Origin of the sequence: Plasticicumulans acidivorans (assembly GCF_003182095.1) — a bacterium.
Lineage (GTDB): Bacteria > Pseudomonadota > Gammaproteobacteria > Competibacterales > Competibacteraceae > Plasticicumulans > Plasticicumulans acidivorans.
Genome location: NZ_QGTJ01000003.1, coordinates 229,306 through 286,535 on the forward strand (window position 1 = coordinate 229,306; position 57,230 = coordinate 286,535).

The window sequence follows — 57,230 nt, forward strand, 5'->3', positions numbered from 1 at the left end:
CGCGGCACGCGACATCACGCCGAAGGCCAGGTTGACCACCATCAGCGAGGCGATCGCCGGCAGACCGACCGACAGCGCGCCGGCGAAAATGCGCACCCCGGCTTCGGCCAGCTCACGGTAGCGCACCAGGCTCAAGCCGTCGGTACCGACCGGCAGCGCACGGAAGCTGTCGACCAGCATGCGGATCAGCACCAGATGACCGTCGAGGGCGAGGAAGATCAGCATGCCGAACATGCTGTAGAACTGCGACAGCAGCGGCATCTGCCCGCCGTTGACCGGATCGACCAGCGAGGCGAAACCGAGCCCCATCTGCGTGGCGACCACCTGGCCGGCGGTCTCCAGCGCCGCGAACACCAGACGCAGCACCAGGCCCATGAACAGGCCGATCAGCAGCTGCTGGATGAGGACGATGACGCCATCCGCTGAAAACGGCTCGATCGCCGGCGCCGGCGGCAGCAGCGGCAGCACGGCGACGGTCAGCGCCAGTGCCAGCGCCGCACGCACCCGCCGCGGCAGCACGCGCGCGCTGAACATCGGCGCCACCGACAGCAGCGCGCCGATGCGGGTCAGCGGCCACAGCAGACCGCCGATCCAGCTGGCCAGCTCGGCACTGGTGAACAGCACGGCCGTGCGCTACCCGATCAGCTGCGGGATGCTGTGGAACAGGCGCACGGTGAAATCGGTGAGCGTTTCCAGCATCCAGCCGCCGATGGCGATCAGCAGCACCACCAGCACCAGCACCTTGGGCACGAACGACAGCGTCGCCTCGTTGATCTGCGTGGCCGCCTGGAACAGGCCGACCAGCACACCGACTACCAGCGCCGCACCGAGCAGCGGCGCCGACAGCAGCACCGCGACTTCGAGCGTGCGCGTCCCCAGCGTGATCACGGTTTCGGGCGTCATCGCAGCCTCCTCAGCCGGCGCCGGCCGGCCCCTGGAAACTCGCTGCCAGCGTTCCCATGACCAGCGGCCAGCCGTCCACCAGCACGAACAGCATCAGTTTGAACGGAAAGGAAATGACCAGCGGCGACAGCATCATCATGCCCATCGCCATCAGCACGCTGGCGACCACCAGGTCGATCACCAGAAACGGGATGAACAGCATGAAGCCGATCTGGAACGCGGTCTTCAGCTCGCTGGTGACGAAGGCCGGCACCAGCAGCGAGAACGGCACCGTCTCCGGCGATTCCAGCGTATCGCGCCCGGAGAGCTTGGCGAACAGCGCCAGATCCGGCTCGCGCGTCTGCGCCAGCATGAACGCCTGCAGCGGCACGCGCGCCTTCTCCACCGCCTGCTGGAAGGTGATCTGCTCGGCCATGTACGGCTGCAGCGCCTCGTCGTTCATGCGCTCGAACACCGGTGCCATGATGAAAAAAGTCAGAAACAGCGCCAGCCCGATCAGCACCTGGTTCGACGGCGTCTGCATGGTGCCGAGCGCCTGGCGCAGCAGCGCCAGCACCACCAGGATGCGGGTGAACGCGGTCATCATCAGCAGCATCGACGGCAGCAGCGTCAGCGCCGTCATCACCGCCAGGATCTGCAGGCTGACCGACCACTCCTGACCGCCGGCGGCGGTCGGCGTCACCGTCAGCGCCGGCAGCTGCGGCGCGGCGGCGGCCAGCCCCGCCAGCGCCAGCCCAGCGAGCCCCAGCGCGCTAAGCGCGACCCGTCGAGCCGTCATGATCCTGCTCGCGCAGCGCCTGCATCGCCTGGCGAAAATCCAGCCCCGGCTCGACGACACTGCGCCGAGGTGTCGCCGCGTGATCGGTCGGCGGCGTGTGGGCCGGCGCGGCCGGGAACACATGCAGCGCGTTGACCGAATCCTGCGTCACGCCGAGCAGGATGCGCGTGCCCTGCACCTCGACCAGCACGATGCGTTCGCGGTTGCCGACCGCCAGCCCGCCGACGATCGCGATCTGCCCGGACTGGCGGCGCAGCGTCGGCAGCTGGCGCAGCAGCCAGGCCAGCAGCAGGATGACGACGATGACGCCGAGCAGACCGAGGCCGAGCTGCACCAGGGCATTGAGGTCGAAGGCCGGCGGCATCGCCGGGGCATCGGCCGCCACCGCCGCAGCCGGCAGCAGCATGGCCGCGGCGGCGGGCCGCAGGACAGGGACAGCTTTCATCAGCGCAGCCTCTTCACACGTTCCTCGGGACTGGATATCTCGGTGATGCGCACACCGAAGCGTTCATTGACCACCACCACCTCACCGCGCGCGATCAGGCAGCCGTTGACCAGAATGTCGAGCGGCTCACCGGCCGGGCGATCGAGGCGCACCACACTGCCCTGCGTCAGCTGCAGCAGTTCGCGCACGCTCAGGCGGGTGCGGCCAAGCTCCATCGACAACGTCACCGGAATGTCGAGGATCATGTCGAGATTGGCGTCACGGCGCGGCGCACCGCTGTCGCGCGGCTTCGGCTCGGTGAATTCACGCTCGAACGCCGCCGTCGACGCCGGCCCCGGCGCCTCGGCCTGCGGCTCGACAGGCGGCGGCGCTTCCGCCGCTGCCGCCTCGGCGACGGCCTCGGGTGGCGGCGCGTCGACGGCTGCCTCGGCGTCGGCCTGTGGCTTGTCTTCGTTGTCACTCACGATTCTGTCCTCCGCGGCGCCGCGTCATTGAGGTCCACCAGCCAGCGATCCACCTTCAGCGCGCGCCAGCCCTGCGTGGTGCCGTAATCCCCGTTGAGCACGCTGACGCCGTCGACCGCAAGCACCGCCTGCGGCGGAATGTCGACCGGCACCACGTCACCGACGCGCAGTGCCAGCAGCTCCTGCATGCTCAGCTCGAAACCGGCAAGCACGCAGCGCGCCTCGACCTGGGCATCGCGCAGACCAGCCTCGACCAGACGCCGCAGGCCCTCGTCGCGCACCGGATGCTCGCGCGCCAGCGACGCCATCAGCTGACCGCGCACCGGCTCGAACATCGACACCGGCAGCGCCAGGCACAGCGTGCCGCGAGTGCCGTCGATGGTCAGCTCGATCGCCGACACCGCCAGCGTCTCGGCGAGGTTGATCGCGGTGACGAAATGCGGCGTGACCTCGTGGCCGAGCAGCTCGAAATGCACCGGCAGATACGGCTTCCAGGCGCTGGCCAGCGCCCGCGCGCACAAGCCGTCGAGGCGCTGGATCATGCGCAGCTCGGCGGCGGTGAAATCCGGCCGGCTGAGTTCAGAAAACTGCGTACCGGGGCCACCGAAGTAAGCGCCGACCAGCGCGAACACCAGCGGATGATCGAAAATCAGCAGCCCCGGCCCGGCCATCGGCGCCAGGCCGATGACGTTGACCGCGCACGGCGCCTTGAGCCGGGCGACGAAATCCTGATACGCCTCGGCGCGCACTTCGAGCGGCTGCAGCTCGACGTCGCGCTGCAGCAGTTCATAGATCGCCACGCCGAGCTGGTGCGCCAGCCGGCTCTGCACCGTCTGCAGGATCGGCAGAATGCCGGCCAGCACGTTGTCCGGATTGCTCAGGTCATAGGGGCGCACTTCATCGTCGAACGCCGCATGCGCGCGTGCCGCCGACAGCCGGCCGTCGGCGACGCTCTCCATCAGCGCCTCCAGCTCGTCCTGAGACAGCAAGCCTTCACTCGACATGGCGCTACTGCATCACGAAGTTGGTGAAGTACACCTCTTCGATGCCCGGCGAGCCGGATTCCTCGATCAGAATCTTCTGGATCGTCTCCAGCACCTTCTTCTGCAGCGATTCCTTGCCGGTCGGCGACTCCAGATCGGCGAAGCTCTGCCCGGCGAAAAGGATGATCAGCTGATGGCGGATCTGCGGATCGTTTTCCTTGACCAGATCGAGCGCGTGCTTGTCCCGCGCCATCACCGACAGGCTGATCTGCACATAGCGCAACACCCCGTCCTGGTCGAAGTTGACGACAAACGGCGGATCGAGCGGCTGATACTGCGCCGGCCCGCTCGGCCGCGCCACCACCACCGGGGCATGCGCCGCCGCGCCGTGCGCCGCCGGTGCCTCACCGCCTTCACCGGCCGCCGCCCCCGGCAATTTCAGCAGGCCGAGGAAGAACAGTGCACCCAGCGTCCCGCCCAGCACCACCACCACCACCAGCACGATGATCAGGATCAGTTTGCCCTTGCCACCACCGGCCGGGGCCTCGGCCTTGGCCTCTTCTTTCTTCGCCATGGATTAGGAATTCCTTCGCTGCAAACTGGCCGCACCACCGACGGATGCCGGGCCCTGAATTGCCTGTGCCGAGCGCACACCACTGCGCGCCGGCAGGCGATTGCATACGCCCTGCCAACGCGGCAGACACCTTAGCCGCTCGGCACCGGCATTGGCTATGCCATGACACCGGCTGTATCGGCACTGCCCGCTCAGACGTAGTGATCGACGCCACCCAGCAGCGTGCGCACCGGCACGTTCAACACCTCGGCCACGGCTTCACCCTGCGTACCGCGCCCGCGCCAGCCCTGTCCCTGCTGGCCGCCACCGGCACCGCCGCCGTCGGCCATCGAGAATCCCTGCCGCGACTGCGAGGACTGTTCGCCGACGTGGGTCTGGCCGAGCTGCACGCCCTGCGCGCCGAGCAGATCGCGCAGACGCGGCAGGCTCGCTTCCAGCGTGTCGCGCACCTGCGGATCGTGGGCGAAGAAGCTGACGCTGGCCTGCGCGTCGTGCATTTCCAGATGGATTTCCACCGGCCCGAGGTGTGCCGGCGAAACGCGGATGGCGGCCTGCTGATCGCCGGTCTGCACCATCTGCATCAGATGTTGGCCCAGCAGCGGCGCCCAGGCCCGCGCGTTCGCCGCCGGCAGCGTCGTCTGTGCAGTCTGCGTCTGTGCAGTCTGCTGCGTCGCCGTGACCGCCGACGTAGCCGCCGGACCGGCCGTGCTTGCGGCCAGGGTGCCGTGGCCGTTCGCGGATTCACCACCGTCGACAATCGACTCCGCCGCGCCCGCCACCAGCCGCGCCGCGCCGTTCACGCCGGTATCCGCTCCGAGCTCAGGCGCCGTCGCCCCGTGCCCGGCGACGTTCTGACCGGCCGGCGCGGCCGTCACCTTCTGCGCCTCCCCGCCCGCCGGCGCAGTGGCCTGCGCGGCATCGGCGAGCGTGGCCGCCCGTCCCGCCGCGGCCGAGGCAACGCCGTGCAGGCGCGCAGCGAGTCGCGGACTGCCGGAGCCGGTCTCAGCGGCGGCCGGTGCCGCCGCGCCGAGCGCACTGGCAAACGCCTGCGTGCGCAGCAGCGGATCGGCCATCGCCTGCGTGCCCGCCGGTGCCGCCGCAGCGACATCATCGCTTGACTCGACCGCGGCCGCCTCTTGCGCGGCCCGCGGCCGCGCGGCATCGGCATCGGCGGTCTTATTGCCGCTGGCGCGACGCGCAGCCTCGCCAGCCCCCGGCGCAGCCGCGTGTACGGCGGCGTCCGCGGCCGGCCCCGTGGGGAGCGCGGTTTCAGCGGATGCCGATGCAGCCTCAGCGTCCGGCGTCCGCGTGGCGGCTGCCCGAACGGTCGTTGCCGTGGCGGCGGGAACCGTCTCGGGCCGTGCAGTCGGCGGCGACGCGCTCGGCGTCGCCTGCACCGCCGCCTCATCGAGCCGCTCGCTGCGGGCCTGCTCGACGGCGGCGGCCGGGGCCGCAGTCGCGGCTGGGGTCGCAGGGGTCGCCGTAGCCGCCGCGGGCTGCGCCTTTGCCTCGGCTGGCTGTGCCGCCGCTGTCGATGCCTCTGCGGCGGGCGCTGTTGCCTTCGGCGCATCCGCCGCCGGCGTCGTCACAGCGGCCGTCCCGGCTGGCGTCCGTTCGACGCTTTGCCGGCCGCTGGCCGCCCGCCCGACCGGTGCCGAGCGCACTTCAGCGGCTGCCGCCGGCGCAGGGGTTGTGCTCGCCTCGACGGCAGCCTGTGCGGTCACCGGCGTCGGGGCCGCTGTCGGCGACGTCCCCGGCGCGGTACCCGCCGGCCGGCGCGGCGTGGCCGTCGTGGTCGCCTCGGCAACGGGCTGTTCGTGAATCGGTGCCTCGTACTCCGCGGGCGAGGCCTCGGCAGTGGGCTCGTCCGCCATCTCGCTGGGATCGACGGGCGCTGCCGTGCCCGGTTGCGGTCTGCCCGCCGCCTTGAGCGCAGCGCTCGCTGCAGCCTCCGGCGTCGGCGCGGGCAGCGATTGCGTGGCCGCTGCGGCCGCCGGCTCGCCGGCCGGCGGCGCCGGCGGCGGAGCGACCAGACCGAGGTCGACCAGCGCCTGCATCGTGGCCGCGTCACGCGCCGACGGGCTGTCATCATCGACCGCGTCCGCGGACGGTTGCGCCGGGTCGGGCTGGCTGGCGGCAGTATCCGTGCGCGGCCGGCGCGCCGCGGTCGCCGACGGGGCGCGCACGTCGACCGTGCCGGCGGCGTCGCCAGCGGCAGCGGTGTCGACTTCCTGACGGCCGCCGGCGGCCGGCGCCCCATGCGCCGCCGGGCGGCTGTCGGCCATCAGCTGCTCGAACCCCGCCGCCGGCGCCGGTGTCGTCGAGGCACTGGCAGGCGCGACGGCCGGCGTGGCGGCCAGCGGTAGATCGAGAGCGACGCTTGCGTTCATGGTTTTCCTCCAAGGGTGACGCTGCCGCGTCGGGCCGCCGGCAAACCGGCGGCACTCGCTCAGTCGTGTTCGTCGTGCCGGCGCTGGCGGTGACGACTGGCGGCGAATTCATCGTTCTCCGCCTGTTCCCGCCGCCCTTCCTGACGACGCACTTCATCGCGGTACTGCTCGACGACGCCATCGAGCGCCTGGGCGCGGGCGCGGCTGGCGAGCCAGCGCTTGCGCAGGTTCTCGGTCTCCAGCGTCAGAATTTCGACGTGTTTGCGTGCCTGTTCGATGTTGGAGTCGAGTCCGGCGATGAATGCGTGGTAGTCCTGCACACGGCGTGCCGACAGCCCGTTGCGGCCGTCGCTGTAGAAGCGCTCGATGTATTCGCTGCGAAACTGCTGCAGCTGACCGACGCGCGCGCGCTGCGTCTGCAGGCGCGACTGGGCGTTGTGCAGCATGCGCGCCGCCTCGTCGACGTGATCGTGGGCCAGATCGACCGCCGGGCTCAGCTGGCGGATGCGTTCGCGGCTCATTCGGGCACCTCGCTGCCGAGCAGCGCTTCGAGCTGTGCCAGTCCGCCGGCATAGTCGACGCACTCGGCGACGCCCTGCATCAGGAACTCGCGCAGCCGCGGGTAATAGGCGATCGCACGGTCGACCGCCGGGTTGGAGCCGGCGACGTAGGCGCCGACGTTGATCAGGTCACGGTGCTGCATGTAGTTCGAGTAGATGTCCTTGAAGCGGCGGGCCAGCGCCAGCTGGCGCGGCGTGGTCACCTGCGGCATCACGCGCGAGATCGAGGCTTCGATGTCGACCGCCGGGTACTGGCCGCTCTCGGCCAGCCGCCGCGACAGCACGATGTGTCCGTCGAGGATGCCGCGCGCGGCGTCGGCGATCGGGTCGTTGGTATCGTCGCCCTCGGTGAGCACGGTGTAGAGCGCGGTGATCGAGCCGCCGCGCTCGTCGTTGCCGGCGCGCTCGACCAGCGCCGGCAGCAGCGCGAACACCGACGGCGGATAGCCCTTGGTCGCCGGCGGCTCACCGATCGCCAGAGCGATCTCGCGCTGCGCCTGGGCAAAGCGCGTCAGCGAATCCATCAGCAGCAGCACCCGCCGCCCCTGGTCGCGGAAATGCTCGGCGATGCGCGTCGCCAGCGCGGCGCCGTGCAGGCGCTTGAGCGGCGGATCGTCGGCCGGTGCGGCGACGACCACGGCGCGCACCATGCCTTCGGCACCGAGGATGTCCTGGATGAATTCCTGCACCTCGCGGCCGCGCTCGCCGATCAGGCCGACGACGATGACCTCCGCCTCGGTGAAGCGCGTCATCATGCCGAGCAGCACCGATTTGCCGACGCCGGTGCCGGCGAACAGGCCGATGCGCTGGCCGCGGCCGACGGTGAGCAGGCTGTTGATCGCCCGCACGCCGACATCGAGCGGCTCGCGGATCGGCCGCCGCTGCAGCGGATGCAGACGTCGGCCGCTGAGCGGCTGACGGCGCACGCCGAGCGGCGGCGGATAGCCGTCGAGCATCTGGCCGTTGCCGTCGAGCACGCGACCGAGCAGCTCGTCGCCGAGCGGCACCGTCGCCACGCCGCCGCTCGGCACCACCCGCGCCAGCGGCGCCAGGCCGTGCATCTCGCCACTCGGCATCAGGAACACGCGCTCGCCGGCAAAGCCGACCACCTCGGCATCGACCGCCGCCCGGCCGGGGCTGACGATGCGGCAGTGCGCGCCGATCGGCGCCACGCAGCCGACCGCCTCCAGCGTCAGGCCGACGATGCGCGTCAGCCGCCCTTCGACCACCAGCGGCGGCACCTCGTCGAGCCGCTCGCGGCGCTGGCGCAGGCGCGCACGCAGCGCCTCGCGCCAGACCGGCGCCGGCGCAGCGCCCGCGGGATCGGGCGTCGCGGTGTCGTCGGTGTCAGCGTTCATCGCCCGCCTCCTCGCCGCGCGCGCTGCCGAGCAGCGTGGCGACGACCTTGCCGAGACGGGTCTCGACGCTGGCGTCGATGTGCGAATGCTCGGCATTGAGCTGGCAGCCGCCGCGGCTGAGCGTCGGGTCTTCGAGCAGCCGCCAGTCCTCACCGCCGAGGCCGAGTTCGCGCACCAGCGCGGCATCCTCCGGGTGCAGGCGGATCTCGATGCTGCGATTGGCGACCGGCAGCAGCGGCACCGCCTCGCGGATCACGGCGACGATCTCGCCAGGCGCGGTGCGCAGCTCGCGGCGCACCAGCTGGCGGGCGATCGCCACCACCAGCGTCAGCAGATCCGCCTCCAGCTCGGCATCGAGCGTTTGCAGCGGTCGCGCCAGTTCACGAGCCAGCTCATCGAGCAGCGCCAGCCGCCCGTTCAGCTCGGCCTCGGCGCGCGCCGCCGCGGCGGCGGCACCGTCGGCCTCGCCACGCGCCAGCCCCTCGGCGTGACCGGCGGCAAAGCCCTCGGCGTGACCGGCGCTCAGGCCCTCGGCGTGGCCGGTGCTCAGGCCTTCGGCATGGCCGGCCGCGTAGCCTTCGCTGCGCCCGGCCGCCTCGCCCTCCTGACGGCCCTGCTCCAGCCCGGTCTGATAGCCCTCGGCCTGTGCCGCCTGCTGGATCGCCTCGATCTCTTCGAGCGTCGGCAGCCGCGGCAGCGGCTCGTTCAGCTCGGGGGCCGGCTGCGGCGCCGGCGGCGCATCGAAGCCCGGCAGCTCCCAGCGCGACGGCGTGCCGACGTCGTCGCGCGGGATGATGCGCTCAGACATAGCCGCCACCGCCCTGGCCCAGGTTCAGATCGCCGGCCTCGGCCATGCGCTTGGCGACGTTCATGATTTCCTTCTGCGCCGCCTCGACGTCGGCCAGCCGCACCGGGCCCATCGACTCCAGATCGTCGCGCATCATCTCCGCCGCGCGCTTGGACATGTTCTTGAGGATCTTTTCCTTGACCGCGTCGTCGGCGCCGCGCAGTGCCACCAGCAGATTCTCCGAGGAGATCTCGCGCAGCAGGTTCTGGATGCCGCGGTCGTCGACGTTGAGCAGGTGGTCGAACACCACCATCAGATCCTCGATGCGCGTCGCCAGCTCCTCGTCGACGCCCTTGATCTTATCCAGCAGAGTGGCGCCGACACCGGTGTCGAGGCCGTTGAGCATCTCCGCGGCGCGCTTGGGTCCGCCGACGCGGAAGCTGGCGGCGGCGTTGATGTTGCGCATCACCTGCTTTTCGATGACTTCGTTGAGCTCGCCGATCGCCGCAGTCGGCACCGCATCGAGCCGTGCCACGCGCAGCAGCACGTCGTGGCGCAATGCCTCGGGCAGCAGATTGAGCACCTCGGCGGCCTGGCCGGCTTCGAGGTAGGACATCACCAGCGCGATGATCTGCGGGTGCTCACGCTTGAGGCCGGCGGCGACCGCCGCGGCCTCCATCCACTTCAGCGCCTCGACGCCGGTGGCACCGGCTTCGTTGAGGATGCGCTCCATCACCGTCTTCGCCTTGTCGCGACCGACGGCGCGGGTGAGCACGTTCTTCATGAAGTCATGCGTGTCGATCGGGATCTGGTTCTGGTTGACCAGCTCGTCGTTGAACTGCGCGACGATGCCGGCGACCTGCTCGCGATCGACGCTGTGCAGACTGGCCATCGCCGTGCCCAGGCGATGCATCTCGCGGGCGTCGAGCTGCTTGAGCACCTCGGCGGCGTATTCCTCGCCGAGCGCCATCAGCAGCACGGCGACACTGTCAGTTCCGGTCAGGGCGGCGGAATCACTCATGGCGGCTCAAGCCTCGGCGGCTTCTTCTTCCTCGGACGCGGCGGCCGGCGTCACCGGCAAGGCACCGCGGTTCATCCAGCCGCGCAGCAGGTAAACGGCGCGCTTGGGGTCTTCACTGACCAGTGCGCGGGCGATGCGCAGGTTCTCTTCGAGCTTCTCGATCGCCTCGGCATTGACCGGCCTGGGGATCGTCACCGGCGCCGGCCCGGCCGGCGCCGCGGCGGCCAGCGCCTGACCGGCGGCCGACAGCTGCACCGCGGCCTCATCCTCATCGCCATCGCGCACGGCAACGGCGTTCTCGGCGGCGGCCTCGCCACCGCCCGCCGCCTCGGCGGGCGCCGCCAGCGCGGTGCCGGGCGCGGCTTCAGCGGGAGTTGGCAGCGCCGCCGGCGCCGGCGGTGGCGGCAGCAGGCGCTTCATCAGCGGACGCAACACCAGCAGCATGAAGACGATGGCGACCAGTGCCGCAAGACCCCATTTGACCAGCTCGATGAACCAGTCCTGACGCCAGAACGGCAGCAGGTTCGGATCGAAGGGCGTGGTTGCAAAAGTTGCGTTCATGACGTTCACCGTATCGCCGCGCTGGGCGTCGAAGCCAACCGCTTCCTTGACCAGTGCCGTCAGGCGATCCAGTTCCTCCTGGCTGATCGGCATGCGTGCCACGGTACCCGACTCATTGATACCGATGCGATCGTCGAGCACCACCGCGACCGAAACCCGGCGCACGCGGCCCGGTGCGGCGCGCACATGGCTGATGGTTTTGTCGAGCTCATAGTTGCGGGTGACCTCGCGGCGGCTGCGCTGCGGGCGGCTGCCGTCGGCGGCGGCCTGCGCGTCGGTCTGATTGGCCCCGGCAGCGGCCGCGGCGGCGGCCTGCGCCGGCAGCTGGCCGTTCGCGCTCTGCCCGCCACCGGGCTGCGCCGGGGCGTTCGGCGCGTTGCCCTGCGGCTGCGCCGCCGGGGCGCCGGGCGCCTGCTGCGGGGCGCTCGCCACGCCGGGCGGCTGGTTCGACAGCGCGCCGGGAATGCCGGCCGGATTCGGCCGGGCGTTGTTCTCATCGAGCGTCTGCTCGCTGCGCACCATGCGATCGGGGTTGCGCGGGTCGTAGGCTTCGGTGGTTTCCTCGCGGCTGCTGAAGTCCATGTCCAGCGCCACCTGCGCCCGCACCTTGCCGGCACCGAGGATCGGCATCAGCAGGTCTTCGATGCGGCGCACGTAATTGCCTTCGAGCCGGTTCTGGTACTCCATCTGGTCCATGTTCAGGCCGAGCTGGCTGCCGGCCGGGCGCGTCAGCAGATTGCCGGCCTGATCGACCACCGACACCTGCTCGGCGGCCAGCCGCGGCACGCTGCTCGACACCAGATGCACGATCGCCGCGACCTGGCCGGCGTCGAGCACCCGCCCCGGCTGCAGCTGCACCATCACCGAGGCCGACGGCGCCTGCTGATTGCGCACGAACACCGTGTCCTTGGGGATCGCCAGATGCACGCGGGCATTGGCCACCGCGCCGATGCTCATGATCGAGCGCGCCAGCTCGCCCTCCAGCGCGTGCTGGTAGCGGGCGTTTTCCATGAACTGGCTGGTGCCGAAGCCGTTGTGCTGCTCCATCGCCTCGAAGCCGGCGGTGGCGCCGCGCGGCAGGCCCTGTGCGGCGAGCTTCAGGCGCAGCTCGTGGACGCGCTCGGCCGGCACCATCAGCGCGCCGCTGTCGCGATCGACGCGATACGGCACCTGCGCCTTGGCCAGCGCCTCCATCACCTGTCCGGCATCGGCCTCGGCGAGGCCCGCATACAGCGTCTGGTATTCGGTGCGGTTGGCCCACAGCGCCAATGCCACCACCAGCGCAAACAAGGCGATGGCGGCGGCGATCGCGCCGTACATCAGCGGCCCGGGGGTGCGCACGCGCTGCAGCAGCGCGCGTGCATCGAAGCCCCGGGCGGGGACCTCGCTGGTCGCCTCTGCCGGGCCGGGCAGGGTTGGCTCGTTCACGACCGCGTCTCCGGCTCAGTTACAGCGGCATGTTCATGATGTCCTGGTACGCCGCCACCAGCTTGTTGCGTACCTGCATTGTGGTCTGAAACGCCAGCCGTGCCTTCTGCATGTTGATCATCACTTCCGGTAGGTCGGTGCCGTCGCCGAGCTCGAAGCCCTTGGCCAGCTGCGCCGCGTGGTCCTGCCGGGCACTGACCGCGTCGAGCGCCCCTTTGAGCGCGGCGGCGAAATCCCCGCCCGAGCCCGCCGCACCGGCGACAGTGACATCCCCCGCCTCGCCGGCGCCGGCGGAGCGGGCCGCGGCATGCAGAGCGGACAGTGTGGTGTTCATGCTGAGCGGATTCATGGCAGCTGCCTCCCTTCAAGCGGCATCACGGGTCGGATCGAGCACCGTCGGCACGCGCAGACACACCTGGCCGCTGGCCAGATCGCCTTCCAGCTCGGCCTCGTGCGTGCGGGCGACGATCGCCGCCACCGGCTCGGCCAGCGGCAGTACCAGCGCCGGCGCAAAGCCGCCGGGGCCGACACGCCGGCATTCCAGGCGCAGAGACCCCTCGCGCCCGCGGCCGACGCGGATATCGATGCGCGCACCGCGCGCCAGCCAGGATTCGGCGATTGCCTGCAGCATCGTGGTCAGCGCCTGCGGATGGCACAGCACCTCGGTGTCCGGCTCGTCGGCACTGATCGCCAGCGTGCTGCCGGTCGCCGCCAGCCGCGGCGCCAGGCTGCGCGCAAACTGCGCCACCAGCCCTGCCAGCGGCTGCGGCTGCCGCTCCAGATCACCGCCGCGCACGCAGATCAGCAGCTGGCGGATCATCGCTTCGAGCTGCTGCAGGCGCTCAAGCAGCGCGCCTTCTTCCTGCATCAGCGGTTCGGACGCCGGCAGTTCCTCGAAACGCGCCGGGTCCGGCGAACTGACCATCTCGGCCACCCGCGCCATCATCCGCCCGAGGTTCTCGATGCGCTCCAGACGTCGTGCACGTTCGGCCGCATCCGCGTCCGTCGACTCGCCAGCTGCGTCGAGCGGCACCGGGTCGATGTGGTTGTCTGGATTCATGGCGGTGCTCCCCGCGGTCGCCTGCCGAGCGTTGATTCGCTCCCGCCATGCCTACAGCAAGACCCGCACCACCCTTGTTTTATCAATTAAAATCAAATAGATGAATCATAAAGTCGAAAATTTGACACCCGCTTGCCCGCTACCCGCGATCAGGCAGTGTCAAACATTCGACTCCTGCCGCGCGCCGTTCGCCAGCCACGGCGGCAGCGCCGCCAGCGAGTCGAGCACGGCCAACGGCGCCGCCGCCTGCGGCGTGCCGTAGCCATACGCCACGCCAACGAAGGCGAGTCCCTGCGCCGCGGCGGCGTGGCCGTCCTCGGCGGTATCGCCAACGTAGAGGCAGTCCTGCGCATTCAAGCCGTGCTCGGCGAGCACCGCGCCGATCACCGCCGCCTTGTCGGCGAGCGGCGGCTGATAGGCGTCGGCGGCATGTACACCCTCGAAGTACGCCGCAACGCCCAGGTATTCGAGGATCAGCCGCGTCGGCGCGATGCGCTTGTTGGTGACGATGAACAAGCGGTGCCCCGCCGAGCGCAGGGCCGCCAGCGTCGCCTGCAGGGCCGCATAAGGCCGCGTCGCCTTGTAGCCGGCACTGTCGTAAGCCTGCCGGAACGCCGCCGCCAGCCGATCCAGCGTCGCCGCCTCGTCGCTACCGGCGATCAACGCCAGCGTCTGTCGCAGCGGCGGCCCGATCAGATGTGCATCCAGCGCCATCCGCGGCGGCACTGCGCAGGCGGCGAACGCCAGGCGATAACTTTCGAGAATGCTCGGCGCGGAATCGATCAGCGTGCCATCGAGATCAAACAGCACGGCCACAGGCGAAGCAGACATCGGCGGGACTCCACGCAGGTTTGCAAAGCGCGCACCTTAGCGCAGAGGCCGACGGGGTGGCAGGCGGATGGCTTCGGTCACGGCCCGGAGGCGGCGCGCACGCGGATGCGCTACCGCTTGCCCCCGCCGCCGGGTCCGCTCAGGCGTCGACGCCGTCGCAGTCGCCGGCCTTCAAGCCGTACTTGCGGATTTTTTCAACGAGCGTGGTGCGGCGCATCTTGAGCAGGCCGGCGGCGTGGGCGACGACGCCGCTGGATTCTTCCAGCGCGCTCTGGATCAGGCGGGTTTCGAGTTCCGAGAGGTACTGCTTGAGGTCGAGGCCGCCGGCCGGCAGGTGCAGCTCGTCGACCGCCGGCGGCAGCGCGGCGCCGGCCATCGACTGCGCCGGCAGCGCGGCGGTGGATGCGATCAGTGCATCGGCGGGATCGGCTTCACCTTCGGCGGCGTCGATCTGGAACTTGCAGGGCAGATCCTCGACGTCGATCGTGCCGTTGCCATGCAGGATCGCCAGGCGTTCGACCAGATTGGCCAGCTCACGCACGTTGCCCGGCCAGGCGTAACGGCACAGGCAGCGCAGCGCCGCCGGCGCCAGCGTCATGCAGATGCCGGACTGCCCTTCCTGGCGGCGCAGCAGCTCGTCGATCAGCAGCGGCAGATCACTGATGCGCTCGCGCAGCGGCGGCACGTCGATCGGGAAGACATTGAGCCGGTAGAACAGGTCCTCACGGAACAGCCCCTGCGCGATCTGGGTTTCGAGGTTGCGATGGGTGGCGGCGATGATGCGCACGTCGGCCTGCAGCGGCCGGCTGCCGCCGATGCGCTCGAAGGTGCGCTCCTGCAGCACGCGCAGCAGCTTGACCTGCATCGGCAGCGGCATGTCGCCGATTTCATCGAGAAACAAGGTGCCGCCCTCGGCGAGTTCGAAGCGGCCGCGGCGCGCGGTGATCGCGCCGGTGAAGGCACCCTTCTCGTGGCCGAACAGCTCGCTTTCGAGCAGATTTTCCGGGATCGCGCCGCAGTTGACCGGCACGAACGGTCCTTTCTGCCGCTTCGAGTAGTAATGCAGGTTGCGCGCGACGACTTCCTTGCCGGTGCCCGATTCGCCGAGGATCAGCACCGTCGCCTCGGAGGGCGCGACGCGCTCGATCAGCCGGCGCACGCCTTCGATGCCGTGGCTGTTGCCGACCAGCGCGCGGAACAGCTCGGGATTGGAACGCGCGGCCGGCGCGCTGCGCCCCGGACCGTTGCGCAGTTCACTGAGCTGGCTGAGCACTGCGGCAAGCGCGCTCTGGCGCAGCGGTCGGCCGAGCGCGAACACGCCGGGCTCGGCCAGCGCCGAGGGGATTCGCGTCGGCTCACCGATCAGCACCAGCGGCAGCTGGGCATGGCGTTCCCGCAGCTCGAAGGCGCATTCGAGCAGCGCCTTTTCATCATCGTCGCGTTCGAGGAAAACAATTGTTGCGCCGCGCAGATCGAGCGTCCCGTTGAGCAGAGCAGAGCGCTCGGCGATCAGGACCGACATGTTCTCGTCGTAGAACTCAAGCACACCCTTGGTAGCCAGGGCGCGGCTCAGCTCATCATCAATGATGACTGCATGGGTATTCATGGACTGCCTGTGGCATTGGCGGGAAAACGGCTCAGCGGAGCCACCAAAAGCGCCAGCGCGACGTCCCATGTGCGCGGTCAATGAAAAGACAATAACAGCGCAGGCGATGCGGTCAACGCCCGTTGCGCCGCCGCTGCGCCACCGCCCGCCGGTGCCAGACGAACACCAGGCGCCGCAGTTCATCGCGCAAACCGTCGTCGAGACCGGCAAATTCCAGGCGCACGCCCCCCTGCGCCGCCGGCCGCGCGAAGCCGCACAGACACAGCGGGTCCGGGTAACGCGGATCGAGATACAGCGAGATCTGCAGCGGGCCGGCAGGCGCCTCGGCGGCTGGCATCCAGCGCAGCGCCGCCGCCGACAGCCAGACGCGGCAGACAGCAGGCAGCGTGACGCCGGTAGCGAGCAGACGGCCGAGCAGTTCGAGCACCAGGTCGAGCTTGCGCTCCAGGCGCACACCGTCGCCGAGCGGTCGTTCGCTCGGGTCTTCGCCGGTTTCGGCAGCCCCCAGTGTCAGCGGGCGCAGACGGCGCAGCAGCTCGAAGGCGGCCTGCGCCTGCTGCGCCAGCTGTTCGTCAGCCGGCAGCGCCGGCAGGCTCTGCCAGGCCAGCGGCAGACTGAGCTCCAGCTCGAATTCGTCACCGGCAGCGTCTGCGTCGTCCATCGTTCAGCGTCCTGCGTATGCCCGCCGTGCCTGCGCCCCGCGCATCAGCCCGCGCAGGCGTTCACCGATGGCGTCGCGCGCGCCGCCGATGCGAGCCTGCAGCGCCTCGCTGGCCTGCTGTTCGGTATCGATGAAACGGTGCACCGCCTCGGCCGGCACGCCCGCGGGTACCGGAAACAGCGAGGTCAGCAGCTGCCGGCGCTCGCTGCACGCGGCTTCGATCGCGGCAAGCGCCGGTTCGGCGTCGGTTTGCGTCATCAGCTCGTCGAGCCGGCGGTCGAGCGCGCGCACGCGCTCGCAGGCGCTGTGCCATTCCGCCGCGTTCATGCCGCCTGGCCGATGCCGTCCCAGCCTTCCTTGACCTCGTGCAGCAGACGCGCGCACTCATCGAGCATCGCCTCGCTCGCCTCCAGATTGGCCTGCAGCAGGCGGCGCTCGACGTAGTCGTAGAGCGCTTCGAGGTTTGCCGCGACCTCGCCGCCGGCCTCGAAGTTGAGGCTGCTGCGCAGCGCGCTGACGATGTCGACGGTCTTGCCGATGGCGGTGCCACGCGCGGCGACCTGGCCGCTTTCGAGCGCGCGGCGGGCGACGGCGATGCGCTCCAGCGCACCGTCGAGCAACAGCTGGATCAGCCGGTGCGGTGAGGCGTCCTCGACGGAGCTGACGGTATTGACGCGGGCGTACTGCGCTAGGGCTTGCTGGGCGGAGGTCATGATCGATGGGCTCCCGGGGGGACGTTCAACTGCTGGAACTGCTCGAGCTGGTCCACGCATCGAGCTGCTGGGTCAGGTAGTTACTGGTGGCCTGGAGCTGGGCCATGACCACGTCGAGGCGCTCGAACTGCTTGCGGTAGCGTTCTTCGAGCGTGGTCATGCGGTCTTCGAGCGCCGTGCGCTGATCCTCGATGCGGGTGCCCTCGGCGCTGAGGGCATCGCTCTTGAGCTGGATCGCGCCGTCGCTGGCGAGCATGTCGTCGAGCAGGCTGCTGAACAGATCGCCGAAGCCGCGGGTGAAGGTCACACTGCCGCGATCGCCGGTACCGCTGCCGGAGATGTCCAGCCGCAGTCCGGCGGCATCACCGGTGCCGATCAGCGCCCGGCCGCTGCCGGTGGCGGCAACCCCGCCGATGCTGCCGGCGATGTCGGTGCCGGTGGTCGAACTGGCACCGCTCAGGCCGAAGGCACTCGCCGCCGTGCCGCTGGCCGCCGTCACCTTGGAGGCGCTGCCGTAGCGGTTGGAGGTGATGACCAGATGGTCGTTGTCCCAGCTGACGCTGACGCCGACGCCGCTGGCCTTGAACTTGGCGTCGCCGTTGATGCGCGTCTGCAGCTGCGCGGCCAGATCGGCGCCGCTGGCGTAGCTGCCCTGGGTCAGCGTGATGGCATTGCTGCTGACGCCGTCGACGCTGAGCGTCAGGCTGTCATTGCTCGAATCGATGGTGAACGGTGCCGAACTGCCCAGCGCACTGCCCGTCATCAGCCCGCGGCTGGCCTCGGCACTGACGTTGACGGCATAGGTGCCGGCCTTGGTCTCGCTGGTCGACAGCGCCACGTTGACGCGGCTGTCGGTGGCCGTGCCAGCGGCGAGGAACAAGCCGGCGACAGCGTCGGCATTGCTGTTGAGCGCCGTGGTCAGCGCCTCGGTATCGAGCGTCAGCGTGCCGTCTTTCTGCAGTGAAATACCGACCGATTTCAGGCTGTTGTAACTGCTGTTGCTGCTGCTGGCGAGGGTCGACGTCAGCAGGCCGCGCAAGCGGTGACTGACCGCGAGGATCGTCGAATCGCCGATCAGCGGTGCACCCTTTTCCTGTTCGGAGTCGTAGCCGGAGGCCGACTGGATCGCCGAGGCCACCGAGTTGTAGGCATCGACGAAGGCACCGAGCGCATCGACCACCTGATTGTCATCGCGCTCGATGGTCACCGTCGTCGCGCTGCTGGTGGTCTGCTTGAGCGTCAGCGTCAGGCCGGTGACGGCACTGCCGACGACATTGCTGGCACTGGTCAGCGCCAGACCGTCGACGCTGAACTTGGCGTCCTGCGCGCTGACCACGTGACTGAGGTTGGCACCGCTGCCGGCGGCGGCGGTCGGGTCCCAGGCCAGCTGCGACAGGCCGCTGGCGTCCGTCGAATTTCCGTCGCTGTCGGCAACGGCGATCTTGATGGCGTTCGCCGCACCGCTGTCATCGCCGGCGATGACCAGGCGCTGACCGCTGGCATCGCCGACGATCGAAGCCGTCACCCCGGCATCGGCGGCGTTGATCGCATCGCGGATGCCGGCCAGCGTGTTGTTGGTCGAATCGATGGTGATGCTGGTGGTCGGCTGATCGGCATTGGCGGTGAAGGTGTTGCCGGTCGCATCGTAGCTGCCGAAGGAGATCGTCAGCGTGCCGCTGCCGACGCTCTCGAAAGCGTTGGAGAAGCTCGCCGTCGCCAGCTTGTCGGTCTGCGCCAGCTGATCGACCTTGACCGCATAGCTGCCGGGCTGCGCGAGTCGGGAAGCCGTCACCGCCAGCGCATCGCTGTTGCCGACGCTCGCGGTGCGCGTCTGGAAGGTCGTGGTACGACTCAGTGTCTTCGAGGCCGTCTGCAGGTCGGCGAGCGCCGACTTGACGGTGCCGAGCACCGAAATGCGCGACTCATTGAGCGTGCTGGCACTGTCGAGACGCGCCGTCGGTGCCTTGCGCTCGGCCGCCATCAGCTGCGTGAGCAGGCTGCTGACGTCGAGATTCGAACCGATGCCGATCGATGAGATGCTGGCCATGAGCGCTCTCCCGCGTGGAGTGACGGAATTTCGTCACACCTGGGCGTGAACGAGGTACCCCTCGTCTCCCTCACGCAAATGGCGCGCCAACGCCAGCAGCTCTTCGGAGGGAATCTGACGGATGACCTCATTCTTCTCGGTGTCCATCACTTTGATGACGACGTAGCCGCTGCCATCGTCGCGACTGAACTGCAGTGAACGGTGTGACGCCTGCAGATGCTCGTTGACCAGCTGCATGGCCGCCTGCAGCTCGTCCTCGCTGCCCGCACCCTGCTCCGCCGACGTGCCGCTGCCGGCGTCCACCTGCCTGCCGGCGGCCTTGACCGCGTCAGCCGGCGCGACCGCATCGGCCCGAGTACGCGAATCGGCAGTCGTGGCCGACTGTACCGCGTGCTCGTATCCACCCGTCGCGGGTGTGATGCTGACTGACATGACCCACCTCCCGAATGGCCGAAAGCCCGGAGGAGCAGACGTGCGCCCCCGGGCCATTCGTGGCGAGGCTTTAGCTTAGCCTCGGTTCGCCTTGCGGATCAGCGCAGCAGACTGAGCACGTTCTGCGACAGCTGGTTGGCCTGGGCAAGCATCGCGGTACCGGCCTGCTGCAGGATCTGGTTCTTCGACAGACTGGCCGTCTCCGAGGCGAAGTCGGCGTCCTGGATACGCGAGCGGGCGGCGGTCAGGTTCTCGGAGTTGGTCGCCAGACTGTTCAGCGTCGAGCCGAAGCGGTTCTGCACGGCACCGAGTGTCGAACGCGTGGCGTCCACCGATTTGATCGCGTTGTCGATCGAGGTGATCGCCTTGTTCGCCCCGTCCACCGTCGAGATGTCGAGCTCGGACAAGGCCTGTCCGGTCTTGGTCTCGCCGTAGGTACCGACACCCAGGCCGCTGTTGGCGACACCGGTATTGACGTCGGTGGTACCGGCGGAAATCTCGATCGCGCTCGCCGAACTCAGCGTGTAGGTACCGAAGCCGGTCGACGCCGTGGTCGCGGTGACGCCGGTGGCCGCTGCGGTGACGGTATTCAGCGTGACCGTGATGTTGCGCCCGTCGGCCGCGACCAGCTTGACACCGTTGGTGCCGTCGTCGATGGCGGTGACACCGGTACGACCCTGCACGGCGTTGATCGCCGAGATCACCGCGGTACGCGACGCCGAGTTGTCGGTGCCACTGGTGGTGATCGTCGCCGTGGTCACACCGTTGATGGTGATGGTGCCGCTCAGCGACGCCGCGGTCATCGACGTACCGGCCAGCTGGTTGGTATTGACCGTCGCCGTCACGCCGGTCTGCCCGCTGATGCGATTGATCGCGGCAGCCTTGGCGATGGCGCTGCCGGCCTGACCGCTGACCGAGGCGGTATCGTCGGTGGACTTGGAGGCACCGACCAGCACGCCGTTGATCGAGAAGTCACCGGTGGTCAGCGAGGTGCCGTTATTGCTGACCGTCGACACCTTGGCGACCTGCGCCTCATAGGTACCGGCCGCGAAACCGGCATTGGTACCCAGCGAGTTGGTGGTACCGCCCTGGATGGTGATCGCCTTGTCGGAGCTCAGCGACACCGTACCGTAATTGGTGCCTGCCGCCTGGACGCCGGTGGCCGCGGCCGTCAGGGTGCCGAAGCTGACGGTGATGTTGCGACCGTCCGCCGCCACCAGCTGCACGCCGGCGTTGTCGAGGCCGGTATCGACCGCGGTGACGCCGGTCTGGCCGGCAATCGCGTTGATCGCCTGCACCACCGCCGCACGGCTGACCGCCGCATCGCCGGTGGTCGAGAAGGTCGAAGTGGTCACGCCATTAATGGTGATCGTGCCCGACAGCGAGGCCGCGGTCATGTTGGTGCCTTCGGCGACGTTGACATCGACCGTCGCGGTGACACCGCTCTCCCCGCTCTTGGCATTGATCGCAGCCGCCTTGGCGATCGCGCTCGCCGCCTGGCCGCTGAACGAAGCGTTATCCGTGGACGCCACCGACGGGCCGATCAGCACGCCGTTGATGACCAGGTCGCCATTGCCGATGGCATTGCTGGTGGCCTGCGAGCTCACCGACACGGCATCGCTGACACCGAGCTTGGCGGTGGTGGCGGCGTTCATCGAGAAGCTGATGGTCTCGCCGACGTTGGCACCGACCTGGAAGGTCGCGCCGCTGAAAGTACCGTCGAGCAGCTTGGTGCCGTTGAAGTTGGTCTGCGTCGCCGAGCGGTCGATTTCCGCCAGCAGCTGACCGGCTTCCTGCTGCAGCGCGGCGCGGTCGGTATCGCTGTTGGTCGAGTTCGCCGACTGCACCGCCAGCTCACGCAGACGCTGCAGGTTGTTGGTGATCTCGCCGAGCGCGCCTTCAGCCGTCTGCGACAGCGAGATACCGTCGTTGGCGTTGCGCGTGGCCTGATCGAGACCCTTGATCTGTGAAGTGAAACGGTCGGAAATCGCCAGTCCCGCCGCGTCGTCCTTGGCGCTGTTGATGCGCATGCCGGACGACAAGCGCTGCAGGGAGGTCTGCAGGGCGCTCTGCGAGGAATTCAGATTGCGCTGGGCGTTCAGCGAGGGGATGTTGGTGTTGATGTACTGGGGCATGACTGCGTTCCTCTGAAGCAGATTCCGGAATGGACGTCGCCATCCATCAGCGTTCCGGCGCCCCTTAATCTGAGCTGCGCCGAGCGCCTTCGAAGACAGGTATCGGCATGCCGGTGCGGAACTTGAGCAGTCGCGCGATTTTTTTTGTGGCCGCCTGTGTCAGACACTCGGATGCAGCAGCAGATCGACGCGGGGACTGCCGTCGGCCGCCGCCGCCGTGCAGCTGATGTGGGCGTAGGTGTGCGCCGCTTCCCAGTCGGCCAGTGCAGCCGCCGCACAGCCGCCGACGACGTAGACAAACGGCTTGCAGCGCACCAGCAGCGCGTGCAGGCGCGCCAGCACCACCAGCGGGCGCGGATGCTCGATCCACAACAGATCGCAGCGCCCGAGCCGCTCCAGCGCCGGCGCCGGCGTCTCGGCACGCCAGCGCGCCAGCGGTGACGACAGGCCGCTCGGCTCGACGCCGGCGGCGTCGGCGCATTCGACCCAGGCATGGCGCACGCCGTTGAGCACGAAACTCGCCGCCAGCAGCGCGGCGGCTTCGGCACGCCCTTCCAGCACCAGCACCATGCCGCCGGCACCGACCGCCGCGGCACAGCTGAGCGCCGCCAGACCGTCACCGCTGCCGGCCAGCAGCACCGTGCCGCCGGCCGGCAGCAGCCGCTCGACGAAGCCAAAACCGCTGGCCGTCGCCCCGTCGCGCGGTGCGTGCTCACCGGCAAGCGCCAGCAGCACCCCAGCCTCGGTCGACACCAGACCGATGCCCGCCGGCGGCGCCGGGACATCCGCCGGCGCCTGAGCCAGATCGACGCGGCCATGCGCCGCCCAGCCCGCCAGCACCCGCGCCATCGCCGCGATCGCCGTGCCCCAGCCGCCGTCGGGCTCGCGGGCGAACACGCGCATGCTCGGATGCCAGGGCATGTCGCCGGTGCCGAGGCTGGTCCAGCCGCGGCCGTAGCGCAGCACCGGCCGGCCGAGCGCAGCCGCCAGCTCGGCGACGGCGGTCGGCGCCGAAATCACCGCATCGAGCGCCGTGAGCAGGGCCGCCACGCCGTCCAGATCGTTGCGCAGATCGAGCGCCGGCGGCGGCACGACCCGCACGCCGCGGGTGCCTGCCAGCGCCTCCAGCTCCGCCGTGCAGTCGTCGTACTGCAGGTTGACGAACACCACGCCGGGCACGGCGAACAGCGGCGCCCATTCGTCGAGCTCGGTGTACTGGCGCCGCCGGTAGCCGCTGCGCAGCCCGCTGCGCCAGCAGATGCCGACCTTGAGACCGTCGCCCAGGGTGTCGAGCCACTGCCGCCAGTGCGCGCCAGCCACTGCGTCGGCCTGCAGATAGGCATCGTGCGCCGGGAAGTTCGCCAGCGAGCGGCGCAGCCAGCGCGGCAGGCTGCCGATGCCGCACTGGTAGTCGCAGGCCGGCAGATCGGCCGGCAGCTGCACCTCGCCGGCCGGCAGCGCGATCACCCGCGCCTGTGCAAAAACGCGCCGGTACAGCGACTCCAGCCGCTGCTGACAGACCAGCACCACCTCACGCGCCTGGCACAGCACGTCGGCGATGCAGGAGGCGAACAGGATCTCATCGCCGAGCCCCTGCTCCGGCAGCAGCAGCAGCGAACGGCCGCTCAGATCCTCGCCGTTCCACTGCGGGTGGCGGGCCGGCAGCGGCGGCTGCGCCCCGGCCTGCCAGCGCGCCTCGTAGGCATCCCAGCCGGCGGCCAGCTCGCCGAGCATCAGCAGCGTGAAGGCATGGGTGACGCTGACCTGCGGCTCGCCCGGCGCCAGCGCGCAGGCCTGCGTACCGGCCGCCCGGGCATCGGCGAAGCGGCTGCGTTCGAGCAGCAGCGCCTCCAGCCCGCTCCAGGCACTGGCAAGGCGCGGCTGCTGACGCAGCGCCTCGCCGAACGCCGCCTCGGCCGCCGCCAGTTGCCCCTGTTCATGCAGGGCGCGGGCGTAGCGCTCCAGCAGCTCGGCGCGCGGACCGTGCAGCGCCAGCGCCGCGCGATAGGCCGCGAGCACGGCGGCGTCGACATCCGGCAGGCACACCTCGCCGGCAGCCAGCCGCGCCAGCGCCTGGCGCGCCTCGGCACAGCCGGCGTCGAAGGCCTGTGCCAGCTGGTAATCGCGCAGCGCGGCCAGCGTATCGCCGCAGTCCTCGAAGGCATGGGCGCGGGCGAGGTAGATCAGCGCCTCCAGCGGATTGCCGGCGATGGCGCGATCGAGCGAGGCGATGGCCGCGTCACGCTCGCCGTTGCGGTACTGCAGCACGCCCTGCAGATACCAAGCGTCGGCATGGCCCTCATCCTGCGCCAGCGCACTGCCGCACAGACGCAGCGCCTCGCCCGGCAGGCCGAGCTTGAGCAGGCGCAGCGCCGCCTCGACGCAGCGCGCCGGGCCGGTATGCAGCGGGGCGACCACTTCACGCGCGCCGCCGTGCGCCAGCGTCTGCGGCAGAGCCGCCGCCATCGCCGCGATCACCGGCGCCCACGGCGCCACCGCCGTCGGCCGCAGGAACACCTGCATGGTCGGATGCCAGGGCATGCGCTCGCTGCCGAGGCTGGTCCAGCCGAGCCCCTGGCGCAGCACCGGCACGCCGAGCGCGGCCGCCAGCTCGGCGACGGCGGTCGGCGCCGAGACCACCGCATCCAGCGCGCAGATCAGCGCCGCCAGTTCGTCCTGATCGTTGCGCAGATCGATGCCCGGGCATTCGAGGATGCGCGCGCCGTAGCGCTCACGCGCCAGCGCCAGCTCGGCGGCGCAGTCGTCGTACTGCAGGTTGACGTAGACCACCTCATCGAGCGCGAACAGCGGTGCGCAGTCCTCGATCGCCGTGTAGTAGCGGTGGCGGGCGCCGCTGCGCAGACCGCTGCGCCAGCACAGCCCGACCAGGCGGCGCCCGGCGGCCTGTGCCTGCAGCCACGCGCGCCAGTGCGAGGTACGCCCGGCATCGGCGACCAGATAACCGGTGCGCGCCGGAAAATCTTCGAGCCGCCGCCGCAGCCAGCGCGGCAGGCTGCCGATCGCCACGCAGCAGTCGGCCCCGGCGACCTGCGCCGACCAGTTCTCGCTGCCCGGCTCGCGGCCGCCATAGACGGTGGCATCGGGGAAGCTGCGCGCATACAGCGGCGCCAGCCGGCGATCGCAGAGGATGCCGACGTGCAGCGCCTGTGCCATCAGCTCCGGCAGGCAGGAGGCGAACAGGATCTCATCGCCGAGCCCCTGCTCCGGGTAGACCAGGATGGTGCGGCCGGCCAGCGACTCGCCCTGCCACTGCGGGAACGCCGGGTGGCGCGTGTCCGGGTGCTGCGCCCAGCGCAGCTCGTAGCCCTCCCAGCCGCTCGCCAGCCGGCCGAGAGCCAGCTCGACGAAGGCGGCATTCCAGCGCGGCAGCGGATTGTCCGGCTGCAGCGCGGCGGCGGCGCGGTACTGTTCGAGCGCCTGCGGCAGGTATTCGCGCCCCATCTCCTCCAGGCAGGCCGCGTAGTTGTTGCGCGCGGCGTAAAAGCCCGGTTCGAGCTGCAGCGCTTCGTGCAGCCACTGCGCGGCCTCTTCCAGCCGGCCGGCCTCGTGGCACAGCGCACCGAGATCGTTGAGCACCCGGGCACGGCGCGCCGGGTCGAGTTCGAGCGCGCCGCGCAGCGCCGCCAGCGCGTCGTCGTAATGCTGCAGGCGCCTGAGGATCAGACCGAGGTTGTAATGGCCGTCGAAGCGCTGCGGTTCGAGCGCGATCAGGCGGCGATAGGCGGCGGCGGCGTCTTCCAGCCGGCCGCTGCGTTCGAGCAGGTTGCCGTAGTTGTTCCAGGCATCGCCGTACTGCGGCCGCAGCGCCAGCGCCCGTTCGAGCCGTTCGAGGCCGGCCGCCAGCTCGCCGGCATGGCCGAGACCGAGACCGAGATTGTTGAGCGCCTCGGCGTGGCCGGGCTGCAGGCTCAGCACCCGTTCGAGCTGCACCCGCGCCTGCTCGAACTCACCGCGCTGCAGCAGCGCCGTGCCGTACATGAACAAGGCCTCGACATGCCCGCCCGCGCCCGGCAGGACGCGGCGATACAGTTCGATCGCCGTGTCCAGTTCGCCACGCACATGCGCCGCGTAGGCGCGCTGCAGCAGCTCTTCACCCGTCGCCATCTGCTTCATCCCATCCCCGTTCATCGATCCGCTGCCGGCGGCAGCGTCTGTGCCGACAGCGTGAAGGCCAGCTGCGGCGTTGGCCACAGGCCGTCGCGGCAGGTGTCGTCGATCTCGCCCGCCGAGAACATCAGCCGGCAGAACCAGCTCGCACCGACCGGCTCGCAGCAGAGCATGCCGATGCACGCCGCCTGCGCCGGGTCGAACTCGACGCGCAGCGCGCGGCGGGCATCGCCGAGCTCGACGCAGCCTTCGGTGGCACCAAAGGCGTGCCCGGCCGACACCAGAAACGACACCGGCCGGCCATGATCGAAAGCCGCACCGGCGAGCGCAAAGCACTCGCGGCCGCCGCCGTTGTGCGTGGCATACCACAGCGTCGCCGCCTCGAACGCCTGCGGCCGCAGCGTGACGAAGCCCAGGCGCAGCGAGCCCTTGGGCACGCCGCTCCACTGCGGACGGTAAACGAGCTGCACGCGGCCGCGGCGCAGATCGAGGTGCAGGGTTTTCAGCAGCGGACCGAGCGGCGTGGCGATCGCGGCCTCGATCGACACACCGTCGGCGCACGCGCGGACCTGCGGCTGCACCGCTTCGAGATCGGTCAGCTTCGGGTGCCCCGGCAGCTCCAGCAGCAGATGGCCGCTGTAGAAATCGGCGCCGCGGCGGATGTCGTCGTAGTAGCCGTGAGCCAGCGTGCCGAGCAGCGGCGCCTCGTCGACCTGGCGAAAACTCAGCGCGTCGATCGCCAGTCCGCGGCGCAGGTTCAGGCGCAGGCGCAGCGTCGCCGAGTCGATGTCGAGCCAGCGGCCATGCTGCTCGATGCGATGTGCCGGTGTTTCGGCCGGCAGCGCCGCCAGCACGGACGCGCCCGCGGCCGGCTCGGCCGGCGGCTCCAGCGCCAGCGCCTCCAGCCGCCGCTGCAGCGCCGCCCAGCGCGTCGGCGTGATGTGCGTGCGGTAGTCGCTGCTCCACAGCTCGCACAGCGTGCGCCAGTCGGCCTCGCTCACGCCCGGCTGCGCGCGCAACCGGCGGTAGAGCCGCCAGCAGCGCGTGTTGAGGTCGAGATCCCCGCGCCCGGTCACCGCCCAGCGCGTCAGGTTGTACTTTTCCTGCTTTTTCACCAGCACCGGCCGCGCCGCGCTGGCGAGCGCGAGAACCTGGCCGGCGCCCGGTGCGTCGAGCCAGTCGAGCAGCGCACCCGGCGCGATCAGGCGCACGCCGGGCTCGGCCAGCAGCGCGGCGAACAGCGCCTCGATGCGCGTCCACTCGCTGGTGCTGCCGAGCGCCGCCTCGGTGTGATAGCGGCCGGGGCGGAAGTCGAAGATCTCGACATCGTTGCCGTACAGCGACCAGGCGCGCGGCGGCGGTCCGGCGTGGCCGCGCAGGTAGTCGAGGTATTCGTCGAGCTCCAGCTCGCCGTGGGCGTAGCGCTGGAACTTCTGGAAGGCGATCGACTGGTTCCACAGCAGCGGGATCTGCTCGCCGTCGCAGCCGAGCGCGCGCTGCGGCAGGTAGCGCAGCCCGCCCGGCCACTCCGGGTGGGCGGCGGCGGCGTTGTCCCATTCGATGACGATGCCGGCATAACCGGCGTCGAGGTAATGGCGCACCAGTCCGGCGGAATAGGCCTGCTCGTTGACCAGCGCCAGCCGCGGCCGGCAGCCGAGCAGGCGCTGGTAGGCGGCGAGGCCGAGGCGCTGGTTGGCGGCGTTGACCGCCGGCGGCACCAGCGGCCCGATCAGCTGCACCGCCCCGCTGCCGACGAACTCGCAGATGCCTTCGGCGAGCAGCGCACGCAGCTCAGCGAGCCAGCCGGCATCGAGCGCGGCGATCGCCTCCAGCGTCGCCGCCGTCGCTTCGATGCCGAACGGTAGGCGCAGGCGGCGCGCCAGGCGCAGCAGCGGCCAGTAGCAGCGTTCCAGCACCGCGGCATGCTGGTGCTGATCGATCGAGGAATACGCCAGATTGAGATGGAAGATGCAGTAGAGCTGCAGACGCTTCATGCCGGCTCCGTGCGGATGCACACGCGCTGCTCGACGATTTCGCGGGCGCGGGCCACCGCCTCGGCACGATCGGCGCCGGTGGTGATGACAAAGCCGGCGCGGCGGGTGTGGTCGGTGACCGCCGCCAGCCGCTCGCCCGGCTGCACGAAAAAGCCCAGCCGCCGCACCCAGGGCAGCGCCCGCGCCGCCTCGGCGCCGTCGATCGCCACCACCCGCCCCGGCGGCGGGAAGAAATAACGGATCGCCACCCCCGGCCCCCACTGCGCCTGCAGACTGGCAGCCGGCGGGCGTTCGCCGAGGGCGACGCCGATCGCCGCGCCGATCAGGTCGACGCCGCTCGCCAGCGGAATCTGCTCGGTGCTGAACCAGCCGCCGGACAGCCGCGCGGCGATCTCGATGACTTTCGGCCCGCCGGCGCTCAGCACCATGTCGCCCTTGACCACGCCGCTGTCGATGCCGAGCGCGCGCCCGGCGCGCAGCGCCAGCTCACTGATCGCCGCGCGCGCCCCGGCCGCCAGCGCGCTCGGCTGCTCGCCGCCGTTTTCGATGATGAACGGCGCGAAGCGGTCGAGGTATTCGTAGTTACGATCGGCAAAGCCGACGGTGTAGCCGACGCCGTCGAGCAGCAGCGCCTCGGTGCTGATCTGCGGCCCGGCGAGGTATTCCTCGACCATCACCCGCGCCGTCGGCGACACGCTCTGCGCATGGGCAAAAGCCCAGTCGAGATCGGTGTCGGCCTGCAGCCGCAGCACGCCGCGGGCGCCGCGGCTGTCGACCGGCTTGATCACCAGCGTCGGCCCGCGCGCGGCGACGATCGCGCGCAGCGCCGCCGCCGAGGCCACCGGCGCAAACCACGGCACCGGGATGCCGGCGGCGACGAAGCACTGCTTCATCGCCAGCTTGTCCATCGCCAGCTGCGCCGCCGTCAGCGGAATGCCCGGCAGGCCGAGTCCGGCGGCCACCGTCGCCACCGTCAGCGGCACATCGGCGGCGATGCAGATGACACCGTCGATCGGCCCGATGCGCGTGCGGTAATCGAGCGCGGCGGCCAGCGTCGCCGCCGCGTCGTAGGTGCTGGCGACCACCGCGTGATCAGCCAGCGCCAGCCCCGGCGCCTGCGCGCTGCCATCGCTGACCACCACGCGCAGGCCCAGCGCTTTGGCACGCTCGATGCCCGGCACCGCCTCGGCACCGCCACTGACGATCCACAGGGTTCGCTGTCGTTTCGATACGGCGTCCGTCACAAGCTGGTCTCGGGTTGATGAACGGTCCGTCACTTTAGCCTGAGCCGTCGCCGGCGCGCTTACAGCCGACATCGACCGCATGTCCCCCGCCGGCGGCCCGTGCGCCACGCCGGCGGCGTCCGGTGTGCGGACCTCCGGCGCGCAGCGCACGCCCTCGATGAAGGGCGATGACCGGCACCGTGCTGTCTGCGCCAACGGCTGCCGTGCAACCGCCCCCGGTTCACGGATTGCCGTGGCACCGGCCCAGCGCTGCGGGCGTCAGCGGCTCCGCATGGAAAATACCGCCACGCCGGATACCCCCTGGAGCCAGTCCGGCGTGACCTCAGCTGAGGCTGTAGCGAGTTTTCAGACTCTCCACGTCAACTGGATTCAGCGAATGAGTTTTCACGTATTCCCCTGCAGCCCCCAGTTCGAAATACATGATGGAATCTTTTGACGGGTTATGCCCGAGCCCCAGCACATGCCCTATTTCATGCACGGTGACCGGCAACAGATCGCCCAGTTTATCGCCGATCATCACACCGCTTTTCCAAAACAGATCATCGTTGTAGACCACACTGGCCGGGCTGGAAAAATCCATGGTCGAAGCGTCACTGAAATTATGATTGGTAACCGCGCCGACGAATTTAGTTGGGTCATCAACGGTCAAAGAAACCTTGCCCCAACTGAACGTCAAATCCGCTCCCTGCCCTAGCGGCACCCGCGCGAAACTGACATTAACGCCATGTGCAACGAACACGGCACACCATTTATCAATGCCCTGCTGCAGGGTGTTCGCTATTGCCTGCTGTGTCATATCCGTATTAGACGGGAAATTGGCGATGACATATGACAGCTTGTCTTTGAGCCGCAGACGCGGCTCTTCCCAGGCTGCTTTAAGCGCCAGCAGTGCCCATCTGGCAGACCGTTTTCCATTCAAATACCCCATGTACACCGGATGTTCACTGCCGATGGCGCAATGCAGATACAGCTGAGTTTTATAATTCCGGATATATGCATCATCCACCCCAACGGTGGCGTCATGTTCCAATACCCACTGTGCTTCCGGCACATCGGCATTGGCACTGTGCAGTACCGCCCCCTTGCCGCGGCTATTGGCAATCAGGTATTTGCCATACCGATAGTCTCTGATACGAAACACACCACGCGTGCCATCAACCGGCTCGAATACCCACAGCCCCAGGGTCTCGGCCGCGTAATTCTTCAAATATAATTGACCGTCATACACAGCACCGACACCCAGTGCCCGCTGTTGACCATAAAGCACGCTCGCCATACGCAGGCTTCTGTTCAGACGATAACCTTCGAGGAACTGGTCATCGACCCTCGCTTTCTCCGGCACCGGGTCCTTTTTCACGACGCAGGCGAGACCACCGCCCGGACGAAATGCCAGAAGAGTATTCAGCTTGCCGCTGTGGTTGTAATCGAAGGCGATCAGGCGATCGGCCGGATGTCGTAAATCAAGGGTACCGATACCCGTCTCTGCAGGCGGAATCCCATCGTCTCCGCGCCCCGTGAATACCGTCTCGAACAGCTGTTCCGGGTGTGCGTACTCTGCATCGGCATTTCTTCTGAAAATGCGAATGACGGCTTTGCCCGGCCCCGGCCGATAGCCGACCAGGTGATCGAGATGGCCGGTGGCGTCCAGATCGAAGGCCAGCAGGCGGTCGGCCGGGTCGGATAATGCCCAGCCGCCGAGATCGGTGAGGATCAGATCCGGCGTGACCGACGCAAAGCCCTGCTCCTGAGGCCGCATGATGCTGAACTGCCGGCTGCCCGGCCGGTAGGCGAGCAGATGATCGAGCCGGCCGCTGCCGGCGAAGTCGAAGGCCAGCAGGCGGTCGGCGCTATTGTCGAGACTCGCCGGCCCGGACAGCACATGCCCGCCGCGCAACCCCGTACTGCTGGTGAAGACGGGACGCAAGGCGTTGCCCTCGCGGCGCAGGATATGCACCACCCCGCTGCCCGGGCGGTAGCACAGCAGGTGGTCCAGTTTGCCGCTGCCGGCATAGTCGAAGGCGAGCAGGCGGTCGGCCGGCGAGCGCAGATCGAAGCCGCCAATGCCGGCCGCCTGGCCCGGTGCCGGCGGATCGCCGACGGCATAGACCCGCACGAAGCCCGCCGGCGTCTTCCTGATGATGTGGACGGTTCCCGTCCCCGGCCGGTAGCAGAGCAGATGATCCAGGCGGCCGCTGCCGTCGTAGTCGAAGGCGAGCAGGCGGTCGGCCGGCGAGCGCAGGTCGTAGCCACCGATACCGCTGGCCGTACCGGCGGCCGGCGGGTCGCCGACGAAATGCACCGCCTGCGGATTCCACACCCCGCCGCTCGCCAGCTGGCGGAACGTGAAGACGCCCACGGCCCCTTTACCGGGACGGTAGATCACCAGGTGGTCGAGCCAGCCCGTGCTGTCACCATCAAACAGGCAGAGGCGGTCGGCGGCATTGCGCAGATCCCAGTGGCTGATGCCTTCCAGCGAGGCCATCACTTCGATAAGGCTGATCGTCGTGCTCATGTGCGGCTCCTGCGGCGCGAGCGCCCGGGAAACACCGGGCAGCGACTGCTGCGCCCCGGCCGGTCCCGACGGCGCGGGATACACATCGGCCCCCTCCCTCGCCGTGGCGTCCGGCCGAGGCAGCCTCATGCATCGTTTTCAGGGAATGGCGAACCTCGGTAAATGCCGAGCCCGCAGGAGAAAGTGGCAGGCACGGCCGCGCCCCGCCAGCTGCCGGGGGCGTCTTTTTCGCGCGCGGGCCGCAGGCTGCGCGCGCTCAGCCGAAATACATGCCGCCGTTGACGTTGAGCGTCTGGCCGTTGACGTAGGCGGCGGCGTCGCTGGCGAGGTAGCGCACCGCGGCGGCAACCTCCTGCACCGTGCCCAGGCGGGCGGCGGGAATGGCCGCGACCTTGGCCTGCCCGGCGGCGCTGGCCAGCTCGGCGGCCGTCATCTCGGTGGCCACCAGCCCCGGCGAGACGGCGTTGACGGTGATGCCCCGGCCGCCGTAGGTCTTGGCCAGCGAGCGGGTCAGGCCGATCAGCCCGGCCTTGGCACTGGCGTAGTGGATCTGGTTGATGCCGCCCCACTGGCCGCCGATGGAGACGATGTTGACGATGCGCCCCCAGCCGCGCGCGACCATGCCCGGCAGCACCTCCTGACTGAGGGCGAACGGCCCGCGCAGATTGACCGCGAGCATCTGGTCCCAGTCGGCATCGCTGATCGTGGCGAAGGGCTTTTCCTGCGCGATGGCGGCGTTGTTGACCAGCACCGCGACCGGGCCGAGCGCGGCCTCGACCGTCGCCAGCGCCGCACAGACGCTGTCGCGACGCTCCACCGTCATGCCGACGGCGAGCGCGTGGCCGCCGGCGGCTTCGATCTCGGCGACCACCTCGGCCGCCGTGCCGCTGCGCTCGTGATAGCCGACGGCGAGCACATGGCCGGCGGCGGCCAGCTCCAGCGCAATGGCGCGGCCGATGCCGCGGCTGGCGCCGGTCACCAAAGCCACGCGCTCAGACATCGCAACCGACCTCATCGAGCGTGACGACGCGGGCACCGGCCGGCAGCGGGTACGGCGGCTGCGCCGGCAGATCCGGCGACGGCGCGCCCGCCTGCGCGATGTAGGCGGCGTAATGCTCGCGGTAGAAAGCGGCGCCCGCCGCATCGCCGCTGGCGGCCAGCGCCTGCGCATAACGCAGCGCCAGCCGCCCGACCTGGCGCGCGGCGCGCGCGGCGACGGCGGAGCGATCAGCGCCGAGGCGTTCGAGGAAGGACTGTTTCATGCGGATGACCTCGTCGAGGGCGATGCGCTCGCGCACACAGCGCCCGGTCTCGTTGCCGCCGTGCTGGCGGTACAGCCCGAGCTTGTCCGGCAGGTAGCCGATCAGCCCGTCGGCGTCGAGCGCGCTGAGCTTGAGCCACAGCTGCCAGTCGGTGCAGAAGGCATAGCCCTCGTCGAACCAGCCGACGGCGTCGAGCGCCTCGCGCCGCAGCAGCGCCATGCTGAGCGGATAGTTGTTGCCGATGATGAACACGCGATGCTGCGCCGGTGCCGGAATCAGCGCCGCCTGCGCGTAGAACGCCGTCTTGCGGCGCACCTCGTCACCGACCAGGTCATCGCTCTCGAAGAACACCGCCGCCGGCGGCCGCGGTGCCGCCGCCGCCAGCGCCAGGCAGCGGGCGAGCGCCTGCGGGTGGAGCACATCGTCGGAGCACAGGAACAGCAGCCAGTCGCCCTCGGCGCGGCCGCGGAACCAGTTCCAGTGCGCCGCCATCAGCAGCGCCTGCGGCTGGCGGTAGGCGATGCACGCCGGGTGCTCGCCGATGCGCGCCCAGCTGGCATCGCTGGAGGCGTTGTCCGACACCAGCACCTGCAGCTCGACGTCGCGCTGCGCCAGCGCCGAGGCAATCGCCGCGCCGACGAAGGCCGCGTCGTTGCGCACCGGGATGCAGACCGACACCCGCGCCGCCATCAGCGCAGCCCCTCGCCGGGCCGCCGCCCGGTGGTGGCGTACACCGGCGCGCACCAGTCGCGGTCGTAGGAGGAATAGCGCACGCCGCGCGCCAGATTGTCGCGGTTGATCGCCTCGCGCAGCTGCGTGCCGTAGGCGAAGGCGCGCTCGATGTCAGCGGCCGGGTAGCCCGGCAGGTCGAGCACCGCGCCGTAGGCGCCGTCGAAGCCGGCACCGGCGCGCAGCCAGCCCTCGCGCTCGGCGCGGGCATGGAATGGCGTGCCGGGCAACGGCGTGTTGATCGACAGCGAGAACTCCTGGATGTAGCCCTCGTCGTGCAGCGCGCGCACCGCCTCCAGCGAGCGCAGGTCCTGCTGGTAGCTCGCGCCGATGGTGCCGACCGACAGCGTGGCGTAGACCTTGATGCCGAGCTCGCGGCACAGCCGCAGCACCTCGACGAGCTTGCGCTGGTCGGCCTTCAGCCGCCCGCTCTTCGAAATCTGCTTCATCACGTCGGCTTCGAGCGATTCGAGGCCCATGCGCACCTTGTAGTAGCCGGCCGCGCGCATCAGTTCGAGGGTTTCGGCGTCCAGCGTGTCGTAGTTGCCCATGCAGTTGAAGCGCAGCTCGCGGTGCAGGCCGGCGTCGATCAGCCCCCGGCACAGCGCATGGACGTAGCGGCGGTTGAAGTTGTGCGCCTCCTCGTTGAAGAAGATGCCTTCGAGCTGCGGGATGCGCGCCTGCAGGTAGCGGATCTCGGCGATGACCGACTCGACGCTGCGCGTGCGGAAGTTGGCGCGGCCGTAGTAGACGTTGGTGACGACGCAGAAATTGCACATCACCGGGCAGCCGCGCGTCGCCCACAGCTCGACCTCGCGGTACTCGGAGCCGTACAGCCGGCAGTAGTCGCGGCGCTGGATGTCCTCGTCCTCGGGCAGCGGCAGCGCCTCGATGTCGACCAGCTCGGCGCGCGGCAGCGGGTAAATGCCCGGCACCGGTGTGCGGCAGCCGCCAGCGATGAAGCGCGTGATCGACTCTTCGAACTCGCCGATGGCGACGAAATCAGCGCCGTGCTGCAGCGTGCGCTGCGGCTCGGCACTCGGGCTCGGCCCGCAGGCGATGATGCACAGGTGCGGCAGGCGCTGGCGCAGGCGGCGGAACACCTCCAGCTGACGCTCGAAGATGATGGCGTCGATCTCGACCACCAGCACCTCGGGGCGCAGATCGACCACCAGCTCGACGTATTCATCGACATCGACGCCGTAGTAATTGGCATCGACCAGCCGCACCGCGCACGGCGTGCGCTGCTTGAGGCAGGCGCTGAGGTAGCCGAGGCTGAACGGGTAGAAGGTCGTGACCTTGTAGGCACCGCTGCGCCCGCTCCAGCGCTGCGGGAAGTAATCGATCTGCGCGCCATCCGCGGTGCGCCCGACCGGCGTCATGATCAGTACGTTCATCGGCTGTCCACCTCGCCGGCTGCGGCGCGTTCATGGGCCAGCACCCGGCGCAGGCCCTCCTCCAGATCGATATCGGCCGCCCAGCCCAGCTGCTTGAGCGCGCCGCAGTCGGCGACCGAATGCGCGATCTCGCCGGCGCGCGGCGCCAGCGCGCCGAAGGCCAGCTCACTGCGGCTGCCGGCCAGACGGTGCAGGCACTGCACCAGCCGGTGCAGCGGCAGCGCCTCGCCACGGCCGACGCCGAACTCGCTGGCCCCCGCCGGCAGCTGCCCGGCCTGGGCCAGCACGCAGGCGAAGGCGGCGGCGGCATCGTCGACATAGATGAAATCGCGCTGCTGCGTGCCGGCGCTCAGCGCGATGCGCGGCGGCCCGGCGAGCAGCTCGCGCGCCAGCCAGTTGACGAACTTGGCGTGGTCGTCGCCGGCACCGTAGACATGCTCCAGGCGCAGATTGACGAAGCGCAGCCCCTCGTGCGCAGCGGCCAGCGTCCGCCCCCAGTCGCGCAGGCAGCGCTTGCTGACGGCATAGCGGTTGCCGGCGCCGCCCGGCGGCGGATCGATGGCGTAGTAGCTGTCGGCATTGACGAACACGCCGCCGCCCTGCGCGCCGAGCGCCGCCAGCAGCGCCGCCGGCAGGGCGAGATTGGCGGCGAACACCGCGGCATCGCTGTCGGCGGCGCGGCCGTAGCAGGTCGCCAGATGCACCACGCCGGCGAAGCCTTCGCCGGCGCTGAACGGCGGCTGCGCCGCGCCCGGCTGCCAGACGCGCCAGTCGACCTCCGGCGCACGTGCCGGCGCCCGGCGCAGCAGCAGCGTCACCGCGTGGCCGGCGGCGCTCAGGCGCGGCAGCAGCCGGCGGCCGAGAAAGCCGGTGCCGCCGGTCAGCAGCAGCTTCATCGCCTAGAACATGCCGCCGAAGGCCGCCAGCGTGCCGGCGACGTATTCGAGCATGGCGGCATCGAGCCCCGGGTAGACGCCGAGCCAGAAGGTGCGCTGCATGACGATGTCGGTGTCGTGCAGCGTCCCGGCGACGCGGTACGGCCGTCCGGCCATGTAGGGCTGGCGTGTCAGATTGCCGGCGAACAGCAGGCGCGTGCCGATGCGCCGCTCGTCGAGATAGCGCAGCAGCGCGACGCGCTCGAAGTCCACGTCCTCGCGCAATGTCAGCGGAAAACCGAACCAGGCCGGATCGGCGCCCGGCGTCGCCTCGGGCAGGATCAGCCACTCGGCGCAGTCCTGCAGGCACTGCCGCAGCAGGGCGAAATTGCGCTTGCGCGCAGCGATGAAGCCGTCCAGCCGGTCGAGCTGCGCCAGCGCGCAGGCCGCCTGCATGTCGCTGATCTTCAGGTTGTAGCCGGCGTGCGAGTAGACGTACTTGTGGTCGTAGCCGAACGGCAGCTCGCCGAGCTGCCAGCCGAAGCGCCGGCCGCAGGTGTTGTCATGGCCCGGCGCGCAGTGGCAGTCGCGGCCCCAGTCGCGCAGCGACTCGACGATGCGCGCCAGCTCGGCGTCGGCGGTGAACACCGCGCCGCCCTCGCCCATGGTGATGTGGTGCGCCGGGTAAAAGCTCAGCGTGGCGATGTCGCCGAAGGTGCCGACCCTGCGCCCGGCGTAGGTCGAGCCGAGCGCATCGCAGCAGTCCTCGACCAGCCACAGGCCGTGGCGGCGGGCGATGTCGACCACCGCATCCAGCGCGAACGGGTTGCCGAGCGTGTGCGCCAGCATGATCGCCCGCGTGCGCGGCCCGATCGCCGCCTCGATCAGCGCCGGGTCGATGTTGTAGGTCGGGATCTGCACGTCGACGAACACCGGCACGCAGCCCGCCTGCAGGATCGGGTTGACCGTGGTCGGAAACCCCGCGGCGACGCTGATGACCTCATCGCCCGGGCGCAGCGCGCGCGCGCCGAGCTGCGGCGAGCACAGCGCCGAGAACGCCAGCAGATTGGCCGAGGAGCCGGAATTGGTGGTCAGCACGTGGCGCACACCGAGGAACGCGCCGAGGCGGCGCTCGAATTCGGCGTTGAAGCGGCCGCTGGTCAGCCAGCCGTCGAGCGCCGCCTCGACCATCAGCTGCATCTCCGGCGCGCCGATGACCTTGCCCGAAGGCGGCACCGGCGAGCGGCCGGCGACGAAGGGCGCCGGCTCGGCGGCGGCGGCGTACTCGGCAACCAGCGCGGCGATGTGCTGGCGCAGTTCGAGCTGTCGGGCGTTCATTCGGCTTCTCCTTCATAGCGCGCGATCTGCGCCAGGCACAGCGCCCGCGCGGCGGCACCGGCGTGCACGGCGCGGTACCAGTCGACGCTCGCCGCCAGCGCCGTCTGCAGGTCCCAGCGCGGCCGCCAGCCCAGCTGCTCGGCGGCGCGCCGGCTGTCGAGGCGCAGCTGGCCGGCCTCGTGCGGCTGCGGGCCGCTGTCGGCCTGCCAGCACGCGCCGGCGCCCCACAGCGCGGCGCAGCGCTCCACCAGCCAGCCGACCGGCCGCGCATCGTCGGCAGCCGGGCCGAAGTTCCAGGCGCCGGCAAAGGCCGCCGGCTGCCGCCAGAGGGCTTCGGCGAGCTGCAGATAGCCGGCCAGCGGTTCGAGCACGTGCTGCCACGGCCGCACCGCCTGCGGCTGGCGGATGCGCGCCGGGCGGCCGGCGGCGAAGGCGCGCATCAGGTCCGGCAGCAGGCGGTCGGCGGCCCAGTCGCCGCCGCCGATGACATTGCCGGCGCGCGCGCTCGCCACCGCCACCCCGCCGCCGGGGCGGGCGGCGAGAAAGGAGTCGCGGTAGGCCGCCGTCACCAGCTCGGCGCAGGCCTTGCTGCTGCTGTAGGGGTCGTGGCCGCCGAGGGCATCGTCCTCGCGAAAGGCGCGGCCGTGCTCGGCATTGGCGTAGCACTTGTCGCTGGTGACGCTGAGCAGCACGCGCACCGAGGGCGTCGCCCGCACCGCCTCGCACAGGTGCACCAGCCCCATGACGTTGGTGGCGTAGGTCGCCAGCGGCTCGGCATAGGACGCCCGCACCAGCGCCTGCGCGGCGAGGTGGATGACGATCTGCGGCTGCGTCGCCGCCAGCACCGCCGTCAGCGCCTCGGCGCTGCGCACGTCGCCGCAGTGCGACGCCATGCCCTCGGCGACGCCCGCGGCGCTGAACAGGCCGGGGTCGGCCGGCGGCAGCGCAAAGCCGCTGAGCTCGGCGCCGAGGCGCTGCAGCCACAGGCACAGCCAGCTGCCCTTGAAGCCGGTGTGGCCGGTGACCAGCACCCGCCGGCCGCGCCAGAACGCCGGATTCACGCCCAGTGGCGCCACGGTGCCCGCCCCTCGCGCCACAGCGTCTCCAGATGCTGGCGGTCGCGCAGCGTATCCATGCAATACCAGAAGCCCTCGTGCAGCCAGGCGCCGAGCTGGCCGGCGGCGGCCAGGCGTTCGAGCGGCTCGCGCTCCCAGACGCAGTCGTCGCCGTCGAGGTAGTCGAACACGCCGGCCGAGAGCACGAAGTAGCCGCCGTTGATCCAAGCGCCGTCGCCGCGCGGTTTTTCGTGGAAGCGCGCGACGCGCGCGCCGTCGAGTTCGAGCACGCCGAAGCGCTCCGGCGGGCGCACCGCGGTCAGCGTCGCCAGCCGCCGCTCGCGGCGGTGGAAGTCGATCAGCGCACCGAGGTCGACGTCGCTGACGCCGTCGCCGTAGGTGAAGCAGAAGTCCTCGTCGCCGAGGTACTCACGCACGCGGCGCAGCCGGCCGCCGGTCATCGTCGCCTCGCCGGTGTCGACCAGCGTCACCCGCCACGGCTCGGCGAAGCGGTGATGGACTTCCATGCGGTGCTCGCTCATGTCGAAGGTGACGTCGGACATGTGCAGGAAGTAATTGGCGAAATACTCCTTGATCAGATAGCCGCGGTAGCCGCAGCAGATCACGAAGTCGTGGATGCCGTGGCTGGAATAGCACTTGAGGATGTGCCAGAGGATCGGGTGGCCGCCGATTTCCACCATCGGCTTCGGCCGCAGCGCCGTCTCCTCGCTGAGGCGCGTGCCGTAGCCGCCGGCCAGGATCACCGCCTTCATCGCTCAGCCCGGCTCACGGTACGGCCACATGCCGTCGAGCGCCTGGCCGGCGAGCAGCATCGGGCTGACGTCGGCCGCCGGATCGACCAGGCAGTGCACCAGCGCCGGTCCGGGCTCGGCGAGCGCGGCGGCGAGCGCGGCATCGAGCGTGGCGACATCGTCGGCGCACCAGGCGGCGATGCCGTAGGCGCGGGCGATCGCCGCGAAGTCCGGGTTCCATTTGTCGCCGCAGGTCGGGTCGCTCGGCCAGTTGAACTTCTGGAACTGCGAGACGATGCCGAGGCGGTGGTTGTCGAGGACGATGATCTTCACCGGCAGCCGGCGCTCGGCGATCAGCCCCAGCTCCTGCAGATTGATCTGCAGCGAGCCGTCGCCGACGAAGCACAGCACCCGTGCCGCCGGCCGCGCCAGCTGGGCACCGGCGGCGACCGGCAGGTCGAAGCCCATCGCGCCGTGGCCGCAGGAGCTCAACCACACCCGCTGCGGCACGTCGAAGTCGAAATGCCGCGCCGCCCACTGCTGATGCGCACCGACGCCGCTGACGGCGACCACCTGCTCGCCGCGCGTCAGCCGGTTGGCGCTGGCGATGACCTGCTGCGGCGCCAGCGCGCCGCGCTCAGGCCAGCTCAGCGGGAATTCGGCGCGCCAGCCGGCGATGCGCGCCAGCCAGGCGGTGCGCGCCGCCTGCGTGCGCCCCTGCAGCGCCGCCTGCAGCGCCGTCAGGGTCAGGCCGACGTCGGCCTGGATCGCCAGGTCGCAGCGCACCCGCGCGTGTTCGAGCTCATCGGCATCGGCCTCGATGCGCACGATGCGGGCGTGCGCAGCGAAACGCTCGCTCAGCGAGCCGGTCTGGCGCACGTCGAGGCGCGAGCCGCAGACCAGCAGCAGATCGGCGTGCTGCAGCGCGCAGCCGGCGGTCTGGTTGCCGGTGTGGCCGTGAAACCCCAGCGCCAGCGCATCGTCGGTGGGAAACGCGCCGAGCGCCGGCAGGCTCTGCGTCACCGGGATCTGCCCGGCCTGCGCCAGCGCGCGCAGCGCCGGCGCCGCCTGCGCCAGCAGCACGCCGTGGCCGGCGAGGATCAGCGGCCGCTGCGCGGCGGCCAGCCAGTTGGCCAGCTGCGCCACCGCCGCGGCCGGTGGCGCGCGGCGCGGCGCCAGCGGTTGCACGCTCGGCGCCACCGCGGCACTCAGCGCACTGCGCTGCACGTTCATCGGCAGATCGATCAGCACCGGGCCGGGCCGGCCCTCGGCGGCGATGCGCAGCGCCGTCGCCAGCACCTCCGGCAGCTCGTCGGCGCTGTGCGGCTGGAACTGCGCCTTGGTCAGCGGCCGCAGCAGGCCGACGGCGTCGACTTCCTGAAAGCCGCGCTGGCGGATCGGCCGCGGGCCGCGCAGGTCGCCGGTGCCGACCTGGCCGCTGATCACCAGCAGCGGCACCGAGTCGAACCAGGCATCGGCGACCGGCGTGACGATATTGGTCACGCCCGGCCCGGAGGTGACCATCGCCACCTGCACGCTGCCGAGCAGGCGCGCGGCCGCCAGCGCGCAGTAGCCGGCGCCCTGCTCGTGGCGCGCGGTGACCAGCTCGACGCCGCGGGCGAGCGCGGCATCGAAGATCGGCGCGATGGTGCCGCCCGGGTAGACGAACAGGCGCCGCAGGCCGTGGGCGAGAAAGCTGTCGACGATGAATTCGGCTCCGATCATGGCCGCAAGTGAATCCTCAGCAGAGCGACGCGGCAGGCGCGCGCGGGTTAAGGCTGCGCTCAGTAGCGGCGCAGCGACGCATACAGTGACAGGCAGCGCGCCGCCGGCACACCCAGTTCGGCCGCCGCCGCGGCGATCGCCGGCTGGCCGGCATAGCTCGAAATCACCAGCCCGGCCGCGCTCCAGTCGACCTCGGCGAGCAGCGCCGGCGGCAGGATCGGCAGGCCGCGCCAGCGCCGGCCCTGCTTGAGCGCATCGCTGTCGACCAGCAGGACTTCGCGCTCGGCGCGGTCGAACAGGCTGGTGAGCTGCCAGAGAAATTCGCTGTGCAGGCCGGCGCCCCACAGCACCAGCCGCGGCCAGTCGCGCGCCGCCAGCAGCCGGCGCTCGACGGCGGCGATCGCCGCGTGCCAGGCACCGAGGTAATCGTGCAGGCGGGCGGCGTCATCGGCATCGGCGTGCACCTGCTCGCTGACGGGCGCCGGCTCGGCGAGCACGCGGCAGCCGTTGTAGCCGTCCATGGTCTGCCGCTCCAGCAGCCGCCAGCCGCCGCGCGCCAGCGCATGGGCGAGGCTGGCGTGGCTGAAGTGGGTCATGTGCTGCACCGAGAAAAAGCCGTTGATGTCGTTGGTCGCGGCGTGTTCCAGCACCGGCACTTCCAGCACCAGCCGCGTCGTCGGCTTGGCCAGCGCGTGCAGATGGCGCAGCACCGTCAGCGGACGCGGCAGGTGTTCGAGCACGTGGAACAGCGTGATCACGTCCGGCGCGCGCGGGCAGTCGAAGTTTTCGAAATCGCCGTGCAGCAGCGTCAGCTGCGCATCGCGGGCGCGGCCGCGCTCGATCGCCGGCGCGTCGATGTCGACGCCGAGGCGATCGAGCGTCGCCGGCAGCCGCGACAGGAAGCGGCCGTCATAGCAGCCGGCATCGAGCACACTCAGGCCGGCATCGAGCAGGCCGCGCGCGCGCAGCCAGTCGACCTGCTCCTCGGCACGGCCGGCGCTGGCGCCGTAGCTGCAGCCGGCCTCGGCGAACAGCGCGGCGAAGCCGGCGCTGCTCCAGCACGGGTTGAGATACAGCGTCTGGCAGTCGAGGCAGCGCACCTCGCGCACCGGCACGCGCTTGCCGATGGCGGCGTCGCTGAAGAACTGGAAGTCCTCCAGCGTCATCACCGGACGGCTGCGCGCGCTGCCGCACAGCGGGCAGTCGCGCAGCTGCAGGTGGCGCGGGTCGTGCCAGGCACTCAGCGGGTCCGGCCGGCTCCACGGCAGCGCGCTCATGCGGCGGCCCTGCGCGGCTGTTCGATGCACTGCACGATGCGCGCGGCGATGCGCGCGGCACCGCCACCGTCGATCGCCGCGCGGCCGGCCTGCGCCATGCGCTGCCGGCGCGGCCCGTCGGCGAGCAGCGCGGCCACGGCGGCGGCGATGGCCGCGGCATCCAGCGCCGCGGCGCGGCCGAGCGAGACGCCGAAGCCGGCGGCCGCGCAGACGGCGGCGGACGCGGCGTGATCGGCATCGAGGCACAGGTACAGCGCCGGCACGCCGAGCGCGGCCAGCTCATGCGCGGTGCCGCCGTAGGCGATCAGCGCCAGATCGGCCGAGCGCATCAGCGTCGCCATGTCGGCAACGTCGCGCTCGACCTGCCAGGCCCGGCGGCTGCCAGCCAGCTGCGCAGCGAGCGCCTCGGCGTGCTGGAAATCGCGGCCGAGCACCAGCAGCGGCTGGCAGTCCGCCGGCAGTCGCTCCAGCGCCTCGACGGCGAGCAGGCTCAGCCCGGCCGGATCGCTGCCGCCCATCGTCACCAGCAGCCGCGGCGACGTATGCGTCGCCGCCGGCGGCTGGCCGGCGAACTGCCGGCGCAGTGGCAGCCACGACCAGCCGCTGCAGCACGCGCCGCTCAGCTCGCGCCCGTCGAACGATGGCGGCAGCGGATAGAACAACAGGTCGGCAGCCTGGCGGCGGGCGCTGGCATCGTCGAGCAGCACGATGCGGCAGTGCGCGCGCCAGCGCGCCAGCGCCGCCGGCGTCAGCGCGCTGCGCACGTCGAGCAGCAGCGCATCGGGGCGCTGGCGGGCGATCAGGCCGTCGAGCCAGGCCGCCTCCTCGCCGCTGATGAGATCGAGCGGAAAGCCGGCAGCGCGCACCTGCTCGGCGGCCACCGCGGTGCCGCCGAGCGCGAAGCGCACGCCGCAGCCCTCGCGCTCGCGCAGCTCGTCGGCGATCGCCAGGCAGCGCACGACGTGACCGAGGCCGAGCGCGCCGCCGCCGTCGCAGCGGATCAGCACGCGGTGCGAGCGCGCGCTCGCCGCCTTCTGCCGCACGTGGGCATTCAGCGCCAGCAGCTCGGGGTGCGCCTGCAGCAGCCTGCCGACGGCGGCCAGATCGGCCTCGCCGGCCGCCACGCCGAGCGCGGCGTAGACCGCTTCGAGAAAGGCCAGATCGGCCGGCGTGTCGACCGACAGCCGGGCGCCGAGCGGGTTGGCGTGGCGCGGCTCGATATCGACCCAGGCGGTGCGCACGCGCTGCGGGTGCTGCTTGAACCAGGCGCTGACGTGCTCGCGGGCCAGCGGGTCGTCGCCGGCTTCATCGAGCAGGCGCTGCAGCGCGCCGCGGGTGAAGGGGTCGATGCCCTCGTGCAGCGTCGCAAAGCCGGCGCGGCCGAGCGCGTGCTCGGCACCGCTGGTGCACAGCGCCTCGACCAGCGCATCGATCAGCCCGGGGTCGATCAGCGGCGCATCGCCGGTGACGCGCAGCACGATGTCGGCCTGACTGGCCTCGGCGGCGAGCGCAAAGCGCGCCAGCACGTCGTCTTCAGGGCCGCGCACCACGCTCACGCCCTGGGCCGCGGCCCAGGCGGCGAGCGCATCGTCGGCCGCAGCGGTGGTGGTGGCGACGACGATCGCATCCAGCGTGCGGCAGCGGCGCAGGCGCTGCAGCAGATGCCAGAGCAGCGGCTGGCCGGCGAGCGGCGCCAGCACCTTGCCGGGAAAGCGGCTGGAGCCCATGCGCGCCTGGATCACGGCGACCACACGCCCGCGCGGATTCATGGCTGCGGCTGCCAGTCGGCGCGGATCGCGCGCAGCGGGCGCAGGCCGTCGAGCGGATCGGCGCGCCAGTTGCGGTCCGCCAGTTCGCAGCGCACCGGCTCCTTGCGCCCGTCGCCGTCGGCCCGCTCGCCGCGCGCCAGCTCGGCGATCTGCGCGCCGATCGCCGCCGGCAGCCAGCAGTGGCCGGCGGCGTATTCCTCGCCGTGGCCGTCGAGGTCGAGGTGGAATTCGACCAGTTCGGCGCCCCAGCGCAGCACCGCGCGCGCGATCACCGCGGCATCGACGCTGTGATCGGACCAGCCGACGGCGCAGCCGCAGGCTTCGCGCAGCGTGGCGATCGCCGCGAGGTTGCATTCGTCGGCCGGCGTCGGATAGCCGGAAACGCAGTGCAGCAGCGTCGGCTGCGCACAGCCGCCGGCGCGCAGCACGCCGACCGCGCGCACCACTTCATCGAGCGTGGCCATGCCGGTCGACAGCACCACCGGCTTGCCGGTGGCGGCGCAGGCCAGCAGCAGCGCGTCCCACAGCAGCTCGTAGGAGGCGATCTTGTAGAAATCGACGTGGTCGGCGAGCTGGCCGACGGCTTCGAGATCGAACGGCGTGCAGGCGAACTCGACCCGGCGCGCGCGGCAGCGCTCGGCCAGCGCCGGCAGAAAGGCCACCGGCAGCTCCCAGTCGGCGCGGGCGCGGTGGGCGGCGCTGCGCGCGAGGATTTCCGGCGCGAACAGCCGCTCGACGCGAAACAGCTGGAACTTGACCGCCGCGCAGCCGATGGCGGCGGCGGTGTCGATGAACGCCAGGCAGCGTTCGAGATCACGATGGTGATTGCTCGAAACCTCGGCGATGAAGCGCGCGCTCATGCCGTCACCTCCTCCAGCGCGGCACCGAGCCGCGCGACGACGTAATCCTGCTCGGCCTCGCTCAGCCCCGGGTGCAGCGGCAGGCTGAGCGCGCCGGCGTAGAACGCCTCGGCGCGCGGGCACAGGCCGTCGTGGCCGCCGAGCGTGCGCCACAGCGGCTGCCGGTAGACCGGGATGTAATGCACGTTGACGCCGATGCCGGCGGCGCGCAGCGCATCGAACACGTGCCGCCGCGTCGGCGCGTCGGCCAGCTGCACGACGTACAGGTGCCAGGCCGACTCGGCCCGCGGATCGAGCCACGGCCGGCGCAGCGGCAGGCCGGCGAGCAGGCGGTCGTAGCGCGCGGCAAGCGCTCGGCGGCGGCCGAGAAAGTCATCGAGCTTGAGCAGCTGGCTGCTGCCGAGCGCGGCCTGCAGGTCGGTCAGGCGGAAATTCCAGCCGGCGTCGAGCTGCTCGTAGTACCAGGCGCCCTCGCCGCCCGCCTGCCAGTCGGCCGGCTCGCGGCTGACGCCGTGGCTGCGCAGCGCACGCATGCGCGCGGCCAGCGCGGCATCGTTGCACAGCGCCATGCCGCCCTCGCCGGTGGTGATCAGCTTGACCGGATGGAAGCTGAACACGGTGATGTCGGACCAGCGGCCGGCGCCGATCGGGACGCCGTCCCAGCGGGCACCGATGGCGTGCGCGGCGTCCTCGACGAGGCGAAAGCCGTAGCGCGCGGCCAGTGCAGCCAGCGCCGGCATGTCGCAGGGCTGGCCGGCGAAGTGCACCGGCGCGACGATCTGCGGCAGGCAGCCGTCATGCTCGGCGCGCGCCAGCTGCTCGGCGAGGCGCTGCGGGCAGAGGTTGCCGGTGGCCGGGTCGATGTCGATGAAATCGACGCTGGCGCCGCAGTGGTGGGCCGCGGTGGCGGTGGCGACGAAGGTGATCGGACTGGTCCACAGCTCATCGCCGGGGCCGAGGCCGAGCGCGCGGTAGGCCAGCCACAGCGCAGCGGTGGCGCTGCTCGCGGCGACCGCGTGCGCGGCGCCGCAGCGCGCGGCGACGGCAGCCTCGAAGCGCGGCACCGCCGGCCCCTGGGTGAGGAAATCCGAGGCGAGCACCGCGCTGACCGCGGCGATGTCATCGGCATCGATCTGCTGGCGTCCATAGGGAATCATGCCGCGCCTCCCTGGCGTTCAGATGCAGCGTTCGATCAGCGCCCGCAGCTGCGGCACGCTGAGGAAATGCGGGTTGGTGCCGGAGTGGTACTCGAACTCGTCGTCGACCGCGCAGCCGGCCTCGCCACGGGCGTTGCAGCAGTAGTCGACCGGCTGCACGAAGGTGATGCTCGGGCGGATCACGTAGTGGTCGGCGAACTCCAGCGTCAGCCGCGCGTCGTCGCGCGGGCACATGATCTCGTGCAGCTTCTCGCCGGGGCGGATGCCGATGATGCGGATGCCGACCTCCGGGTCGAGCGCGCTGACCAGATCGCTCATGCGCGCCGAGGGCAGCTTGGGCACGAACAGCTCGCCGCCCTGCATGCGCGCCAGCGAGGCGAGCACGAAGTCGACGCCCTCGTCGAGGGTGATCCAGAAGCGGGTCATGCGCGCATCGGTCAGCGGCAGCTCGCGCGCGCCCTCGGCGAGCAGGCGGCGGAACAGCGGCAGCACCGAGCCGCGCGAGCCGACCACGTTGCCGTAGCGCACCACCGAAAAGCGCGTGCGGTGACGGCCGGCGATGTTGTTGGCGGCGATGAACAGCTTGTCCGAGGCGAGCTTGGAGGCGCCGTAGAGATTGACCGGATTGGCCGCCTTGTCGGTGCTCAGCGCGATGACGCGCTCGACCTCGTTGTCGAGCGCGGCGGCGATGACGTTCTCGGCGCCGTAGACGTTGGTCTTGATGCACTCCATCGGGTTGTATTCGGCGACCGGCACGTGCTTGAGCGCCGCGGCGTGGATCACCACGTCGATGCCGCGCATCGCCTGGCACAGGCGCTCGCGGTCGCGCACGTCGCCGATGAACCAGCGCAGCTGCGGCTGCGGGTATTCCTGCGCCATCTCGTACTGCTTGAGCTCGTCGCGCGAATAGATCGCCACGCGGGCCGGACGGTAGCGCGCCAGCACGGTGCGCACGAAGGCATGGCCGAAGGAGCCGGTGCCGCCGGTGATCAGGATGGACTTGCCGCTGAGCATGGCATGCGCCTCAGCCAAGGTAATCGAACAGGGACAGGCGGGAGATCTTGGCGTAGGACTGCTGCGCCGCCTGCAGGGTCAACAGGTACTGGTTGAGCTTGGTGGTGGCGTCGGCGTAGTCGACGTCCTCGATGCCGCCAGCGATCTCCTGCATGCGCAGCGAGAACTCGCTGTTGATCGATTCCTGCGCGTCGAGCCCGTTCATGCGCGCGCCGAGGGTGGTGCGCACTTCGAGGAAGCGGTCCTTGACGCGGTCGATATTGTCCATCGCCGAGTCCATCTGTCGATGGAAGGCATCGAGCTGCTCGGTGCTGGCATAGGGGGTTTCCAGCGCGTTGGCAATGTCATCGAGCGTCGTGAACACATCCTGCTTCGGTGCCGGCTCGACCGTGAAGCTGTCGCCCGGACTCACCGCCCCGTCGAGCTGCAGCGTGACGCCGTTGAAGGCGATGACGCCGTCGTTCGGCAGATTCAGCGCCGCGCCGGTCAGCGGCGGCACCGCGCTGAGGTCGGTGATGGTGTACTGGTCGGTGCTGACGAAATCGATCTGGAAGCGGTGACGCTGGTACACCGAGGGATCGGTCTGCGCCAGCGGTTCGAGCGTCGCCGAGCCGGTATTGGTGCTGGCGGCCGTGGCGCTGAAGATGCCGTTGCCGGTGGGGATGTTCATGAACACCGCATCGCCGGCGTCGCTGACCGCCACCGAGCGCGTCGGCGCGATGCCGACCAGGCGCTGGCCGCTGTCGCCCGTGTAGCTGACCTGCCCGGCCGGCGCCTCGACGAACGGCGTCGAGGCGGTCTGGTAGCCGCCGAACAGGTACTCGCCGTTGCCGTCCTGACCGTTGGCGAGCTGCAGCAGCTCGCCGCGGATCTGGCGGATTTCCTGGGCGATGCTGCCGCGGTCGGCGTTCGACAGCGTCGTGGTATTGGCCTGCACCAGCAGCTGGCGGGTGCGGTCCATCAGGTCGTTGGCCTGGCTCAGCGCATCTTCCTCGGCGCCGAGCCGGCCGCCGGCGAAGCTGATGTTGGTCTGGTACTGCTCGGTCGACTGGATCTGGCGCTGCAGCTCGACCAGGCGCGCGGAGCCGGCCGGATCGTCGGCGGGGCTGAGCACGCGCTTGCCGGTCGCCAGCTGGCTCTGCAGCTCGGCGACCTTGCTCTGCGCCTGGTTCATGTAGCGGACGTTGGACTCGTGAATCTGATTGCTGGAGATGCGCACGGTCATAGCGGGGTCCCTCAGCGCTGGGCGATGGCAAGCAGGGTCTGGAACATCTCGTTGGCGATCTGCATCACCTGCGCCGAAGCCTGATAGGCCTGCTGGTACTTGAGCAGATTGGCGGCTTCCTCGTCGAGATTGACGCCGGAGACCGCATCGCGCGCAGCGGTGGCATTGTCGAGCAGCGCGGTCTGCGCCGACAGCGCGGTGCCCAGCCGATCGGTCTGGGCACCGATGTCCGCCAGCACCGCGCCGTAGAAACTGTTGAGGTCGCTGGTGTGGCCAACCAGCGTGTCGGCGGTGGCCAGCCCGGCGAGCGCCAGCGCGTTGCGGTTGTCGCCCTCGCCGCCGGCGTTGTTGCTGACGCTGAACACATCGCCGTTCTGCGGCTTGCCGGACAGGCGCACCTCCCAGCCGTTCTGCAGCACCGTCGCGCCGGAACTCGGGTCGTAGCTGACCGCCGACTGCAGCATCACTGGGCTGCTCGGATCGCTGACGTCGACGACGTCGAACGTCGTCTCGCTGGTGAAGCGGATCTCCACCGGCGTGCGCAGCGCCGGATCGCTGACGTCACTGACGCTGCCGCTGCTGATCGCGCCGGTGCCGATGTTGCCGGTGGCGGCACCGGTGTGGATCGGCAGCGCCGCGGCGATCTGCTCGGTGCCGGTGAGGTTGAGCTGGATGTCGCGGGCGCCGTTGCGCGTCGGCTGGATCAGGAAGCGGTCACCGTCGGCGGCCGCACCGGCGCTGGTGTCGATGTCGATGCTGAGGCCGTCGGCGCTCAGCGGCCCGCTGCTGCCGCTGGCGACCACGCTCGAATCCGACAGCCGCCGCAGCGTGTAGGTACCGCCGTTGTAGCTCAGCTCGTAGTCCGAGCGCTGCAGCGCGCCGACGTCGGTGAGGGTGGCGGTGACCTGCGCCGAGCCGTCGTTGTGGGTGCTCGCCAGCACGGTCGGCGAGCCGCTGCTGAAGAAGGCCGTGCCGAGCTGCCCTTCGAGGTCCATGCCCTGCGTCTGCACCTGGTTGACGCTGTCCGCCAGCCCCTGCGCCAGCAGGCCGAGGTCACTCTGCGCCCGGTCCAGCGTCTGGCTGCGGAACGCCAGATAGCCGCCGAGCTGACCGCCGGTGAGGTAATTGGAGATTTCGGCGCCGCTGCCGCTGTAGGCGATTTGCACGTCGGCGGGATCGTACTGCGAGGTGCGCACCTCCAGCTGATAGGTGCTGAAGCCGGTCACCAGCGCCTGACCGCTGCCGATGAACACGCTGGCGGTGCCGTCATCGGCGATCACCGTCTGCACCCCCACTTTCTCCGAGAGCTGCTGCATCAGATAGTCGCGCTGATCGAGCAGATCGTTCGGCTCGTCGGAACTGCCGTGCTGGGCGATGACGATCTGCTTGTTGATGCTGGCCAGCGAGCTGGCCAGCGAATTGATCGAGGTGACGGTATCGCGCAAGCCGGTGTTGACGTTGCCGCGCAGCGTCTGCAGCTGGTCGTCGACTTCATGCAGGCGGTCGACCAGCGCCTGCGCGCTGTTGAGCACGACCTCGCGCGTCGCCGTCGAGGCCGGCGCCTCGGACAGGCTCTGAAACGCATCGAACAGATTCTGCAGCAGCGGCGAAACGCCGGCCGAGCTGTCGGTCAGCAGGCTGTTGACCTGCCCGACCAGATCCGACTGTGTCGACAGCTGCTGCTGGGTGGCGGTGTGGCTGCGCACCTGCTGCGTCAGGAATTTGTCGTAGGTGCGGCTGATGGTTGCCACTTCGACGCCGGTGCCGACGAAACCGCCGGGGCCGGTGTACTGCGGCGCGCGCGCGACCTGATCGACCGTCTGCCGGCTGTAGCCCGGAGTGCTGGCATTGGCGATGTTGTGGCCGGTGGTCGCCAGGCCCTGCTGCGCGACCTGCAGGCCGGTGAGTGCGGTGCGTGCGATTTCGACCATCAGGGATCACCCGTGCGTTCAGCCGCGCGGAGCGGACTTGACTGCAGCGGTCTGCAGAAACTCTGCCAGAGCGTCGCTGCCGAGGATGCGCTGGATCTTCGCCGGGTAGGCGGGATCGGTGGCGTAGCCCGCGCGGTGCAGTTCATGCAGGTACGCAGAGCTGTCCGCAGCATTTTCAAGCGCTTGTTTATAACGAGGATTCTGCTGAATGAAGCGGGCGTAGTCGCGGAAGCTCTCGCCCCACGAGGCGTAGGCGCGGAAGCCGTCGACCTGGCGTTGCGGCACACCGTCGACGTATTCGAGCGTCGAATTTTCGACGCGCGCGCCGTTCCAGCTGCGGTCGGCCTTGATGCCGAACAGATTGTGGCTGGAGCGGCCGTCGGCATGGCGCGGCACCGAGCGACCCCAGCCGGATTCCAGCGCCGCCTGCGCCACCAGCACCTCGGGACGCACACCGAGCTCGCCCGCCGCCGCCTGCGCATGCGGCCAGACCTCGCGCACGAACGCATCCGGCGTACCGGGCTTGAACGCCGCCGGCAGGCTGCTGGCCGGCGTCGCGGCATCGAGACCGGCATCGCGGCGGATGCCCTCGATGCGGCGCAGCGCCGCCAGCGCGTTGCCATCCAGCGCCGGCGCCACGCCATCGCCACTCGGTACCGGCTCGGCGCCGGCCGCCTGCGGATCGAGCTGGCGCAGCAGCATGCGCGCCACGCCGAACGTGCCTTTCTTTGCCAGATCGGCGGCGAGCTGCTGATCGTAGAGATCGCGGGCCATGCGGCTGGCGTCGCTGTCGACCAGCGAGTCGCCCGGCGTGGCCGCGCGCATCGACTTCAGCATCATGCCGATGAACACCGCCTCGAACTGCTGGGCGACTTCACGGGTGGCCTGCGGCGAGCCGGCGGCGGCGCCGCGGCGCAAACGTGCCAGCCCGGCGAAATCGCCGAGCGCGGCACTGTCGGCCCCGAGCGTCGTCGTCACCATCTCAGGGCCGCACCGCCATCTGCTGAATCGAGCCGATGGTGCGGATCCACGGCTGCGCGCCGGGCACGCGCTGGCGCAGCTCGGCCAGCGCGGCGCGCGCTTCGGCGGGGCTGGCGAAGCTGCCGGCGAGCAGCATGAAGAACGGCTGGCCGCCGCGCACGGTCTCGAACACCGCCAGCGGATAGCCGGTGCCGTGGCTGCTGGCGAACGCCACCAGCGCGCGCTCGGAACCGCCCGCCATCAGCTGCAGCGTCTGGTTGCGCGCCGGCTGCGCCATCACCCAGTCCGGTCCATAAGGTTTTTCCGGGGCGAAGCTGCGCGGCGGTTCGGTAGCTTTGCTGTCCGCCTTGACCTCGTTGCGGGCGGCCGGCCGCGCTGCCGGCTTCGCCGGTTCGACCGGCGCCGGCACAGCGGCAAGCGCCGGCGCGGCTGGCTTGACGGCCGCAACCGCGGCCGGCTGCGGCTCGGCCGGCGGCGTCGGCACAACGGCCGCCGGCGGCTCGGGTGAGGACACCTGCGGCGCGCGCGGCGGAGTCGGTGCGGGCGCCGGCACCGCCACCAGTCCCGGTGGCAGGCTTTCCACGGCCGCTGCCGCGGGCGCGGCGACTGGCGCGGTGTTCGCGGCGGTCGCCGGCGATTCCTGCGTATCCGGTGACGGCGCGGCGGCGGCCGCTGGTTCGACCGGCTCCGGCTCGACCGGCGCGGCCGTGACAGGGCTCACCTCGCTCACGACCGGCGTTGCCGTGTGTTCGACCGCCTCGGCCGGCAGCGAAACCGCCGGGGCGGCGACGGGCAGCGCCGGCGCCTCTTCCTCGACGGTAGCGGTCGAAGCCAGAGCCACAGTCGGGGCTGGAGCCGGAGTCGAAGCCAAAGTCGGGGTCGGGGTCGGGGTCGGGGTCGCCGCAATCGGCGCGGCCGGCAATGCGGCCGGTTCACGCAGTGCAGCCGGGCCGGACAGCTGGCCCAGCACCCACATCGTGGTTGCCTGCAGCAGCAGCACGACCGGCAGCGCCAGCAGCAGCGGCCAGCCCAGACGCAGCATCGAAGGAGCCGGCCTGACGGGGAAAGTCGCGCTCATCGCCGCCACCTCAAATCACGATCAGCTCGGCGCGCAGCGCGCCGGCGGCTTTCAGTGCTTCGAGGATGGCGGCCAGGTCGGAGGGGCTGGCGCCGACCTGGTTGACCGCGCGCACGATGTCTTCGAGCTTGGTGCCGGGGTTGAACAGGAACATCGGCCGCTTCTCTTCCTTGACGTCGATGTTCTGGCGCGGCACGACGACGGTCTGGCCGTTGCTCAGCGCATTCGGCTGCGACACCACCGGATCGGCGCTGATCGTCACGGTCATCTTGCCGTGCGTCACCGCCGCCGGGAACAGGCGCACGTTGTTGCCGACGACGACGGTGCCGGTCCGCGAATTGATGATGACCTTCGCCGCGCCCTCGGCCGGCTTGACGTCGATGTTCTCCAGCTCGGCGATGAACGGCACCCGCGAGCGCGGGTCGCGCGGGCCTTCGATCTGCACGGTCGCCGCATCCAGCGCGCTGGCGAACTGGCCGCCGAGCTTGCGGTTGATCGCCTGTGCCAGACGCTCGGCGGTGGTGAAGTCGGGCTGGTGCAGGTTCAGCGTCAGTGCGCCGTTGCCGGTGCTCAGGGCATCGGGTACCGCGCGCTCGACGGTCGCGCCGTTGGCGATGCGCCCGGCGCTCGGCACGTTGACGGTGATGCTGCTGCCCTCGCCTTCGACGCCGAGGCCGCCGACGACGACGTTGCCCTGCGCCATCGCATAGACCTCGCCGTCGGCGCCGCGCAGCGGCGTCAGCAGCAGCGAGCCGCCGCGCAGGCTCTTGGCGTTGCCGAGCGAGGAAACGGTGATGTCGATGGTCTGCCCGGGCTTGGCGAACGCCGGCAGGTCGGCGTGCACCGACACCGCGGCGACGTTCTTCAACTGCAGATTGATGTTGGCCGGCAGCACCACGCCGAGGCCGGTCAGCATGTTGCGCATCGACTGCACGGTGAACGGCGTCTGCGAGGTCTGGTCACCGGTGCCGGCCAGGCCGACCACCAGGCCGTAGCCGACCAGCTGGTTGCTGCGCACGCCGCCGACCGTCGCCAAATCCTTGACGCGATCGGCCGCCGCCGGCCCGCTCAGGCCCAGCGCCAGCGCGATCAGCAGCGGTTTGAGGAGTTTCGGTGCACGGTTCATGGCGCAATGCCTGCGGTGAAACGGGACATGCCATGGTTTCAGCAGGAATCGGGCCACCACAACAAGCTATTGTTTTGATTCAAAACACTCGGTAATGCGCCAGAATTTCGACGGCGCGCCCGCCGATTTGACGATGTCGGCAGACTGGAGCCCGCTGACGGCGGCCCGCCGCCCGTGCATCGCAGCCATGCACTCCGCCGCGCCGGCCGCAGCGCTATGCTGCGCCGCCCTGCCCGCGTGGCGCCTTCGAAACGGTCGTCGACCCATGCCTCACCGCAATGCCGTGGCCGGTATCCTGCTCGCCGCAATGGTCGTGATGACGGTGCTCGCCGGCATCGACCGGCACGTCTCCGTGCTGTGGGCCGGCGCGCTGGCCTGGGCGGCGGCGGCGCTGCTGTGGCGGCGGCTGCGCCGCCAGCAGCGCCATCAGGCGCGCTGGCTGGCCGGCATCGGCGTGCTCGGCATGCTGATCGGCGCCATCGGCGGCGCACGGCCGAACCTGTCGCTGGTGGTCGCCGGCAACCAGTCGCTGATCGGCCTGCTGACGGCCGTGGCCTTCCTCAAACTGGTGGCGACCGTACCCGGCGAGGGCGAGGAACCGCCGCCGCGCGGCCAGGGCGCGGTATGGCGCACCCTGCTCGGCGTGCACCTGTTCGGCGCGGTGATCAACATGTCCTCGGTATTCCTGCTCGGCGACCGCATGGTCAACCGCGGCGGCCGCCGCCTCGGCCGGCGCCGGGCGCTGGTGCTGTCCCGCGGCTTCGCCACCGGCGCCTTCTGGTCGCCGTTCTTTGCGGCGATGGCGGCGGCGGTGACTTACGCGCCGGGCGCGCAGGTGCCGATCGTGGTCCTCACCGGACTGCCGCTGGCGGCTTTCGGCCTGTGGCTGACCGCGCGCGAAGTCGACGAGCAACGCGCCGGCAACGCGCCGGGCGCGCCGTTCATCGGCTACCCGATGCGCTTCTCGACACTGTGGCTGCCCTGCCTGCTGGTGACGCTGGTGCTGGTCGGCCATACGCTGCTGCCGCAGTGGTCGATCCTGACCTGGATCTGCCTCGGCGCGCCGCTGCTGACGCTGCTGGTGCTGCTGCTGCTGCGCAAGGGCCGCGGCGGCCCGGTGCAGTTCGGGCACTACATCACCCAGCGGCTGGGCGATGGCGCCAGCGAGCTGACGCTGTTCCTCGCCGCCGGCGTGCTCGCTGCCGGCATCGCCAGCGTACTGTCACTGGCCGCCGGCTACCTGCCGTTCACCGAGTTCGGGCCGGCGCAGGCGAGCATGCTGTTGCTGGTGATCGTCGGCGCTGCCTTCGTCGGCGTGCACCCGGTGATCGCCGTCACCGTCTGCGGCACCTGGCTGGCACCGCTGCACCCGGAGCCGACGCTGCTCGCCGCGACCTTCACGATGGGCTGGGCGATCGGCGTGCCGGCCGGGCCGCTGTCGGGCCTGCACCTGGCGATGCAGGGCCGCTATGGCATTTCACCGTACGCCTTTCAGCGCTGGAACGGCCGCTACATCCCGCAGCTGCTGCTGGCGAGCATCATCGCCCTCCATCTGCAAGCCTGGATTCGTCATTAACTATTAGAAATATAACGCACTTTTAATGCGCTTGACGGGGCTCACAGCATTCACAGCGCCCCCCCGCTTACTCTACGTTTACGACGGTCACCGCCAGCCTTGGCACGGTGTCGCAGCCAGGATGTCACCGCGGTGGTGATGGCCTTGGCAACCAATGGATTCCTGATGTATCGCTGACATGGAGGTCGTATCGATGAAGCTGTTTCGTCTGGCTTGTGGCCTGTTCTTCTTATGCCTTAGCGCAAACGCATCCGCGGTGTCTTATTCCGGACTCTACGTGTTCGGCAACAGCCTGTCGGACTCCGGCAATATGATCAACACCTTGCGCGCCTACGGCGCCAACCCCGATCCAGACGGTGTCTACTATGACGGCCGTTCGAGCAACGGTCCGAACTACGTGGATCTCCTCGCCGCCGAGCTCGGCCTGGACTCCACCCCCTCGACCGCCGGCGGCACCAACTACGCCTACAATGCAGCGCGGATGACCTATCACCCGCTGGGTACCGGTTTTTATGGTGTCGACGAGCAGATCCAGCTCTATCTCGGCAGCAACGGTGGCAGCGCCGATGCCGACGGGCTGTACCTGGTCTGGGGAGGCACCAACGATCTGCTGGACCTCGCCATCGGACTCGGCAACGGCACCGTCAACCCGGATGACCTGTCGGCGCTGCTGTATGGCATCGCCAGTGACCTGACCGGTCAGATCACCATCCTCGCCAATGCCGGCGCCCAGAACATCGTCGTGTTCAACGAGCCCAGTCTGGCGCTGTCGCCAGAGGCCCAGCTCTACCCCGCCCTGCTGCCGCTGCTCGACCTGCTCACGCAGAACTTCAACTCGCTGCTGGACGACATGCTCAACCATCTGTCCGGTCCGACGCTTTATCGCATCGACGCCTATTCCCTGTTCGCGGATATGGCAACCAACCCGCAGAACTACGGCCTGACCAATACCACCGATGCCTGCTACACCGGCGACTACAAGGAGCTGACCGGCGGTGGCAGCGTCTGTGCGTCACCCGATGAATACCTGTTCTGGGACGGCATCCACCCCTCGGCCGCGGCGCATGTCTACATCGCCGAAGCCGTGCTGGCGCAGGTGGCAATCCCAGAGCCGGCGCCGCTGGGACTGCTGTTTACCGGGCTGGCGATCCTCGGCCTGCGCCGCCGTCAGATCGGGAAGAAGGCGTGCATCAGCAGCCGCGTCAGCCAGCCGGCGGTGTTGCTGTCGGCCAGCGCGCCCTTGCCGGCATAGGTGATCTGCGCATCGGCCACCTTGCTCGATGCCACCGAGTTGTCAGCCGCGATATCGTCAGGGCGCACGACGCCCTGCACGATGACGAACTCCTGCCCCTGATTCAGCGTGACTTCCTTCTCGCCGCGAATCTGCAGATTGCCGTTCGGATAGACATCGGTGACGACGGCGCTGATCGTGCCGCTCAGGCTGTTGGACTGATCCGCACTGCCCTTGCCGTCAAAAGTGGTGTCATTGGTCAGGCTGACCGCCGCCTTGTCGATGGTGCGGCCGAACAGCACCGCCGGCGTCGCCAGCTGGGAATCCGAACTCTTGCCGAGCTTGGTGTCGGCCTTCTTCGTTGCGGCGGTCTTCTCCGCCAGCGTGATGGTGATGATGTCGCCGATCCGGCGTGCGGTGCGTGACTCGAACAGCCGCATGTCGGTGCCGGCGCGGTAGATCGCGCCATTGGCGGGGCGCGGCTGCGTCTGCGCGAGCGAACCCATGACGCTTGGCGTCACCGGCGTGAACTGGTGATCCAGCGGCAGCGTGGTGCAGGCTGACAGCGCGAGCAGCGCAATGCCGGCGACGGGAAGGAGCAGCGGTTTCATGACCTGCGCCTCAAATGGTCTGGTTGAGGTACTGCAGCATCTGGTCGGCGGTCTGGATCGCCTTGGAATTGACTTCGTAGGCGCGCTGCGTCTCGATCATGTTGACCAGCTCCTCGGCAATGTTGACGTTGGAGCTTTCCAGCATGTGCTGCTGCAGCGTGCCAAGGCCGTTGGTGCCCGGATCACCGGTCTGCGCAGTGCCGCTCGAACTCGACTCAAGATAGAGGTTGTCGCCGATCGGCTGCAGGCCGGTCGGGTTGACGAAATCGGCGATCGTCAGATTGCCGAGCTGCTGCGAACCGGTCTGCCCCGGCTGCACCACCGACACCACACCGTCGGAGCCGATGCTGATGCTCTGCATGTCGGACGGCACGGTGAGCTGCGGCGAGACCAGATACCCCTCGGAGGTCACCAGCTGGCCCTGGTCGTTGAGCGTGAACGACCCGTCGCGGGTGTAGGCGATGGTGCCGTCCGGCAGCTCCACCTGAAAAAAGCCGCGACCGTTGATGGCCACGTCGAGCGCGTTGCCGGTATTGATGGCGTTGCCCTGCGTGTGCAGTTTCTCGGTAGCGACGACGCGCACGCCGGTGCCGAGCATCAGGCCCGAGGGCAGCGTGGTGTTCTGCGAGGTCTGTCCGCCGACCTG

General features: G+C 70.1%; 49 protein-coding genes (2 of these 49 only partly in view). 2 read left to right on the forward strand and 47 right to left on the reverse strand.

Annotated features, from left to right (window positions below):
• The 45 genes from fliR to C7443_RS06670 all read right to left on the reverse strand — a co-directional run.
• On the reverse strand, positions 1–624 hold the 5' portion of the coding sequence (gene fliR / locus C7443_RS06450) for a flagellar biosynthetic protein FliR (RefSeq protein ID WP_110017777.1). The gene continues 156 nt to the left of window position 1, outside the view; only the first 624 of its 780 coding nucleotides appear in the window; the start codon lies at positions 622–624; its stop codon lies beyond the left edge, outside the window.
• Between the two features lie 9 nt (positions 625–633).
• Positions 634–903 (reverse strand): flagellar biosynthesis protein FliQ, encoded by a 270-nt coding sequence (gene fliQ, locus C7443_RS06455; protein WP_110017778.1) that lies wholly within the window; start codon positions 901–903, stop codon positions 634–636.
• Between the two features lie 10 nt (positions 904–913).
• A complete protein-coding gene (gene fliP, locus C7443_RS06460) occupies positions 914–1,681 on the reverse strand; it encodes a flagellar type III secretion system pore protein FliP (RefSeq protein WP_110017779.1) in 768 nt (255 codons plus the stop codon).
• A complete protein-coding gene (fliO, locus tag C7443_RS06465) occupies positions 1,656–2,126 on the reverse strand; it encodes a flagellar biosynthetic protein FliO (protein ID WP_110017780.1) in 471 nt (156 codons plus the stop codon). The genes fliP and fliO overlap by 26 nt, the downstream gene beginning before the upstream one ends.
• The gene (gene fliN, locus C7443_RS20365; protein ID WP_246004578.1) at positions 2,126–2,590 is read right to left on the reverse strand and encodes a flagellar motor switch protein FliN; all 465 of its coding nucleotides are present in this window, start codon (positions 2,588–2,590) and stop codon (positions 2,126–2,128) included. The genes fliO and fliN overlap by 1 nt, the downstream gene beginning before the upstream one ends.
• On the reverse strand, positions 2,587–3,594 hold the full coding sequence (locus C7443_RS06475; RefSeq protein ID WP_110017781.1) for a flagellar motor switch protein FliM: 1,008 nt from the start codon (positions 3,592–3,594) through the stop codon (positions 2,587–2,589). The genes fliN and C7443_RS06475 overlap by 4 nt, the downstream gene beginning before the upstream one ends.
• A 4-nt stretch (positions 3,595–3,598) precedes the next feature.
• Positions 3,599–4,147: a flagellar basal body-associated FliL family protein gene (locus C7443_RS06480; protein ID WP_110017782.1), complete on the reverse strand. Its 549-nt coding sequence runs from the start codon at positions 4,145–4,147 to the stop codon at positions 3,599–3,601.
• A 191-nt stretch (positions 4,148–4,338) separates the two neighbouring features.
• Positions 4,339–6,537, reverse strand: coding sequence for a flagellar hook-length control protein FliK (locus tag C7443_RS06485; protein ID WP_110017783.1), 2,199 nt, complete (start codon positions 6,535–6,537; stop codon positions 4,339–4,341).
• Between the two features lie 59 nt (positions 6,538–6,596).
• Positions 6,597–7,058: a flagellar export protein FliJ gene (gene fliJ / locus C7443_RS06490; protein ID WP_110017784.1), complete on the reverse strand. Its 462-nt coding sequence runs from the start codon at positions 7,056–7,058 to the stop codon at positions 6,597–6,599.
• The gene (fliI, locus tag C7443_RS06495; protein WP_110017785.1) at positions 7,055–8,455 is read right to left on the reverse strand and encodes a flagellar protein export ATPase FliI; all 1,401 of its coding nucleotides are present in this window, start codon (positions 8,453–8,455) and stop codon (positions 7,055–7,057) included. Before fliI ends, fliJ begins: the two co-directional genes overlap by 4 nt.
• On the reverse strand, positions 8,445–9,263 hold the full coding sequence (locus C7443_RS06500; RefSeq protein ID WP_110017786.1) for a flagellar assembly protein FliH: 819 nt from the start codon (positions 9,261–9,263) through the stop codon (positions 8,445–8,447). Before C7443_RS06500 ends, fliI begins: the two co-directional genes overlap by 11 nt.
• On the reverse strand, positions 9,256–10,263 hold the full coding sequence (gene fliG / locus C7443_RS06505) for a flagellar motor switch protein FliG (RefSeq protein ID WP_110017787.1): 1,008 nt from the start codon (positions 10,261–10,263) through the stop codon (positions 9,256–9,258). Before fliG ends, C7443_RS06500 begins: the two co-directional genes overlap by 8 nt.
• A gap of 6 nt (positions 10,264–10,269) precedes the next feature.
• Entirely contained in the window at positions 10,270–12,252 is a 1,983-nt protein-coding gene (fliF, locus tag C7443_RS06510; RefSeq protein WP_110017788.1) for a flagellar basal-body MS-ring/collar protein FliF, read from the reverse strand.
• Positions 12,253–12,271: 19 nt separating this feature from the next.
• Entirely contained in the window at positions 12,272–12,586 is a 315-nt protein-coding gene (gene fliE, locus C7443_RS06515) for a flagellar hook-basal body complex protein FliE (RefSeq protein WP_110018031.1), read from the reverse strand.
• A gap of 30 nt (positions 12,587–12,616) precedes the next feature.
• Positions 12,617–13,312 carry a hypothetical protein gene (locus C7443_RS06520; RefSeq protein WP_110017789.1) on the reverse strand — a complete coding sequence of 232 codons (696 nt, stop codon included), beginning with the start codon at positions 13,310–13,312 and terminating at the stop codon, positions 12,617–12,619.
• A 159-nt stretch (positions 13,313–13,471) separates the two neighbouring features.
• A complete protein-coding gene (locus tag C7443_RS06525) occupies positions 13,472–14,143 on the reverse strand; it encodes an HAD family hydrolase (protein ID WP_110017790.1) in 672 nt (223 codons plus the stop codon).
• 139 nt (positions 14,144–14,282) lie between these two features.
• Positions 14,283–15,749 carry a sigma-54 interaction domain-containing protein gene (locus tag C7443_RS06530; protein ID WP_110017791.1) on the reverse strand — a complete coding sequence of 489 codons (1,467 nt, stop codon included), beginning with the start codon at positions 15,747–15,749 and terminating at the stop codon, positions 14,283–14,285.
• Between the two features lie 112 nt (positions 15,750–15,861).
• On the reverse strand, positions 15,862–16,410 hold the full coding sequence (locus C7443_RS06535) for a PilZ domain-containing protein (RefSeq protein WP_110017792.1): 549 nt from the start codon (positions 16,408–16,410) through the stop codon (positions 15,862–15,864).
• Positions 16,411–16,413: 3 nt separating this feature from the next.
• Complete coding sequence (locus C7443_RS06540; protein WP_110017793.1) at positions 16,414–16,737, reverse strand: hypothetical protein; 324 nt, start codon at positions 16,735–16,737, stop codon at positions 16,414–16,416.
• A complete protein-coding gene (fliS, locus tag C7443_RS06545; RefSeq protein WP_110017794.1) occupies positions 16,734–17,123 on the reverse strand; it encodes a flagellar export chaperone FliS in 390 nt (129 codons plus the stop codon). Before fliS ends, C7443_RS06540 begins: the two co-directional genes overlap by 4 nt.
• A 25-nt stretch (positions 17,124–17,148) precedes the next feature.
• Positions 17,149–19,170 carry a flagellar filament capping protein FliD gene (gene fliD, locus C7443_RS06550; protein WP_110017795.1) on the reverse strand — a complete coding sequence of 674 codons (2,022 nt, stop codon included), beginning with the start codon at positions 19,168–19,170 and terminating at the stop codon, positions 17,149–17,151.
• A 33-nt stretch (positions 19,171–19,203) separates the two neighbouring features.
• Positions 19,204–19,602, reverse strand: a complete 399-nt coding sequence (locus C7443_RS06555) for a flagellar protein FlaG (protein ID WP_170123516.1) — start codon at positions 19,600–19,602, stop codon at positions 19,204–19,206.
• 98 nt (positions 19,603–19,700) lie between these two features.
• On the reverse strand, positions 19,701–21,737 hold the full coding sequence (locus C7443_RS06560; protein ID WP_110017797.1) for a flagellin N-terminal helical domain-containing protein: 2,037 nt from the start codon (positions 21,735–21,737) through the stop codon (positions 19,701–19,703).
• Positions 21,738–21,896: 159 nt separating this feature from the next.
• The gene (locus tag C7443_RS06565; RefSeq protein WP_110017798.1) at positions 21,897–25,886 is read right to left on the reverse strand and encodes a tetratricopeptide repeat protein; all 3,990 of its coding nucleotides are present in this window, start codon (positions 25,884–25,886) and stop codon (positions 21,897–21,899) included.
• Positions 25,883–27,859: a glycoside hydrolase family 57 gene (locus tag C7443_RS06570; RefSeq protein ID WP_211346160.1), complete on the reverse strand. Its 1,977-nt coding sequence runs from the start codon at positions 27,857–27,859 to the stop codon at positions 25,883–25,885. Before C7443_RS06570 ends, C7443_RS06565 begins: the two co-directional genes overlap by 4 nt.
• A complete protein-coding gene (locus tag C7443_RS06575) occupies positions 27,856–29,103 on the reverse strand; it encodes an ATP-grasp domain-containing protein (protein WP_170123517.1) in 1,248 nt (415 codons plus the stop codon). The genes C7443_RS06570 and C7443_RS06575 overlap by 4 nt, the downstream gene beginning before the upstream one ends.
• Before the next feature lie 322 nt (positions 29,104–29,425).
• Positions 29,426–31,615, reverse strand: coding sequence for a matrixin family metalloprotease (locus C7443_RS06580; RefSeq protein ID WP_170123518.1), 2,190 nt, complete (start codon positions 31,613–31,615; stop codon positions 29,426–29,428).
• Positions 31,616–31,871: 256 nt separating this feature from the next.
• Positions 31,872–32,615, reverse strand: a complete 744-nt coding sequence (locus C7443_RS06585; RefSeq protein WP_246004579.1) for a 3-oxoacyl-ACP reductase family protein — start codon at positions 32,613–32,615, stop codon at positions 31,872–31,874.
• Positions 32,608–33,567, reverse strand: a complete 960-nt coding sequence (locus tag C7443_RS06590) for a glycosyltransferase (protein WP_110017802.1) — start codon at positions 33,565–33,567, stop codon at positions 32,608–32,610. Before C7443_RS06590 ends, C7443_RS06585 begins: the two co-directional genes overlap by 8 nt.
• Positions 33,567–35,003, reverse strand: a complete 1,437-nt coding sequence (locus tag C7443_RS06595; RefSeq protein WP_110017803.1) for a B12-binding domain-containing radical SAM protein — start codon at positions 35,001–35,003, stop codon at positions 33,567–33,569. The genes C7443_RS06590 and C7443_RS06595 overlap by 1 nt, the downstream gene beginning before the upstream one ends.
• The gene (locus tag C7443_RS06600; RefSeq protein ID WP_110017804.1) at positions 35,000–35,899 is read right to left on the reverse strand and encodes an NAD-dependent epimerase/dehydratase family protein; all 900 of its coding nucleotides are present in this window, start codon (positions 35,897–35,899) and stop codon (positions 35,000–35,002) included. The genes C7443_RS06595 and C7443_RS06600 overlap by 4 nt, the downstream gene beginning before the upstream one ends.
• Positions 35,900–35,902: 3 nt before the next feature.
• Entirely contained in the window at positions 35,903–37,216 is a 1,314-nt protein-coding gene (rfbH, locus tag C7443_RS06605; protein ID WP_110017805.1) for a lipopolysaccharide biosynthesis protein RfbH, read from the reverse strand.
• A complete protein-coding gene (gene rfbG / locus C7443_RS06610) occupies positions 37,213–38,292 on the reverse strand; it encodes a CDP-glucose 4,6-dehydratase (RefSeq protein WP_246004580.1) in 1,080 nt (359 codons plus the stop codon). Before rfbG ends, rfbH begins: the two co-directional genes overlap by 4 nt.
• The gene (gene rfbF / locus C7443_RS06615; RefSeq protein ID WP_110017806.1) at positions 38,274–39,044 is read right to left on the reverse strand and encodes a glucose-1-phosphate cytidylyltransferase; all 771 of its coding nucleotides are present in this window, start codon (positions 39,042–39,044) and stop codon (positions 38,274–38,276) included. The genes rfbG and rfbF overlap by 19 nt, the downstream gene beginning before the upstream one ends.
• A gap of 3 nt (positions 39,045–39,047) precedes the next feature.
• A complete protein-coding gene (locus C7443_RS06620) occupies positions 39,048–40,748 on the reverse strand; it encodes a thiamine pyrophosphate-binding protein (protein ID WP_110017807.1) in 1,701 nt (566 codons plus the stop codon).
• A gap of 59 nt (positions 40,749–40,807) precedes the next feature.
• Entirely contained in the window at positions 40,808–42,025 is a 1,218-nt protein-coding gene (locus tag C7443_RS06625) for a class I SAM-dependent methyltransferase (protein WP_110017808.1), read from the reverse strand.
• The gene (locus C7443_RS06630; RefSeq protein WP_110017809.1) at positions 42,022–43,794 is read right to left on the reverse strand and encodes a cytidylyltransferase domain-containing protein; all 1,773 of its coding nucleotides are present in this window, start codon (positions 43,792–43,794) and stop codon (positions 42,022–42,024) included. Before C7443_RS06630 ends, C7443_RS06625 begins: the two co-directional genes overlap by 4 nt.
• On the reverse strand, positions 43,791–44,654 hold the full coding sequence (locus tag C7443_RS06635; protein WP_110017810.1) for an N-acetylneuraminate synthase family protein: 864 nt from the start codon (positions 44,652–44,654) through the stop codon (positions 43,791–43,793). The genes C7443_RS06630 and C7443_RS06635 overlap by 4 nt, the downstream gene beginning before the upstream one ends.
• Positions 44,651–45,811, reverse strand: coding sequence for a UDP-4-amino-4,6-dideoxy-N-acetyl-beta-L-altrosamine transaminase (gene pseC / locus C7443_RS06640; RefSeq protein WP_110017811.1), 1,161 nt, complete (start codon positions 45,809–45,811; stop codon positions 44,651–44,653). Before pseC ends, C7443_RS06635 begins: the two co-directional genes overlap by 4 nt.
• A gap of 18 nt (positions 45,812–45,829) precedes the next feature.
• Positions 45,830–46,825: a UDP-N-acetylglucosamine 4,6-dehydratase (inverting) gene (gene pseB / locus C7443_RS06645; protein ID WP_110017812.1), complete on the reverse strand. Its 996-nt coding sequence runs from the start codon at positions 46,823–46,825 to the stop codon at positions 45,830–45,832.
• Between the two features lie 10 nt (positions 46,826–46,835).
• Positions 46,836–48,050 (reverse strand): flagellar hook-associated protein FlgL, encoded by a 1,215-nt coding sequence (gene flgL / locus C7443_RS06650; RefSeq protein ID WP_110017813.1) that lies wholly within the window; start codon positions 48,048–48,050, stop codon positions 46,836–46,838.
• An 11-nt stretch (positions 48,051–48,061) separates the two neighbouring features.
• Positions 48,062–49,981 carry a flagellar hook-associated protein FlgK gene (gene flgK / locus C7443_RS06655; RefSeq protein ID WP_110017814.1) on the reverse strand — a complete coding sequence of 640 codons (1,920 nt, stop codon included), beginning with the start codon at positions 49,979–49,981 and terminating at the stop codon, positions 48,062–48,064.
• Positions 49,982–49,999: 18 nt separating this feature from the next.
• Entirely contained in the window at positions 50,000–50,962 is a 963-nt protein-coding gene (gene flgJ, locus C7443_RS06660; protein ID WP_110017815.1) for a flagellar assembly peptidoglycan hydrolase FlgJ, read from the reverse strand.
• A 1-nt stretch (position 50,963) separates the two neighbouring features.
• Positions 50,964–52,040, reverse strand: coding sequence for an SPOR domain-containing protein (locus C7443_RS06665; RefSeq protein ID WP_146213245.1), 1,077 nt, complete (start codon positions 52,038–52,040; stop codon positions 50,964–50,966).
• 10 nt (positions 52,041–52,050) lie between these two features.
• Complete coding sequence (locus C7443_RS06670) at positions 52,051–53,166, reverse strand: flagellar basal body P-ring protein FlgI (protein ID WP_110017817.1); 1,116 nt, start codon at positions 53,164–53,166, stop codon at positions 52,051–52,053.
• Positions 53,167–53,431: 265 nt separating this feature from the next.
• On the opposite strand from C7443_RS06670, the gene C7443_RS06675 reads away from it, so the two are divergent.
• Both C7443_RS06675 and C7443_RS06680 read left to right on the forward strand, forming a co-directional pair.
• Complete coding sequence (locus C7443_RS06675) at positions 53,432–54,742, forward strand: hypothetical protein (RefSeq protein ID WP_110017818.1); 1,311 nt, start codon at positions 53,432–53,434, stop codon at positions 54,740–54,742.
• 256 nt (positions 54,743–54,998) lie between these two features.
• Complete coding sequence (locus tag C7443_RS06680) at positions 54,999–55,994, forward strand: SGNH/GDSL hydrolase family protein (protein ID WP_170123519.1); 996 nt, start codon at positions 54,999–55,001, stop codon at positions 55,992–55,994.
• Here C7443_RS06680 and C7443_RS06685 read toward each other — a convergent pair.
• On the reverse strand, positions 55,910–56,584 hold the full coding sequence (locus C7443_RS06685) for a flagellar basal body L-ring protein FlgH (RefSeq protein ID WP_110017820.1): 675 nt from the start codon (positions 56,582–56,584) through the stop codon (positions 55,910–55,912). The two genes, C7443_RS06680 and C7443_RS06685, sit on opposite strands and share 85 nt — an antisense overlap.
• Positions 56,585–56,594: 10 nt before the next feature.
• Positions 56,595–57,230: the 3' portion of a flagellar basal-body rod protein FlgG gene (gene flgG, locus C7443_RS06690; RefSeq protein ID WP_110017821.1), read on the reverse strand. 150 nt of this gene lie beyond the right edge of the window; 636 of the gene's 786 nt are visible here — the last part of the coding sequence; its start codon lies off the right edge, out of view; the stop codon is at positions 56,595–56,597.

What these genes read in the sequence shown, in the direction of transcription:
- fliP (WP_110017779.1), bottom strand. Translation starts at nt 1,681, where the DNA reads ATGACGGCTCGACGGGTCGCGCTTAGCGCGCTGGGGCTCGCTGGGCTG.
- C7443_RS06530 (WP_110017791.1), bottom strand. Translation starts at nt 15,749, where the DNA reads ATGAATACCCATGCAGTCATCATTGATGATGAGCTGAGCCGCGCCCTG.
- C7443_RS06630 (WP_110017809.1), bottom strand. Translation starts at nt 43,794, where the DNA reads ATGAATCCGCGCGGGCGTGTGGTCGCCGTGATCCAGGCGCGCATGGGC.
- C7443_RS06595 (WP_110017803.1), bottom strand. Translation starts at nt 35,003, where the DNA reads ATGAACGTACTGATCATGACGCCGGTCGGGCGCACCGCGGATGGCGCG.
- C7443_RS06500 (WP_110017786.1), bottom strand. Translation starts at nt 9,263, where the DNA reads ATGTCTGAGCGCATCATCCCGCGCGACGACGTCGGCACGCCGTCGCGC.
- C7443_RS06555 (WP_170123516.1), bottom strand. Translation starts at nt 19,602, where the DNA reads ATGTCAGTCAGCATCACACCCGCGACGGGTGGATACGAGCACGCGGTA.
- flgL (WP_110017813.1), bottom strand. Translation starts at nt 48,050, where the DNA reads ATGACCGTGCGCATCTCCAGCAATCAGATTCACGAGTCCAACGTCCGC.
- fliD (WP_110017795.1), bottom strand. Translation starts at nt 19,170, where the DNA reads ATGGCCAGCATCTCATCGATCGGCATCGGTTCGAATCTCGACGTCAGC.
- C7443_RS06565 (WP_110017798.1), bottom strand. Translation starts at nt 25,886, where the DNA reads ATGAACGGGGATGGGATGAAGCAGATGGCGACGGGTGAAGAGCTGCTG.
- C7443_RS06570 (WP_211346160.1), bottom strand. Translation starts at nt 27,859, where the DNA reads ATGAAGCGTCTGCAGCTCTACTGCATCTTCCATCTCAATCTGGCGTAT.
- C7443_RS06560 (WP_110017797.1), bottom strand. Translation starts at nt 21,737, where the DNA reads ATGCCCCAGTACATCAACACCAACATCCCCTCGCTGAACGCCCAGCGC.
- fliO (WP_110017780.1), bottom strand. Translation starts at nt 2,126, where the DNA reads ATGAAAGCTGTCCCTGTCCTGCGGCCCGCCGCCGCGGCCATGCTGCTG.
- C7443_RS06635 (WP_110017810.1), bottom strand. Translation starts at nt 44,654, where the DNA reads ATGAGCGCGCGCTTCATCGCCGAGGTTTCGAGCAATCACCATCGTGAT.
- C7443_RS06480 (WP_110017782.1), bottom strand. Translation starts at nt 4,147, where the DNA reads ATGGCGAAGAAAGAAGAGGCCAAGGCCGAGGCCCCGGCCGGTGGTGGC.
- C7443_RS06675 (WP_110017818.1), top strand. Translation starts at nt 53,432, where the DNA reads ATGCCTCACCGCAATGCCGTGGCCGGTATCCTGCTCGCCGCAATGGTC.
- flgJ (WP_110017815.1), bottom strand. Translation starts at nt 50,962, where the DNA reads ATGGTGACGACGACGCTCGGGGCCGACAGTGCCGCGCTCGGCGATTTC.
- fliS (WP_110017794.1), bottom strand. Translation starts at nt 17,123, where the DNA reads ATGACCTCCGCCCAGCAAGCCCTAGCGCAGTACGCCCGCGTCAATACC.
- C7443_RS06585 (WP_246004579.1), bottom strand. Translation starts at nt 32,615, where the DNA reads ATGTCTGAGCGCGTGGCTTTGGTGACCGGCGCCAGCCGCGGCATCGGC.
- fliG (WP_110017787.1), bottom strand. Translation starts at nt 10,263, where the DNA reads ATGAGTGATTCCGCCGCCCTGACCGGAACTGACAGTGTCGCCGTGCTG.
- C7443_RS06580 (WP_170123518.1), bottom strand. Translation starts at nt 31,615, where the DNA reads ATGAGCACGACGATCAGCCTTATCGAAGTGATGGCCTCGCTGGAAGGC.
- C7443_RS06620 (WP_110017807.1), bottom strand. Translation starts at nt 40,748, where the DNA reads ATGATCGGAGCCGAATTCATCGTCGACAGCTTTCTCGCCCACGGCCTG.
- C7443_RS06520 (WP_110017789.1), bottom strand. Translation starts at nt 13,312, where the DNA reads ATGAATCCAGACAACCACATCGACCCGGTGCCGCTCGACGCAGCTGGC.
- fliJ (WP_110017784.1), bottom strand. Translation starts at nt 7,058, where the DNA reads ATGAGCCGCGAACGCATCCGCCAGCTGAGCCCGGCGGTCGATCTGGCC.
- C7443_RS06590 (WP_110017802.1), bottom strand. Translation starts at nt 33,567, where the DNA reads ATGGCGGCGCGGGTGTCGGTCTGCATCCCGGTGCGCAACGACGCGGCC.
- C7443_RS06600 (WP_110017804.1), bottom strand. Translation starts at nt 35,899, where the DNA reads ATGAAGCTGCTGCTGACCGGCGGCACCGGCTTTCTCGGCCGCCGGCTG.
- rfbH (WP_110017805.1), bottom strand. Translation starts at nt 37,216, where the DNA reads ATGAACGCCCGACAGCTCGAACTGCGCCAGCACATCGCCGCGCTGGTT.
- pseB (WP_110017812.1), bottom strand. Translation starts at nt 46,825, where the DNA reads ATGCTCAGCGGCAAGTCCATCCTGATCACCGGCGGCACCGGCTCCTTC.
- fliE (WP_110018031.1), bottom strand. Translation starts at nt 12,586, where the DNA reads ATGAACACCACACTGTCCGCTCTGCATGCCGCGGCCCGCTCCGCCGGC.
- C7443_RS06665 (WP_146213245.1), bottom strand. Translation starts at nt 52,040, where the DNA reads ATGAGCGCGACTTTCCCCGTCAGGCCGGCTCCTTCGATGCTGCGTCTG.
- fliI (WP_110017785.1), bottom strand. Translation starts at nt 8,455, where the DNA reads ATGAACGCTGACACCGACGACACCGCGACGCCCGATCCCGCGGGCGCT.
- C7443_RS06540 (WP_110017793.1), bottom strand. Translation starts at nt 16,737, where the DNA reads ATGAACGCGGCGGAATGGCACAGCGCCTGCGAGCGCGTGCGCGCGCTC.
- C7443_RS06475 (WP_110017781.1), bottom strand. Translation starts at nt 3,594, where the DNA reads ATGTCGAGTGAAGGCTTGCTGTCTCAGGACGAGCTGGAGGCGCTGATG.
- C7443_RS06485 (WP_110017783.1), bottom strand. Translation starts at nt 6,537, where the DNA reads ATGAACGCAAGCGTCGCTCTCGATCTACCGCTGGCCGCCACGCCGGCC.
- rfbF (WP_110017806.1), bottom strand. Translation starts at nt 39,044, where the DNA reads ATGAAGGCGGTGATCCTGGCCGGCGGCTACGGCACGCGCCTCAGCGAG.
- fliQ (WP_110017778.1), bottom strand. Translation starts at nt 903, where the DNA reads ATGACGCCCGAAACCGTGATCACGCTGGGGACGCGCACGCTCGAAGTC.
- C7443_RS06670 (WP_110017817.1), bottom strand. Translation starts at nt 53,166, where the DNA reads ATGAACCGTGCACCGAAACTCCTCAAACCGCTGCTGATCGCGCTGGCG.
- flgK (WP_110017814.1), bottom strand. Translation starts at nt 49,981, where the DNA reads ATGGTCGAAATCGCACGCACCGCACTCACCGGCCTGCAGGTCGCGCAG.
- C7443_RS06625 (WP_110017808.1), bottom strand. Translation starts at nt 42,025, where the DNA reads ATGAGCGCGCTGCCGTGGAGCCGGCCGGACCCGCTGAGTGCCTGGCAC.
- C7443_RS06535 (WP_110017792.1), bottom strand. Translation starts at nt 16,410, where the DNA reads ATGGACGACGCAGACGCTGCCGGTGACGAATTCGAGCTGGAGCTCAGT.
- C7443_RS06525 (WP_110017790.1), bottom strand. Translation starts at nt 14,143, where the DNA reads ATGTCTGCTTCGCCTGTGGCCGTGCTGTTTGATCTCGATGGCACGCTG.
- C7443_RS06685 (WP_110017820.1), bottom strand. Translation starts at nt 56,584, where the DNA reads ATGAAACCGCTGCTCCTTCCCGTCGCCGGCATTGCGCTGCTCGCGCTG.
- pseC (WP_110017811.1), bottom strand. Translation starts at nt 45,811, where the DNA reads ATGATTCCCTATGGACGCCAGCAGATCGATGCCGATGACATCGCCGCG.